This window comes from Nitrosomonas sp., from assembly GCF_024282095.1.
In the GTDB taxonomy this organism is placed as follows: Bacteria; Pseudomonadota; Gammaproteobacteria; order Burkholderiales; family Nitrosomonadaceae; genus Nitrosomonas.
The window spans coordinates 1-57,671 of sequence record NZ_JAMWZS010000011.1 but is presented as its reverse complement, the minus strand read 5'-3'; the positions used below and the strand labels follow the sequence as shown (position 1 = coordinate 57,671).

The following is a 57,671-nucleotide window of genomic DNA, read 5'->3' as shown; positions in this document are numbered from 1 at the left end:
AAAATCAAGCTGACGTAATTCTAATTCAGGAACGCGCGCATACTGGTTGAATTCATTCACCATGCGCTTCAGCGCTTCAACCTGATTGACAATCGTTTCTGTAGAGCGCCGCAATATTCTTGCATCCTCCTCATTTAGCTTGTGGACGAGCTTATGCTGCACCCGTTCGGCGGAAAGTTGAATCGGTGTTAATGGATTTTTTATCTCATGCGCCAGCCGACGCGCAACTTCACCCCATGCGACTGCACGTTGCACTTGCAGTAAATTGGTAATATCGTCAAACACCACCACACCGCCACCGCCCGATATCTTCGGCAAACGCGTTCCGCGTATCAGCAAAACCTGATTCTTACCATCCTCCGAATGCGTTAGTTGCCGCTGCCATACGCCAGCTGCCCCGGAACTAAAGCCCTCCCTGATTTCCGCAACCAGGGTGCTGAGCTGCGGTTCCTTATCGACACACCCCTCTATGATTGAGCCATCCAGACTGATCAAAGGCACCTGCAGTATTTGCTCAGCACTGCGGTTCGCCTTGGATAAAACCAGTTGATCATCAAACACCAACACACCGGATGAGAGATTGGCCAGAATACTTTCCAGATGCGCGCGCGCGCTTTCCACCTGCTGTTGATTATGTTGCGCGGTTGCTTGCGCTTCCTCCAATTGTTGCGTCATTAAATTAAACGATTCGGTCAGCACACCCAGCTCATCGCGGCTCTGCACCATATGACGACGACTATAATCACCTTGCGCAATGGCACGCGTACCTTCTGCGAGCATACCTAACGGCGCACTCAATTTTTCACTCAGCAATGAGGCTGTCGCCAGCGCTGAAAATAATGACAATAGCAGCGCCAGCGTCAATGTAACGCTATACAACCGGGTTAACCCCTGGCGCGACAGAGACAGCTCCTGATAATCCTGGTGCCCTGCCTGCACCCGCTCCGCATCTCTTGCCAACTGCACCGGGACCGGCTGCAGAAGCTGAAGTACTCGAATGTCTTCCTTCAGACTCAATACATTAACAGGTGCAACTACGCGCAAATACAAACCCTTATCCGGAATCGACTCAACCGCACTATACGCTTTCTGAATTCTTATGTGCCGCATCATCATGGCATTAGGCACGCCAGGAAACAACGCCAGATCACTTTCACTGGAAAATGCGATGACTTTGCCATCCTGGTTAAATAAAGTCGCTTCTTCAACTTGCGATTGCAGCAGTAATTCGTTGAGCACCAGCAAAGGTGGACTGGAAGATTCAGACAATATCAACGCGGTTGCTTGTGCTTTCTTCTGCAATTCCGCCAACAAACTCTCAAGCATAGTGCGCCCAAGACTCAAACCACCTTCCAGTGCACGATCCACCTTAACATCAAACCAGGACTCAATACTCTTTTCGAGAAATTGCACCGACACGGCATACACTAAAGCGCCAGGCAGTATTGCCATCAATGAAAAAACCAACATCAAGCGTAACGCCAACCTGGATCCGAATACACCCGACTTGAGCCTGCGTCTGAACCGCCACAACAGAAATCCCACGATCACCATGAGAAATAATACGAAGGCAATATTGATGCCCAGCAACAAACGATATTTTCGTTCAAAAAACTCCGTATTGGCGCCTGCTGTCGCCAGCAGAAAAAGCATTACTGCGCCTACGCCAGCACCAATAATGAGCACATACTTCATTATTGACCTTTAATCTGCAATGGTTGCCCTGGCGTTGGTAGCTTCATACGCCATTCCAGCTTATCTGAGCTCAGATTCCATCGACTGGAACCCAGCGCTTCCACCTGAAATGGTTTAGGCATGCGTGTCAGATCAAGCCATATGCGTAAGGATGCAATATAATCAACATCCTGCTTTAATTCCGACTTAACAATCAATGAATAATTATGCAATTGACCCAGGGCCTGCAATGCTTCCTCCAAGGTATTAAAGCTTTGCGAAATCGCTGGATAGTTCAAATGGTATTGGCGCGTCAGTGCGTAATATCTTAACCCAACCCTTAACTTACCACGCACAATCTCATCGTTAAGCCAATACCAGCGCGAATCCACCAAACTGAACTTGGTGACGAAGTAAAGCACGATACCTTTCTCGAGCGCCTGCTCCAAAGTCGCGTTGAGAACAATTTCAGAATCAACGCTGATTTCATAACCCTGTTCAACTGCCGCCAAATTGACAGACTTTATGCGAATACTCTCCGCTTGCGCAGTGGTGACTAGCAATAACAACATCAATGATAAAAATATCAGATTGACATGCAGCAACGGTATACGCCACATACTTTGATTAAATTTTCTGCAACAAGGTATAAAAGAAACCATCATGTTGAATATCTGGTAGCCATTGTCCATCCACCACTGCTGTCCCAGAAAGTGGCAATGGAAGTGCATCGGAGTGATGTTTAAGAAATTTCTCTATCTGCATAGTATTTTCTTCAGCAAAGATCGAGCAGGTCACATAAAGCAACTTACCATTCTTGCTTAAAATTTTCCACAACGCATTGAGAATTGCCTGTTGCGTTGTTGCAAACTTAACCAAATCACGCTCACGCCGCAGCCATTTAATATCCGGATGCCGACGCACCACACCGGATGCGGAACACGGCACATCAGCCAGAATACGATCAAATGGCCGGCCATCCCACCATGCAGCGGGATTCGAGGCATCCCCGCACACCAAGCGCTCTGCTGTCATATGCAAGCGCTCAAGGCTCTGCTGTACCTGGGCCAACCGTGCCGCGTGATTATCCGCCACCGTTAATGATATATTTGCCAATTCCAATAAGTGTGTGCTTTTACCTCCGGGTGCAGCACACGCATCCAGCACCCGCATGCCATCATGCACATCCAGAAATGGTGCCGCAAACTGCGCGCCCGCATCCTGCACGGTCACCAAGCCTGCACTAAAGCCCGGCAAATTCTCAACCATCACCGGCTGACTCAATTGCAGTGCGCCAGATTCTAACAGTTCTGCATGCATCGCGTTCTCAGCCAACAAGTTGCGATAATCTTCCACGCTGATTTTGCGTCGATTAACTCGCAGAGTCATCGGAGGATGTTGGTTACCAGCTTCCAATATCGCTCGAAAGTTCTGCGGATATTGTAACCGCAATTTATCGATCCACCATTGCGGATATGAATAACAGCCGACATCTTTTTCAGCAGCTTGTTTTAAAACGCTTTCACGTTGACGGATAAAATTGCGCAATATCGCATTGACCAATCCCTGCATGCCTTTTCCATGTGTCAAGGAACGTGAAGCTGAGACTGCTTGATCGACCACGGTATGCGCTTGTGCTTTACTGTATTGCAGTTGATATAAACTTACCAGCAACAAGTGATGCAGATGCTTATCACGCAAAGGCTTTTTCAATAAGAATCCGAGCACTGCATCCAGTTGCCCATAAAAACGCAACACACCGTAACTCAAATCTTGAATGGCACCTTTTTGTTGTTTCGATAATGTCGGGTCGGAGCGCCAAACTTCCTGCAACACTGCCGTCAAACTTGCTCCAGCCAACACGTTACTGATAGCGGATGCTGCAGCAAGCTGTGTCTTAATCATGCTTGTGAGGTGGAACGGCGCACTGTAGAAAAATACTCACCGGGTTGCAGATGATTGCCTGTCAGAAAATCTGCAGCGCTTAATCTCTTGCCACCGGGTTTTTGCACCATTTCAATCTGCAGGCTACCGGAACCGCATGATACAGTAATGCGTTCACGATCCACTGCAATAATTTCCCCTGGCTTACCCGCGCCTCCCGCAACCACTCTTGCTTGCCAGATCTTCAACACAACACCCCGGAAACACGTATAGGCACCTGGCATTGGATTAAACGTTCGCACCACACGATCTATCTGCTCTGCACTTTGCTGCCAATCGATTTCCGCTTCCGTTTTTGTTATTTTGGCTGCATAGTTAGCTTGCGTCTCATCCTGTATCACTGGGTCCAGTTTTCCCTGTTGCAGCAGTATCAGCACTGCAACAATACTCTGAGCACCCAGCACACTCAGCTTGTCGTGCAACGATTGCGCGGTATCGTCCGGGGCGATGATTAATTGATGTTTTAGTAACATATCGCCGGTATCCAATCCTGCATCCATTTGCATGATGGTAATGCCGGTTTCATGATCGCCCGCCAGAATAGCCCGTTGAATCGGCGCCGCACCACGCCAGCGCGGCAATAACGACGCATGGATATTCAAACAACCCATGCGAGGAATATTTAGTACGTCTTGCGGCAAAATTAACCCATACGCCGCCACTACCATGACATCCGCATTGCATGTTCGCAATTGCTCTTGTAACTCGGGGTCTTTGAGTGTCAGTGGTTGCAGCAATGCAAGACCATGCTGCTGCGCAAGTTGCTTAACTGCACTGGCCGCCGTTTTCATTCCCCGGCCGGCGGGACGGTCCGGTTGGGTTAAGACAAGTACAATTTCATGATTTGCTTTGATCAGTGCATCCAGTGCAGTAGCGGCAAAACCGGGAGTTCCAGCGAAAATAATTCTCATCTTATGCGCATCGGCTCATTCATACACATCCTTACGATTCTATTGATCACACCGGATCAGAAAAAAGAAAAACCGGTCAGAAAAACTTATGGATATATCACAGCTCTCACAAAGCCACCTGCAATCACATGGTACGCCGTTGTTTTTTCTTGAGCCTTGCCAACGTACGCGACAATTTAAGCTGTGACCAGTATTCAACAAACACTTTCCCAACCAAATGATCCATTTCATGCTGAATACATACCGCCAACAGCCCGCTGGCATCCACAACATGCGACTCTCCTTGCGCATTCAACGCCCTGACAGTGACCGACTCAGCACGCTGCACTTTTCCATAGATACCGGGAACCGACAGGCAGCCTTCCTCATAATCCGATACACCGTGGCTAGCAATAATTTCCGGATTGATCAAAACAAGCAACTGATCACGCTTTTCAGAAACATCAATCACAATGATTCGCTCATGCACATCCACTTGCGTTGCCGCCAGCCCTATCCCCGGTGCGGCATACATTGTTTCAGCCATATCCTGTATCAACAAACGGATTTTGTTAGTGACATGCGCTACTGGAGCCGCTACAGTATGTAGCCTTTCATCTGGATATTGTAATATTTTTAAGATAGCCATAAAAAATGTATCGTGTTAATCAACAGAATGCCTATTTAGACCGTATCATTAGCAGGCCGTTGAAAAACTATCTGCATTGCCGCCACGGTGTTAAAAACAGGCTCAAAATGCTCATTTATCATGCATAAACTGCGCTTTCTCGCCTGTTTTTGCCTGGTATCGGCTGCCTTGAAAACGTTTTTCAACGACCTGTTAGCCGGTTATTCTATGCGCTCTACCATTCGCCAGCGGAGTCGTTCATGCGAAAATCTATTATAGCTGTGATTTTATCCCTAAGCCTGCTTTCTGTTACACCAGCAAACGCGGAGAACATTATACTGCGGAGCGACACACCCGATCGCTATGTTGTTGTACCCGGCGACACCTTATGGGGAATCGCATCCCGATTTCTTAAAGATCCCTGGCGCTGGCCCGAGATTTGGGGATTTAATCGTGAACAAGTCAAGAATCCGCACAAAATCTACCCTGGGGATATCGTCGTACTGGAAAAATCACTCCAGGGATATCGCTTGCGTCTTGCTGACGATAACGGTGATCTCAGAACCGTCAAATTATCTCCCAAAATTCGTACGGAACAATCGGCTTCCACCGCTATCCCCAGTATTCCTGCAGCCGCCATTGAACCTTTTCTAAGCCAGCCTTTAGTCATTGAAAAAGATGGCCTTGCCAATGCGCCATATGTACTGGGCTCCAGTGACAGCCGGGTTATTCTGAGCACCGGCAACACGATTTATGTCAGCGGGCTGCCCGAAGATAAAGGTTTTGCATGGCAAATCTTCCGTCCCGGTAAAGCACTCAAAGATCCTGATCAAAAAGACCAGATCCTCGGTTATGAGGCAATTTACCTGGGAAATGCCAAGGCGGATGTTTTCGCTGAGGTCAGCACAGTCACCATTACCCGCGCCACCGAAGAAATCCTCAAAGGCGATCGCCTGGTGCCGTCGCCTGACATCATATTTAATAACTACGCGCCGCACGCACCGGAATCCCCAATCAATGGCCGGATCATTTCAGTGTATGGCGGCGTCACTGAAATTGGCAGAGGCGCCATTGTCACGCTGAACAAAGGTGAGTCGGACGGCTTGGAGATGGGTCACGTACTGGCCATTTATCGAAAAAGCCAAGCCAAGTCTCTTAAAGGGGACATGGTACAACTACCCGACGAAAGAACCGGATTGGTTTTTGTATTCCGCGTTTTCAATAAAATATCTTATGCACTGGTCGTACAGAGTACACATTCTATTCGCATCCTGGATGCTGTTAAAACCCCTTAATACTAATGTCCTGCATTCATGAAACACCCAGCGGATATCGAATCATGGCTGAGCCTTAATCTAATTGACGGTTTGGGCGGCGAATCCATTCGACGGCTTCTCGTTGCCTTTGGCAGTCCTACCGCAATCCTTTCCGCGCCTATCTCGGCACTTGAGCGTATCGTAAAAAACCGCATCGCCGAGCGTATCAAGCAAGGCGCTGATCGGGATAAAATTGCCGGCGTACTCAAATGGCTGGAAGATCCGATCAATGCCATCATTACGTTGGCTGATCCGGACTACCCGGCGCAGTTACTGAATATCGCCGACCCGCCTCCATTGCTTTATTTCAAAGGTCGGCGCGAATTATTGCAGCTATCCGCATTAGCAGTCGTCGGTAGCCGCAATGCCACACCGCAAGGTTTATCCAATGCAGAGGCTTTCTCTGAAGCCGCCAGCAATGCCGGACTCTGTATCATCAGTGGGATGGCACTGGGTATCGATACGGCTGCTCATTACGGCGGTTTGCGCGGCTCTGCAGCGAGTATCGCAGTGGTCGGTACCGGCCTGGATATCGTTTATCCAGCCAAAAATCACCCGTTAGCGCATAAGCTGGCAAAAGAAGGTGCGCTGATTTCCGAATTTCCACTCGGCACACCGGCGATTGGCAGGAATTTCCCGCGCAGAAACCGTATTATCAGCGGCATGAGTCAAGGTTGTCTGGTCGTGGAAGCTGCACTGCAAAGCGGATCACTGATCACAGCACGCCAGGCACTGGATCAAGGACGTGAAGTAATGGCTATCCCAGGTTCCATCCATTCCCCCCTATCCAAGGGTTGTCATGCACTCATTAAACAAGGCGCAAAATTGGTGGAAAGCACTCAGGATATTTTGGATGAATTAAATTGTCTTTCATTAATCTTGAACGAAAACAAAACAGCAGAACCCGCTATTGAAAAATCAACTGAAAACACAACATTACTCAAACACCTAGGTTATGATGTTGTCGACATTGATACATTGTGTACCCGTAGTGGCTTGACGGCTGAGATAGTATCAGCCATGCTATTAACGCTTGAGCTTGACGGTCAAGTTAGCAGTTTGCCCGGTGGATGCTATCAAAGAGTTCAATGACATCCCACAAAAATTGATCGCAACGTGCTGATTCCGTACTCATACTCATAACTTATTAAACACAATTATGTTCGATATACTCGTTTACTTATTTGAAAATTATTTTGATTCCGGCAGCTATCCGGATCCCGCCACGCTGACCCGCAAACTGACTATGGCTGGGTTTGCCGATGAAGATATTACCGAAACGCTCGATTGGCTTTCAGAACTGGCGCAACATGATATCGGTAATTATCCAGCCAGCTTTGCTGAAAATGATTCTTTTCGCTGTTACACAAATTTTGAAATGGAAAAAATCGACACCGAGGGCCGAGGATTTATTTGCTTCCTGGAGCAAGCCGGTATCATTAACCCGTTACAGCGGGAACTGTTGATTGATCGTGTGCTGGCGATGGATGAAAACTCATCCAGTCTTGAGAAAATCAAGCTGATCGTCTTAACAGAGCTGTGGATTCAAAACCAATTGACCGACGACTCCATACTTGAGAAATTGTTGATTGTCAGCGATTCTCATTACCGACACTAAAACTGAGTCGTATTTCGTATTTTATTAGGTCATACCGAATAACCACAGGAGTGGATGCGTTCAATACGCTCACCCAATATGCTTGCAACCCTTTTCACCACTCATTCAGCTGTAACAAACATGCGCGACAATACAGCATCAGCCAATGATTTTTCCCGAGAAACCCATGAATAAGTCATTGATCATTGCTGAAAAACCTTCTGTTGCAGCCGATATTGCACGCGCACTGGGCGGCTTTACCAAGCACACGGATTACTTCGAGAACGATCAATATGTTGTGTCCTCAGCGGTAGGGCATTTACTCGAACTGGTTATTCCGGAAGAATATGAAGTAAAGCGCGGCAAATGGAGTTTTGCAAATCTGCCCGTGATTCCGCCACATTTTGATTTGAATCCGATCGAAAAAACTTCCACACGTTTAAAGCTTCTAAGCAAGCTTATCAAACGTAAAGACGTCGACACCCTGATCAATGCCTGTGATGCGGGACGCGAAGGTGAATTGATTTTCTATTATATTCTGCGCCATGTCGGTGCAAACAAGCCCGTCAAGCGGCTGTGGTTGCAATCCATGACCCCCGATTCAATTCGGCAAGGATTCACCAAATTACTGGATAATTCAGAAGTACAATCGCTGGCTGAAGCCGCTGTCAGTCGCTCGGAATCGGACTGGCTGGTCGGGATTAACGGTACCCGCGCCATGACCGCTTTTAATTCCCAGGAAGGCGGATTCCATAAAACCACCGTTGGCCGGGTACAGACGCCTACACTGGCGATTCTTGTTGAACGCGAAGAAAAAATCAAAAAATTTCGCCCCCAGGATTATTGGGAAATTCATGCCACATTCGCCACTGACAATGGCAACTATATCGGCAAATGGTTTGATGAAAAATTCAGCAAAGATAAAGTCAATCAGGAATTAAAACCTGAACGACTATGGGAACAAAAAAAAGCCGAAGTCATTCGTGATAAATGTCAGGGAAAACCTGGTCACGTTAGCGAAGAGAGTAAGCCCAGCAAAGAAATCTGTCCATTGCTGTATGATCTGACCAGCTTACAACGCGATGCCAACGGTCGCTTTGGTTTTTCCGCCAAAACGACACTCGGTCTGGCACAAGCTTTATATGAGAAACATAAGGTACTGACTTATCCGCGGACGGATTCGCGCGCATTGCCGGAAGATTATATTGCTACGGTAAAAGATACGTTGCACAGCCTGGAAAATACCGATTATGGAAAATTCGCCCGGCAAATCCTGGCATCAAACTGGGTCACTCCCAACAAGCGTATTTTCAACAATACCAAAATCTCAGATCACTTCGCCATTATCCCGACCGCGCTCAGTTCAGCAAAATTAAATGAAGCCGAAGCAAAACTGTATGATCTGGTCACCAAACGCTTCTTGGCAATTTTCTTTCCCGCTGCCGAGTTTCTGATCACCACCCGTATCACTCGCGTGGAAGCTGAGCCTTTTAAAACCGAAGGCAAAGTGATGATTAACCCAGGCTGGCGGGCGGTTTATGGCAAATCGGCAAAGTCGGATGACGAGGAAGATGATGCAGCGCTTATTGCAGTCACACCCGGCGAACCCGTCACCACGGAAGAAATCAACGTCATCGCCAATCAGACTCGCCCACCTGCGAGATTTAACGAAGCCACCTTGCTGTCTGCCATGGAAGGAGCTGGCAAGCTGGTTGAAGATGAAGAATTGCGCGCGGCCATGAGTACCAAAGGTTTAGGCACCCCGGCAACACGTGCGGCCATTATTGAAGGTTTGGTACTGGAAAATTATCTGCAGCGGGCAGGGCGCGAGCTGCATCCGACCGCCAAAGCTTTTTCATTGATTACGCTACTGCGCGGCCTTAAGATTCCTGAGCTTATCTCACCTGAATTAACGGGTAACTGGGAGTTTCAGTTGCGTCAGATCGAGCAAGGCCAGCTTAAACGTACTGCATTCATGGAAAAAATTGCCGGCATGACGCGCCACATTGTGGAACAAGCGAAGACCTATCGTGGCGAAACGATTTCCGGTGATTTTTCCATACTTCAATCGCCTTGCCCTAAATGTGGTGGGGTCGTGCATGAAACCTACAAGAAATTCCAATGCCAGAAATGCGATTTCGCACTGTGGAAAATTCTGGCAGGACGCCAATTTGAAGTCGGAGAAATGGAGACTCTGATCACACAGCGCGAAGTAGGTCCGCTGCAAGGCTTCCGGAGTAAAATGGGAGCTTCGTTTAGCGCCATTATCAAACTCACGGATACGTTTGAAATGAAGTTTGATTTTGGTAACGATGAGCAGCAGGAAGAAGTCGATTTCAGCGATCAAACGCCTTTAGGAAAATGTCCTAAATGCAATCACGCAGTGTATGAACATGGCCTGCATTATGTTTGCGAAAAATCTGTCGGGGCCGATCGCACGTGTAATTTTAAAACAGGAAAAATTATCCTCACACGTCCCATAGAACGTGAACAAGTCATCAAACTGCTGGAAACCGGAAAAACAGATTTACTCACGAAATTCATTTCCAAAAAAGGCAGACCATTCTCAGCCTACTTAGTCAGAAATACGGATGGAAAAATAAGTTTTGAATTTGAGCAAAAAGCGCCCAAGAAAACAACCGAAACAAAATCCAAAGCAAAACAATCGAAAACTCAATCAATCAGCAAAACAACTTCCTAGAAGTCTGTCGGAGAGCAGACTCCTAATACAACCAATGGAAGCTGCTTTCTTCTACCGGATATCCGGGTATCCGTCCCCCGGATATCTTGCTTCTTCACTGAACTGAGAAGAATTATGTGGATAAATTATGTTGCATAAAAATTGATGATGTATTTAATCACCCCTCCGGAACCCATAATAATCATAATGAGTCCACCCACAATCGCAGCGCCTTCTAAAATGATAGAAACGAATGCGCGCGCTGTATTTTCAAATTCTTCTTCACCCAAAACATTTCTTCGCTTCTCTCTACGATTCTTTACCCATAACTGTAACCAAATGGCGACAGGAATAGTCAGTAAAGAAAACATCAAAGCAATTTCTGCATCTTCCATTCATCAACCTCTTTCTTGTAAAAATAGTACAACCATTTTGAATTGTGCCAGCATCATTTAGCATCAAAAGCAGCATCTTTAAAAGCATCTAAAACAAGACGAATGCGCTTGCCTAAAAATCTACTACGATAGATTACCTTAAACACGATCGTTTGATAAAGATTTTTCCAAATTTAGTAGGTCAATCCAAGTAATTTCAGAAAAATGATCAGCACTCTTAAATGATTAACAAAATTTTTATTCTTCGAATGTTTTTATGCGCTATCATCTTTCAATTTTTACACCAGACATCATGACATGGCTTGATCTTCCATCCGCTGGAATTGCTCGCGGCATTGTGCAGTTACCCGGGTCCAAGAGTATCTCCAATCGCATTCTCTTGCTTGCTGCACTGGCGGAAGGCACCACGCACATTCATGATTTATTGGCCTCTGATGACACGGCACACATGCTGGATGCACTTGCCAAATTAGGTGTTTCCGTCACACAGATAGACAAAAACGATTACCGCATCACCGGGGAAAAGGGCACATTTCCAGTCGCACAGGCTGATTTATTTCTCGGCAACGCCGGTACCGCTTTCCGGCCTTTGGTTGCAGTATTGTCTTTAATGCATGGCCATTACCGATTATCCGGCGTGCCGCGCATGCATGAACGACCGATTGCAGACTTGGTTGATGCGCTACGCCAATTGGGTGCGGACATCACTTATCTGGGCAATCCCGGGTTTCCTCCACTGGAAATCAAACCAATGCGCTTGCTTGACAACAGCGACACCCATTCGGTTACCGTCAAAGGGAATGTTTCCAGCCAATTTCTAACTGGCTTGTTGATGGCGCTGCCACTGAGCAAAAAGAAATCCATCATTCATGTAGCCGGTACTTTAATCTCACAACCCTATATTAAATTAACACTCGCACAGATGCTGCATTTCGGTGTACACGTCGAACATACCGACTGGCAACAATTCACGATACCCGCGCAGCAAAGCTATCGTAGCCCAGGCCATATCACCGTTGAAGGTGACGCATCGTCAGCGTCATATTTTCTCGCAGCGGGCGCTATCGGACATGGTCCGGTACGTGTTCAGGGAGTCGGTCGCGGTAGTGCGCAGGGTGATGTACATTTTGCCGCAGCGCTCGAAATGATGGGTGCAAAAATATCCATGGGGGAAAACTGGATCGAGGCAAGCGGGGCAGCAGCAAGTCATAGTGGAAAATTTCTGCGCGCCATTGATCTGGATTGCAACCATATTCCTGATGCCGCTATGACACTCGCAGTCACTGCATTATTTGCGGAAGGTGTGACAACATTGCGCAACATTGCCAGCTGGCGCTTGAAAGAAACAGATCGTCTGACTGCTATGGCCAATGAGTTGCGCAAATTGGGCGCGGCTGTCGAGGAAGGTACGGATTATTTACGCATTACCCCGCCGGCCAATGGCCTGACGCCGCACGCAGCCATTGATACGTATGACGATCATCGCATGGCAATGTGCTTTTCGCTCGCATCACTAGGCGCACCTGTACGCATCAATGATCCTCACTGCGTTACCAAAACATTTCCCGACTATTTTGAAAAACTTTCACAAATAATCCATCCGGAAAAATAAAATAAATGCTATCTATCCATTCAACTTCACCGATGAGATTGCTGCATGCATACCAATGAAATCCCTGTCATCGCCATTGATGGCCCGTCGGCATCCGGCAAAGGCACTATCGCTCAACTGGTTGCTAAAAATCTTGGGTTCCATTATCTGGACAGTGGCGCGCTGTACCGGTTGGTTGCATTAAAAACAGTACAATCCTGCGCCGACATTCAGAATCAGGATTTACTCGCAAATATCGCCAGAAACCTGAATGTAATATTCAAAAATGAAACCATTTACCTCGACGGCAACATCGTTACCGATGCTATCCGGACAGAAGAATGCGGCATTATGGCCTCGCAATTAGCGGTTTACCCGCAAATTCGAGCAGCACTTGTAGAGCGTCAGCGTGAATTCTGTCAACCACCCGGCTTAGTGACGGATGGACGCGACATGGGGTCCGTTATCTTTCCCAATGCCATTCTGAAAATATTTCTTACCGCCAGCGCTGAAATACGCGCACAAAGACGATATAAGCAGTTGATGGAGAAAGGGATAAATGCTAACATCGCCGACTTATTGCAGGATATCCAGAAACGTGATGAGCGCGATAGCAATCGCAGCATTGCCCCCTTGCAACAGGGCACTGATGCCAAATTGCTGGATACCACCTCACTCACTATATCCCAGGCACAAGATGCTGTCCTCTCCTGGTATAATGAAATCCGTGCAAGAAACTCGCGTTTGAATACAAAATGATATTATTTTCTTTATAGGATACAAAAGAAAATAGTCTCAACGTTTCAAACATTTTACTAACTAACCAGCTTGCTCGGTGCAAATCGTGGCAGGGCATTAAATCAGGTATTTTTTATAATGACTAAAGCTTCCACTGCAACCCCCCATTCCCCAGATAGTTTTGCCGCACTCTTTGAAGAAAGTCTCTCTCGTCAGGAAATGCGCATTGGTGAAGTAATTACCGCCGAAGTTGTCCGTGTTGACTACAACATTGTTGTCGTTAATGCCGGGCTCAAATCCGAAAGTTTCATTCCTGTCGAAGAATTCAAAAATGATCGTGGCGAAATTGAAGTTAAGCCAGGTGATTTCATTAGTGTTGCCATTGAATCTTTAGAAGATGGTTATGGAGAAACTCGCCTTTCCCGCGATAAGGCTAAACGCCTAACCGCCTGGCACGATCTGGAAGAAGCCATGGAAAGCGGCAAGATTGTTACCGGTATGGTAAACGGCAAAGTAAAAGGCGGCCTGACTGCCATGATCAATGGCATTCGCGCATTTCTGCCCGGCTCTCTGGTCGACATTCGTCCAGTCAAGGACACAACTCCTTATGAAAATAAGGAAATGGACTTCAAGGTCATCAAGCTTGACCGCAAACGCAATAACGTAGTGGTTTCGCGTCGTGCGGTATTAGAAGCATCGCAAGGCGCTGACCGTGAAACCTTATTGTCCAACTTGCAAGAAGGTGCGACTGTCCATGGTGTAGTCAAAAATATCACTGATTACGGCGCATTTGTCGATCTGGGTGGAATTGACGGACTATTACATATTACTGATCTGGCATGGCGTCGCGTTAAGCATCCATCAGAAGTAGTCAATATTGGTGATGAAGTTACTGCCAAGGTACTCAAGTTCGATCAAGAAAAGAACCGTGTTTCTTTGGGCATGAAGCAGCTGAGTGAGGATCCATGGGTTGGTTTGGCACGACGTTATCCATCGCGCACCCGACTGTTCGGTAAAGTGACCAATCTCACTGATTACGGCGCATTTATCGAAATCGAGCAAGGTATTGAAGGATTAGTGCATATTTCAGAAATGGACTGGACGAATAAAAATGTATATCCATCCAAAATTGTTCAGTTGGGCGATGAAGTCGAAGTCATGATTCTTGAGATTGATGAAGAACGACGCCGCATTTCATTGGGCATGAAGCAATGCCAGACCAATCCATGGGAAGAATTTGCTGCAACCCATGAGAAAGGCGATAAAGTGAGCGGACAAATCAAATCCATCACAGACTTTGGTGTATTCATTGGTTTACCAGGCAACATCGATGGCCTTGTACATTTATCCGACTTATCCTGGCATCAACCGGGAGAAGAAGCGGTTCTTAATTACAAGAAAGGAGATGAAGTCGAAGCACTGATTTTATCTATCGACGTTGAGCGCGAACGTATTTCACTCGGTATCAAGCAAATGGAAGGTGACCCTTTCACCAGTTTTGTCGCAGAACATGATAAAAACAGTATCATAGAAGGCACCGTAAAATCCATTGATGCAAAAGGCGCCGTGATCACATTGGCCAACGACGTGGAAGGTTATTTGCGCGCATCTGAAGTATCACGTGATCGTGTTGAAGACATCCGCACGCATTTAAAAGAAGGCGATAAGGTCGAAACCATGATCATCAATGTTGATCGCAAGAATCGCACCATCAATCTTTCAATTAAAGCAAAAGATAAATCTGATGAAACCTCCGCTATGCAGAAAATTAAAGCACCTGCAAATGCCGGTACAACTAGCCTGGGCGCTTTACTGAAAGCTAAAATGGATAGTAAAAATTCAGAGCAATAAGGAAAGTTCATGACGAAATCCGAATTAATCACTCGACTTGCAGCTCGTTTTCCACAATTGGTTACCAAAGATGCTGAGCTTTCTGTCAAAACAATTATTGACGCGATGGCAAAAAGCTTGTCCCAAGGTCAACGTATAGAAATCCGAGGATTTGGTAGTTTTGATTTAAACTACCGGCCTCCACGCGTCGGCCGTAACCCAAAATCAGGCGACAAGGTCAAAGTGCCTGAAAAATATGTTCCGCATTTTAAAGCAGGCAAAGAAATGCGCGAACGTGTTGATTATAAGAGCAGAAAATAGTAATCTAAAATTAATAAGTTTGGGTAGTTAGACAAATGTTTTAGTCGTCTGATTACCCAAATTTCATTAACTCAAGCATCTTAAATAAATATATTCTATTAACTTCGTACGGGCTAAACTCATCATGATGAATCTAATCGCATGGCTTTTGCGTATTGTAGTTTTTGTGATCCTTGCTGTTTTTGCTTCCAAAAACTCACAACCTATCATGTTGCAATATTACCTGGATAAATCAATCGAGCTACCACTCAGTGTCGCGCTTTTGATATTCTTCGCACTAGGTATTTTAATCACATTCCTGTTTGCTCGCTGCAGCTACCGCTCAAACAAATAGCCAAGCTCCATCAATGAATGACCCTCGCATCATTGTTGCACTCGACTTCAGCAGTGCAATCGATGCCTTGCAGCTGGTTGAAAAACTGGACCCCAGTTTATGTCGATTGAAAGTAGGTAAAGAGCTTTTTACCGCGGCAGGTCCACAGCTGATTGAAAAATTGATGCTGCAGGGCTTTGATATTTTTCTTGACCTGAAATTTCACGATATCCCCAATACCGTCGCCAGCGCTTGTAAAGCCGCCAGTAGCTTAGGTGTATGGATGGTGAATGTGCATGCGCTCGGTGGACGGAAAATGTTGATGGCTGCACGCAATGCAATACCGCAAGGAGCTACCCAACTGATTGCGGTTACCTTACTGACCAGTATGGATCAGGATGATCTTGATGACATTGGTTTGCAAGGCAAGCCTCAACAAATTGTGGAGCGCCTGGCGCGATTGACTAATGACTGTGCACTGGATGGCGTGGTTTGTTCGGCGCTGGAAGCGGCGCATTTACGCCAACTACTGGGTGATGACTTTTGTTTAGTGACTCCCGGTATTCGCCCATCCGGTGGTCAAACTGATGATCAAAAAAGAATTACAACGCCACAGCAGGCTATTCTAAATGGTGCAAGTTATCTAGTTATCGGCAGACCCATCACGCAAGCCCAGGACCCACTTTTAGTGTGTCAGCAACTCAATTCAGAAATAGCCGATTTATAAATTGGCAAGCATTGGAATAGAAGCAAGCGGTTCTCCTCTATTCCTTTTATCAAAGCAATTTTACCAGTGTCGCGATAACAGCTACTTGTTCCAATACTAAACCGACATCCATTGAATCACTCTTACAAACTGATTGAATGTCCATTGCCTCAATGCAAACATCCTTTTGCGCTCCCACCTAATCGCGTGATACACCTGATTTTTCCAGTCTCTCTACAAATTCCAGAGTATCAAATGTAGCAAGCACCATGATTATATTTTCCCAAATCAATCTTCAGAGAAACAACCATTAACGATATAACACAACTAGCAATCGTATTTCTAGTCTTCAATCATAAGATCCTGAAACTTATTTTCTCCTAGAAATAAAAAACGCCCTTAGGAAACTAAGGGCGTTTTTAGTTACAACATTTGTACTATCTAAAAATTACCTAATACTTTACACTTATTAGATCACTTCTTAGAATACAAAGTCAGTTGCATTAACTTCAGTACTCGTTACACCTACTAACAGAATACGACCACCACCGAATGCATCATTCTCTATTAATGTACCATCGGCCACATCGGTAATCGTTAGATCATCATCAGAAGTCAGGCCAAAGAATGATAAATCAATCTTATCATCTGAGACATCGCCGCCTACTTCAACACCTTGAATCGCCACATCACCGGTAAACTCGGTGGTAAATTCAAACCTGTCACGGAAACCTGCTGCACCGAACAATTCAGAGGCTTCATCATTGGTAGCATCATCATCAAAATCATAAGTTGCTGTTGCAGTTTCACCCAGATTTGCCAATGTGAAGGTAGTGCCGTAACCCAGATTATTTGCAGCCATTTCAAAACCACCTGTTTGATCAGTCAGATCAATGCTTGCGATCTTGGTAGTTCCGTTATTTGCATTATCTGCATCGGTAATGTCTGTGATCGATACATCTCCTGCACCCGCAAAAGTAAGCGCTGTTACACCATCCGTTTCAATCGTTGTAAAGATTGTGTCATCTGTATCTGCTGTTGTACTAACATTCACTGTTTCAATATCAGTCACATCTAGAGCAGCGAGTGTTACAGTTGGTACAACTTCTTCTGCATTAATTGATAAACCGAACGTATCATCAGTACCGCCTGATATCACATTAATATCACCTGCCTGATTGTCTTTAACTTCAAGCGTAGCATCCAAATGCTCAAGTGTCAGGTCTTGGGTTAAATCTGCTCCCAATACCACTTTTGTGAATCCAAAGTCGGTGTTATCAAAAGTAACAGCTGCACCGGCTGCGCCCAACTCCAGCACTTCAAACCCGGTTTGTCCATCGGCAGTTAGCCCTGCAACATCATCACCATCAAGCAATGCCAGAGTATCTTCTCCATCGCCACCTTCAACTACATCATCAGCATCTAAAGTACCTGTTGTAAATGCGACTCTATCATCACCAGCACCTACATCAATCGTATCATTTGCAGTACCTGCGGTAATATCATCCGCACCTGTACCACCCGTGACTGTCAAATCAATCGCAGAAGCTGACAGATCAGTGGTAACACCGCCCTTATTAGCAGAAGCATCAACTGTGTCTAGTGCAGTCGTATCAACCAACACATCCAGTGATCCTGTTCCTGTCACTGTCAATGTTGTAATGGCAGTAAATCCCGATACGTCAAGAAAGTTTTCACCGGCCGCAGCAATGCTCATTGCTTCGATGGCAGCCGCGTCAGTTGTCGACTGAACAACTGCACGTGTTGTATCGTCTTTACCCGCACCAGCTGTTGACAACGCCAAGGTATCATCAGTACCAGTTACATCATCAAATGTATTAATTTCAGTTGTTGACTGAGTATTTCTGACGCCAAAAGTTGCTGCAATTGGAGCTGCATCATAAGTCAAAGTCCTAGTAGCTGATGATGCATTATTCCAGATTTGCTGCACACCTGAAGCATCTGTAAAGTCAACTGATGCATCCGCAGTAACGTTGCGAATATTGATAACTTCAACATTAGAAATACTTGGAGTAATCGCTGCTGATCCATCCAATGTTGCATTTAATGTATCAGTGCCGGCACCTCCATCAACGGTATCAATATCTTCCCAGCTTTGCACCAAGGTACCTGCACCATTGTTCACTACGCCACCGTTAAAGGTATCATTACCTGCAGTACCTACAAGCGCATCATCACCAAAGGTAAGATCAAAACTACCGCCAGGATTCGAACCTTGCCCAATGCTATCTAAATACGCTAAAGCTTCTGCTTGGGTAACAGGAGTACTTGCCGAAACCCCATTCAACACTGACAGCATTGTATCTAGATCATCAGAAGGATTTGATTGAGCATATAATTTTGCAACTTGTATTTTATTGTTCAGCAAAGCCGCTGCGTCATCAAATTCAGGAGCACGATCAGCACTTGACAGATAAGTCACTGCATCAAAAACAATCTTACCGAATCCTTCACCATCTTCAAGTTTCTGCGTGAAGTATGCTTCAGCTTGAGAACCTGCACTTGTTTCATCATCATCAGCCACTAAACCAAAATGGTCCATCAAAATAGCCACTTGGTCGTCTATGGTTACGTTACCTGCCAGAATGTTATCTTGAAATGCGGAATGCGCAGCCAACGAATCAGCCAAGTCCTCAATTGATGTGCCACCTTTAACCAAGTCTGATAACTCAGTCAAAACATTACCATTTGGTGATCCATTGAATAAACCTACAACTACTTTCAGAATATCATCGCGTTGTGTTGGTGTTATAGCCATGGGAGCTCCCTTATTAAAAAATTAAAAATTTAATTACAAAAGTAAATTACTTGCAAGTTTTTCACTTTGTTTCTATGTAACTTCTGCGCTACCTACATTCTTCCTAGCAGAAAATACCACAAAAGCCAAGTTGAAGTGCATTCTGCCCAAAACCCATACGCTTTGCAAGTAATACTACTGAAGTTTCCAATCAACATGTTGCTCATTTACAACAACACTATACATGAAAACAAAATCCATAAACGTGCGCAAACGCACATATTTCACAGTTTATATCAGCCACAAAATGATTCAATCTACTTCACTATGGTTATTTTCCATAAAAATCTGCGATAATATTTCATCCAAAATCTAAAGTTTCATACTCAACTTCTTGCATCTGTTCGATATCACCTTTTCTAAAATCTTTCGTAGCCTAAAGCAGCACTACCCGCTGATCTTACAAATGATCAAACGGGAGGTTATTGGCCGATATAGAGGATCATTCCTAGGATTACTATGGTCATTCATCAATCCCATTCTGATGCTGACAGTTTATACATTTGTTTTCAGCGTGGTGTTTAAGGTGCGCTTAGATCAAGAAACCGGTATTTATGATGACAAATTTGCTTTTGCCTTATTATTGTTTGCTGGATTGATCATATTCAATTTGTTCTCCGAATGCGTCTCACGCGCACCGGGATTGATACTTACCAATGTCAACTACGTTAAGAAAATCATTTTCCCACTGGAAATTCTACCCTGGGTGGCTCTAGGTTCAGCGCTTTTTCATGCAGGGATCAGTTTTCTGGTGTTGCTGACCTTCTTGTTGATTATTAACCACCCAATCCATTGGATGCTGATATATCTACCAATTATTATCTTTCCATTCCTATTGCTGATTATGGGTCTATCCTGGTTACTGGCTTCAATCGGGGTTTTTGTTCGGGATATCGGGCAATTCATCGGCTTGATCCTGACCGTATTGCTGTTTATGAGCCCCATTTTTTATCCTGCATCGGCATTACCGGAATCTGTTCGTGATTATTTATTTCTCAACCCTTTGACCTTTATCATCGAGCAAACGCGGGGAGTGATTTTACACGGCCAATCACCGGATTGGCTCGGTCTCACTATTTATTACCTGATTGCGCTGCCGGTTGCATGGATTGGCCTGATGTGGTTCGAAAAAACACGGAAAGGATTTGCAGATGTCCTCTAATTCAGCAAGCTTTGGGGTAGCCATTAATGCCTTTAAGTTGTCGAAATGCTATCAGTTATACCAGCACCCCAAAGATCGTCTAAAACAATTCCTATGGCCGCATCAATGGTGGGGTGCACGTCAGTTTTACCGCGAATTATGGGCGCTACGCGATATTGATTTGACAGTGAAGCGAGGAGAAGTCGTCGGCATCGTGGGTCAAAACGGCTCGGGGAAATCGACACTGCTACAATTGGTTTGCGGCACGTTAACGCCCACCCACGGTGAAGTACAGGTCAACGGTCGCGTGGCTGCTTTGTTGGAACTCGGGGCCGGGTTCAATCCCGAATTTTCCGGACGGGAAAATGTGTTAATGAGCGCGGCAATCATGGGGTTGAGCGCAACGGAAATTGCTGATCGCATCGAGGATATTATTGATTTTTCCGGCGTTCGTGATTTCATTGATCAACCGGTTAAGACCTATTCCAGCGGTATGTATGTGCGTTTGGCATTTTCTGTCGCGATCAATGTCGATCCGGATATTCTGGTTATTGATGAAGCGCTATCTGTCGGCGACGGTGCCTTTGCACGCAAATCATTTACCCGCATCATGCAACTGCGCGATGCAGGAAAAACCATTCTGTTTTGCTCGCACTCGCTGTTTCAAGTGGAATCCCTATGTGCTCGGGCCATTTGGATTAACCAAGGCCAAATTGTTTTGGATGGAGAATCCGCCCAAGTAGTATCCGCCTATCAAGCTTTTCTAGATCAAAGTACACAAAATTCAACACCCGCCCCCCCTATCGCTCATAACGATGTACCGATCCCGGACAGCAAATATACGTTGGGCAGCGCACATCTGGACAAAGTAAAACTTCAGGTGGATGGCATCAATACACAACACGCCATGGTCGTCAGCGGTGAATCCAGTATCATGCTATGGATAACCTTTGTTTCCGATCCCGAACTGCCTTGCCCTAACGTAGCCATGACGCTGCAAACCAAGGATGGGCGGACTATCACCAGTGCTGCAACCTGGGAAGATCATTTCACCTCACAGCGCACACTCGAAGGATCCGGGCACGTTTGCCTCAGGCTGGATCAATTGCCGCTGTTAAAAGGCGAGTACTTCATTAATGTTTATTTATTGTGTGAACGCGGATTACATGTCTACGATTCAGCGGAAGGGATAGCGGTTTTGCAGGTAACGCAGACCGGCCGCTTGCAAGGCTATTTTTCAATTCCTCATCAGTGGGAAAACAACAATTTTATAGCCCATAATGATCCAAACAGCTAATCAAAATTTGATGCAAGCCGACCATATTGATGAATTGTTTCAACATGACAAAACCAATCCGCAAGCAGCGCAACAATTCCTAACGAGTCTACTGACAGCGCGGCTACCTGCACCGCCTTGCCGCGTCCTGCAAATCGATACCGGCTCAGGCAATATTACCGCTCTGTTGCCCCAGCAGGGCTATGATATTCACAACATCGGCCCCGACGCACAGCAGGCCACCGGTTTGCAAGAATCCCCAAACTCAACGGCTTCTTCAAACCACCATTCCTTAGGAAATTTCGACGCCCCACCCGCAAGCTTCGATGCGGTTGTACTGTTGGAATCAGCGCAATACATCGAGCCATTGCTGCTTTTTAATAAATCACTGGATTTACTGACGCCATCCGGTGATTTAATCATTGCCGGCGAATTTGCACTCAGGCACGATGAGACAGATACACCAGCACCTTATTTGCTCAGCAATATTATTGCATTGGCCGAGCGACTGGGGTTTGCGTTGATTGAGCACATGGACTTATCCCCCATGCCGGCAAATACACCGGATCACCAATCACACGGTGCCACAATTCACCGACAAAACGTAAGCACAGACCTCGCTTTGACTGCGGAACAACCGGCTCGATCCGATGAATCAAATCCGATTTATCACAAAAAGCATAGCAGTGCGCATTACCGCTACGTCTTGTTGCACTTCAGAAAAAAAACGCAGCCCAAATGGCGGCTGCAAGCTTTAACCAAACAGCAACTTCCGGAAATGCTCGGTTTATTTAAGAAAACGTTTCATCACGACATGACACCGGCCACTTGGCAGTGGAAATATGTCTCGACTTCAGGGCGTGAGATCGGTGTTTGGCGGGACAATCAATTGATCGCGCATTACGGTGGTATTCCGCGGAAAATTTTGTTCTTTGGCCAGCCTCAAACCGCCGTACAGATTGGGGATGTCATGGTAGATTCGAACGAGCGCGGCATACTCACTAAAAAAGGGCCGTTTTTCCTGATGACGGCAACCTTCCTGGAACACTACATCGGCTATGGTAAAGCCTATTTACTCGGTTTTGGCTTCCCAAACGACCGTCACATGAAAGTAGCCGAACTATTGAAACTATATGCCGAAGTCGGCCGCATGGTTGAATGCTCATGGAAAACCCGATCACGATTTCCGTTATGGGGAACACGTCTACACCTGATCGATCATACACAAGCCACGTTTGTAGCAACCGCTGTCAATGCATGCTGGCAACGTATGACTGCGGATCTGCACACAGCAATCATCGGCGTACGCGATTGGCAGTATCTGCAACGCCGTTACCTTGATCACCCTACCCAACACTACCAGATCATGCTGGTAAAAAATCGCTTCAGCGCGCGTGCACGCGGAGTGATGGTATTACGCTACGATCCTGAAGGTTGCGAAATCGTTGATGTCATCGCGCCATTAGCCGAAATTCCACTGCTGATTACGCATGCCAGACGACTGGCTGGCGCTCATGGCGCCACACGCGTGTTTTGCCGCATCACTGAAAATTTTGCAAACTCTTTTGCAATCGCCGGCGGTGCCCGGCAGCCAGTCAACATTCGCATACCGACCAATATTTGGAGTGACGGCCCTGCCCCGGAAACATTAAAAGATCATTGGTGGCTAATGAGCGGCGATATGGATTCTCGGTAAATCATCGCGCTACAGATTCAACCGTTTTTCAGTCTAATTAACAGGCCGTTGGAAAACGTTTTCGAGGTAGTCGATACCAGACGGAAAAACGCAGTTTATATGTGATCAATGCGCATGTTGATTGAGCCTGCTTTCAGCACCGCAGATAGTTTTTTAACGGCCTGTTAGAAATCCGGGAATTATTCAGGGTAAAATAATTACCTTTGTTTTGCACCTCATAACACACTACCAACCCTAAGCTAAAGCTGAGAATCTCTTGGAAAATAAGCTCGTTCCTTATCAGGCTATTACAAATATCCCCTGCACACAGGCGCTCGTGTTCGCTCCCCACCCGGATGATGAAGTCTTCGGTTGCGGTGGCGCCATTATGCGTCACGTTGAACACGGAGTTCCGGTACACGTCATTGTAGTTTCCGATGGCGCATTTGGTGTCAGCGAAGATAAAACTTCGGAATATGCCTTGCAGCGCCAGAATGAAAGCATCGCCGCCGCCCAGATCCTTGGCTATGGCATACCTGTTTTCTGGCACTATCAGGACCGGCAGGTTTGTTACAGCGAAAAACTGATACAGGAAATTTTAACCGCCATTCGCGAAACCGGTGCTGATTTGGTGTATGCGCCATCCGTTTTCGAGATGCACCCGGATCACCGGATGCTGGGAATGGCTGTCGTAGAGGCAGTTAGAAGAATCGGCCAAGCAATACGTATCGCGCTGTATGAAGTAGGTGTCCCACTGCGTCCCAACCAGTTGCTCGATATCAGTGACCTGACTGCACGCAAGGCAGCCGCCATGGCATGTTTTGAGTCACAAAATACAAAACAGCGTTATGACTTGCATATTGCCGCACTTAATCGTTATCGAACGTATACCCTGCCCGACAGCGTAACAGCGGCGGAAGCCTATATCCTGATCCCAGCCGAGGAATTGTCCGGTGACCCGCTCAAACTTTATCAGTCGGAACACACGCGTCAGAGAGCTTTGGGGCTCGTGCTGGATAGCAGCGACATGCCGCTGGTCAGCGTCATTATTCGCAGTATGGATCGTCCGACATTATCCGATGCACTGGACTCGATTGCCTTACAGACTTACGCGAATATTGAAGTGGTCATCGTCAATGCCAAAGGTGCAGATCATCAAGAAGTCGGCGAATGGTGCGGGGGGTTTCCGGTCCGGCTTATCGCGAGTGACGGATCGCTCACTCGCAGCAGCGCAGCCAATATCGGCTTGAATTCAGCCAAAGGAAACTATCTGATTTTCCTGGATGATGATGATTTATTTTATCCGGATCATATCGCAACCCTGGTAACGGCTTTGCAGAGCCATCCGAATGCTCGATGTGCTTACACTGGTGTACATGTTGAATACTATGCAGATGGGCAACTTGAAACCACCACTCAATTTAACGAACCATTCGATCAGCATCGGCTTTGGGGAAAGAATTTTATTCCGATACATGCCATGTTGTTTGAACAATCTTTGGTAACAATTGATCATTGCGGCTTTGATGAGAATCTTGGAATCTTTGAGGATTGGGATTTCTGGATTCAGCTCACACAGCATAGTGAAATACTGCATATCGATAAAATTACAGCCGTTTATCGGAATCATGGCCATTCTGGCATAGGACTCAAATATGATGAACGCTTTGTGAGGGAATCGAGAAGCAAGATTTTCGATAAATGGAAAATACTCTTAACAGGAACACAACTGGATGGTCTGATTGAATATAGAGAAAATCTTATCGCGAATACCCGAAATCAATTAACCGATAGAGAGCGGCAGATCGTTGCTTTGCATCATCGCCTCGAGCAAGAAACCCTTGCCAGTAACAATCGCGAGCAAGCGCTGCATAAAACCATTGATGATCTGCACAAAACTATTGATAGCTTGCATAAAACCGGCGATGAACTACGTAGGATAATCATTGATCTGAATCGCACCATTCAACAGTTATTTCAGTCAACTTCATGGAAAATCACAGCTCCCTTACGATTCCTAGTGCGAATAATGCGTGGACAGTATCACGAAGCATGGGATGGCTTGCGCCGTAGAATTTTACCTTTACTGAAGATCATCTATTGGCGCTTCCCGGCACGATGGCGCAACCATGTACTGCACATAGCTTATCGCATCGCCGGGCCGCTGTTCTCCGGGATGGGACATTATGAGATATGGCGTGCAAACAGGGCTGGTTTTTCAGCTCCGGGATCTGTAGATTCCTACGGCTCTCTGGCAGGAATAGTGGATCTTTCCACGATTGCTTCGCTAAAAACACCACCAGCCGGACGCATTGCAATCCACGCGCATATTTTCTATGCGGATCTGGCAGAGGAGTTTGCAAAATTCTTGGGAAATATGCCGTTCCCCTATGACTTGTTTGTTTCAACGCCCGATGAGGCAGCAAGCCAAATATGCAAACAAGCTTTAGCGCATTTACCTCAACTAGGACAACTGACCATTACCGTTGTACCTAATCGTGGGCGTGATATTGCACCCCTGTTTTGTACTTTTGGAGAGATACTGCAACGCTATGATTATATTGCTCATATCCATAGTAAGAAATCACTCTATAACAAAAATGCAACCAATGTATGGAGTGGGTGGCGAGAATATTTGCTCACAAATTTGTTAGGAAACAAAACACAAATTCAGAAAATATTCACGCTCCTGACCGGAGAAAAAGCTGTTGGTCTTGTTTATCCGCAAAATTTCTCTGAATTATCCTATATTGCCAATTCTTGGCTTTCCAACAAAGCACTTGGATATCTCTGGTGCCACAAATTAGGTATCACCAGAATCCCAATAGGATATTTTGATTTACCAGCAGGATCTATGTTCTGGGCCCGAACAGAAGCTCTGCGTCCGTTATTCAAAGCGCATATCCAGATTGAGGATTTTCCAGAGGAGACAGGACAAACCGACGCAACTTTGGCACATTGTATCGAACGTTTATTTGTTCTGGTAACCAAGCGATCAGGATTCGATGCCATCATTCTTCGAGACAGCAAATCCATTAGCTGGTCTCGCTGGCGCTTTGAACAGTATCTACTGCGCAATCAAAAGAATGCTCATGCTATGCTGGCTGATCCGGCTTTACGTGTAGTTGTTTTCGATATTTTTGATACGTTACTGACTCGGCCGCTTCTCAATCCAGAAATGATTAAAAATATTGTTGCTCAACGTGCTGGCGGTGAGTCAGGCAAACTTTATCTTGAATTTCGTGCCATCGCAGAGTCTCAAGCGCGTCAGAAAGCAGGGCGCGATATTGGTCTGGATGCTGTTTTTACAGAGTTCTCCATCGTATCCGGACTTTCACCCGAAGCCGCCAATCAATTGCGTAGCCTTGAAGAAGCCATCGAGCAGGGAATCGTCACACCGCGACCGGAAGTCATCGCTCTGCTACGATTTGCACTTTCCTTAGGTAAACGCGTCATATTAGCCAGTGATATGTACCTATCCAAGCCCGTTATCGAAAAGATGTTAATACGCCACGGCATCAGCGGATGGCATGCGTTTTATTTATCTTCCGATAACGGCTTAAGAAAAGATACCGGTGATTTTTATCGGCAATTGTTGATTCATGAAAATGTGTCTCCAAGTGAAGTCATGATGATTGGAGACAACGAACATTCTGATGTTCAAATTCCTGATAATCTGGGAATGAAGTTGCTACATATCATGCGACCTGTTGAATTGGCAAAAGCCATTCCCCGCTTGAGCCCACTCATCGAGAGTTCGTTATATAGCAATGATCTCAACCGGCAGCTGACCGTTGGCATGATTGCACAAGCAAATTTTCACCCTGTATTCTTCCCGAATTTCGATCCTGCCGATCTCGTCCCTGCCACGCCTTGGGCGGTTGGATTCACTATCGCCGGACCTGTGGTGCTGTCCTTTGTACAGTGGCTGGCGGAAAAAGCAGTTACCGATGGAATGCAGCGTTTGTACTTTCTTGCACGCGAAGGACAAACACTAAAAATAGTTTATGATCAATGGGTATCCAATAATGCCAGCGCTATCGCATCTGACTACCTGGTGCTTTCTCGTCGAGCAATCACTGTACCCATGATTTCAAACCTTGATGATATTCTTCAAATAGCACGCGTACAGTATTTTCCAAACCTTCTATCTGAATTTATTCAAGAACGATACGGATTGCAGTTATCTGATGAAGAGTACGAAGAACTTGCACGACGAGGCCTTTGGCCAAAAAATAAGCTAGTTGCCGTTGATAATGGACAAGTAGATCATCTCATACCTGTATTGCAGGCCCTGGAAATGCGTATTCTGGAAATTGCGCAATCTGAGCGTCCCGGATTGTTAGCTTATCTGAACCATCTAGGATTAAACATGGCAGCTAATGCCGCCATTGTTGATATAGGTTACTCAGCTACAGTTCAGGGATATCTGAATGAAATGATCAATCAAAGAATTAACGGATATTATTTAATGACGCGCAAACGTGCCGAGCAAGTTTCTTCTCAATACAAGGTCATCACTGAGGGATACTATTGTCAGTATATTAATCCTGATATTCATTCACATTCGCCCGCTATTTTAAGAGAAAGCTTTTCCTTGGAAAAATTATTAAGCTCTGATGATGCACAAATAGTGAAGTACCTTCAGACAGATAATGGAGAGATTCATCCTGAATTCCGTCAACTTGCAGATGAAGAACGTCAATCCGCGGTGACACGTGCGGAAATCAGACGAGGAATAATGGATTTTGTAACTCAATCCATCACGATACGCGATAAGTTAGTCGGTGATTTCAAAGTTCCTCTGGATATTGCAACCGGCTTATTTGAAGAATTTATCGAGCACCCTTCCCAGGCAGAAAAAGACATTCTGAGTGCATTGGTGCTGGACGATCACTACTGTGGCCGCGGGATTGTGAGTTAATGTCTCGCATATCACACAATAAGAAATATTGACTAACAGTGCATTATTTCAGATAGCTCACTAATGAAGAGTCCTTTCTTCTCCATTGTGATTGTCAACTATAACGCCGGCGCTATGCTGTCCAAGGTGATGTCAGCGCTAGCACAGCAAACTTATAAAAATTTTGAAGTGATTGTCGTCGATAACCATAGCCAGGATAATTCCTGGCGTGCGACAGAGAATGTACCTTTTCCGTGCCACTTAGTACAGTTGAGCGACAATATTGGATTCGCCTGCGCCAACAATCTTGCTGTAAAAAACCATGTTAAGGGTGAGTGGCTATTTTTATTGAATCCTGACGCTTACCCGGAACCGGAATGCTTGGAAGCGATCGTAAAAAACATCAACCAAGTACCGGATGTGGATTGCTTTGCCTGTACGCTGATTGATGCAAACCAGCCATCACAATTGGATGGACTTGGTGATGCCTATCATATATCCGGACTGCATTGGCGCAATGGCCATGGCGCCCCTTGCTGCATCGCACCCAAGTATCCGGTAGAAGTCTTCTCGGCATGTGCAGCTGCTGCGATATACCGCACCGAGACATATCGCCGATTAGGTGGCTTTGACGAAACTTACTTTGCTTATTCGGAAGATGTGGATCTTGGCTTCCGCTTACGGCTAGCCGGCGGGAAAAGCGTGCTATTACCCGATGCGAAAGTCCATCATGTTGGTTCAGCCATTACAGGCCGCTCAAGCGATTTTTCGATTTATCATGGGCACCGTAACCTCACCTGGACATTCATAAAGAATGTGCCCAACCCACTCATACCCTTTCTATTACCGGTACATCTGGTCATGGTACTTTATATGGGGGTGTTCTTTGCTGCCTCTGGTCGTTTCAGGCTGTATATGCGGGCTAAAATCGATGCTTTCAAACAAATCCGCTCGCAGCTGTTACGCAGAAAAGAAATTCAGCGTCAACGGGTGTGTTCCAGCCTGGATTTGCTTAGAATGATGTCTTGGCTACCGCGCGATTCTTGCGCCAAAGCACGAATCAAGAAACACGCAAGATCAAAGTAAACCGCATCTCAACCGGGATTGGAGCCAGCATGCTGTGCCTTTCGTGCCACAATCGTAAGACACCAGGAGATGGGCCAAACAATCCCATAACGGGGATCGTCATCGCGATAAATCTTGATGCCGCCGTCAAACCCGCTATCCTCAAGAATCTTGATCAGACCTGCTTCGGAGAACATACGCATAAACAATGTAAATCCGTCGCCACCGTGGAAGACTAAATTATCATAAATTTGCTCGATACCTTCAGACGTGCGGTTGTACAAGAATGTCTTTCCGGCAGTGCTTATTAATCGATATTCGTGCAGATCCGGATAAAACTCCTCGTGATCCCCGTCGGGCTTGTAGGGGACAGTCAACACCAGGAATCCTCCCGGCTTCAGCATTTTCGCCATGAAAGCGAATGCCTTGTCGACGTCCTTGGGAACATGCTCCATCACATCGCTGGAAATCAAGAAATCATATTTCTCAAATTCGCTTTCCGGAACATTGGTAATGTCAAGTCTCGGTTCCTGGTGATAAAAACTATTGTGATAGGAAAATATTCTTGCCAACGGCTTGGCATAACCTTCCCAGTCGCTCATACCCACGCCGCGAATCGATTTGGATATCGGCGCGGAAGGCAGTGGAAGGCTGTCACCGAAAATTTCCGACGTCAACGCATGGATCACCGAACGTACTCTCAGACTTGATCCACATTCTTTACAAGATGACGCTTCCCGGTTACTGACGAGATCGAGCGCAACGTCTGTATTCGTGGCACCGCAAATGTTGCAACAAAATGTCAACCGCCTATCTCCCGCTTCATTTGGGATGTAGGCCGGTATCGGGGGATCCAGTTGCTCAAGCTCAAAGATGTACTGAGGCGACACTGCGATAACGCGAAGCACTGCACTATGAATGGTTCCTTGCGGCTTTATTTGGACTTCCGGAAGATAAAGATGGCCGTTGTCGAACCAACTCTGCTTGCCCTTGCCAAATAAGGAAAGAACGCGCCTTACCCACTGCTTGATTGCTTCTTGCTTTCGTGAGTCCCGAACAATCAACCGTAAGATCCGGCCAAGCAAGCGTTTAACTGATAGTGTCGTCATAAGTTATAGAAAAAAGACTGTTTTTTAAAAAAGAAGTTATAGATAATAAACTTAGTGTACCAGTCCAGGCCATAACTACCAACCCAAAATTGAGTCTGAACGATGATCCGCGAATCTGAAGATTTGATCTCTGTTGCAAACTGGTTGGGTCAATCGCTATTTCAACCAGCAGATCGGCGCTCATTCTCCTTGCACTGATGCAAAAGCTGCGCACGAAAAGCCTCCATCTGCTCGAGCAACATTGCGGGTGAGATTGGATCGTCGAGCACCAATCCGGTAGAGTAATTCGCCACTGCTTCGGCAGGAGCTCCGAGATTGAAGCAACACAGCGGAACGCCGCAAGCCATTATTTCGTGCGCGACATAGGAAAAAGTCTCCGGCCAAATCGATGGAAACAGAAAAATATTTGCACCCGATTGTTCAATGGCCGATGCCAGTGCGGTCCTTTCATAACGCCCCGTCACCTTCAGGCAATCGGCAGAGAAATCCGGCACCAAGGCGCCGATGACCGTCACGCAAAATGGCAAGCGGCGGGAATCAATTTCCCCGCATAATTGCTTGACGATGTTCCAGCCCTTCTGCCAGCCGATTGATCCGACGATACCGATATGCAGCGGCTTGTCTAGGTCAACCGAAACAGCCTGATGGCGGAAGCGCACCATCGAATGTGGCCGCACCACGATCTTGTCCGCATATTGCGGATAAATGCGCATGAACAAATCACGTGTGCTGTTAGAAAAAGCGATGATGCTAGCGGCCATTGCCAACACTTTTGTCCAGACCGCGCGCCACTCGGCAATTGATTCCACGCCGCTGGGAAGATCATCCATAGGCAGGCGGCTAAAGCAACGATTACAAGTCGCGCTATCGGGCAATCCGCAATAATTCTTCTCGCTGTCAATAAGAAACAGGCTCGGGCACAGCATGAAGAAGTCATGCAGCGCAATGCTCACAGGGATATCCTTGATAACTGATTGCTGTGTCAGCCAATGCAAAAAATCCATCGGCCGACGAAAGGAATAGAGATTATTGATCAGGATACTTTCCGGCTGGATACCGGCAATTACCCGGCCCCAAGCAGGGTAGTCACTAAAATTCAAAGTGAGCCGCTCATTGGACGACATCCATTCGGCGCGCAATTCCCCGGTATGAATATCATCGAGTAGGTGCAGCACGGGCTGACCGGCATCCAATGTATTAGCGATCAGCTCACGGCTATACGCATAGGCTCCGCCTTTGATCGCGTTATCGATTATCACAAGTGCGGGACGATCGGCTTGTTTTGCCAATACCATCAGATAAAGAAAATCACGTAGCGGCCGGATAGGATCGCGATGAATAAAATCTTCATAGTACTCGAACAATCCGGGATACCGCTCGCGCAGTATCACTTCATTCCGATCCGCCAGCACTTGACGTTCCTTGGATGGAAAAGAACCGCCATGCTTATGATATACAAACAAGTTGGGTGCCAGTACATGCCGGTAGCCCAGCATTTTAGCCTTTTGGCACCAATCGTTCTCTTCACGATATCCCCTGCCGAAGACCGGATCAAACATACCAATGCGTTTTGCCACTTCCAGGCGGATCGCCATGCAAAAACCGACCCCGGTCGGAATCTCTATGGCCGCAGCATCCTTCAGCCGTGCCAGCACGGCGTCCACTTCCAATGCACCCAGTCCCTGAGGAAGCAGGTTATCCACAAAAAATTTCGGGAAGCTGCAAATCGCCCCGGCATTGGTAAATGGCGTGACGCTCGCCACCTGCGGATTTGTCAGAATCGCTGCAAACAGACGTTCCAGCCAGAACGGTGGCACCTGCACATCGGAATTAAGCAGTACGAAATCATTGGCAACTTTTTCAAACAGGCGATTGACTGTTCCTACGAAACCCAGATTGCTTTCGTTGTGTAACAAAATAGCACCAGGGAAATCCTGCAAACGTTGTTCTAGCCAAGGTTGAATGCGCTCATCCGTACTCGCGTCATTGCAAACCAGCAAGCGAAATGGGGTGCTTGCCGCACGTTCAAGACTGTCGAATAACGATTCAAGAAACTCAAAGCCGTTGTAAACCGGGATCAAGACATCAATACGCGTCGGCAACGCCGGAAAGAATGGCTGATTGTTGTGCATAAGCGGTGCAGCAGTAGCCGACAACGCGCTGTGGTTTGACACCTCAACAGCTTGAACGGCAAGAGACAACTTGCGTCGCGCGGGTGCTATCTGACCACTCAGTAGCCAACCCAGCACGCGCAGTTGCATGCGCCTATCCAACAGACTGAACCCACGCCATGCACGCTGCACTAGCCGCGCCAGGGTAGAAGCGCTGCGTAAAGGACGCGTCACACGCCAGGAACGTGAATTTTCGAAAAGCGCCACAGTTTCGTCGATCAAGCGGCGCTGATCCGCATGCAGGCGCTGCAATTCCTTGAGTTGTGACGCCAGATCATTGGCATGCGCTTGTAATGCCTGCAACTGAGGATAAGCACGTGCGCGGCTTACTAGGTCATGAAAAATAGAGTCATTCATGCGCGTTTTCCACTTCGCATACACGGCATGCTCAGCTGCTCTCGCGAGTTCCGGATCACCCGTGATGGCAAGTTCATGACCCTCATCAATACAAGTAATCGCCGCCATAGTATCTGCGACAATGAAATCGCCCTGCTGCGCAACTTGCATGCAGAAATCCCAATCCTCGTAAAGCTTCAATGTCTCATCGAAGCGTGCTCCAGCCGCGTACGCCCGGCGGTGAAATAAAACGGCATGGATTGGCAAAAAATTGCCCAAGTACAATGAAAGTGTATCGAATGGCGTAGCCAATTCACGCAACAATTGCCCGTTAGGATCCAGCGTATGAACATGCGCACAGGCTGCAACTGCATCCGGGTGAGTGCGTAAGGCGTCTACAAGGCACGTCACATGATCGGGACGGAGCGTGCCGTCGTCATCGAGAAATCCCAAGAAATCTCCACGAGCCGCTTCCAAAGCAGCATTGGCCGCTGCGCTACGCCCAATCGAGCCCCTTCCCTGATTGATCAAGCGGAGAGGAAAACGGCCGCAGCTTGTAGCAAGATCGGCATGATTGTCACCTTTGGCATTGACCACGATAACTTCAATATTTGGATAAATCTGTGCAGCCACCGAATCGAGCGCCTCACTGAGTGTCGGTCGACTCATGCTGCGGATGACAAGGGTCACCAAAGGAACATGAGATGTGGCAAGAGTACTCATTGGCCTAGCAGGTGATCAAAGCAAGTTCAGATCGAAACACAACACTATTTGATAAACCACATGGTCAGATACTTGTTCAATCACCCCAGCGGATTTTTGATGATTTATAGTTGCTAACGATTTTTGCATCGATAAGGTCGGCACGAATAAAGATAAGTGAGGAGGGTCATTACGGCGAGAAACACCTTGAGCCTGTGCTTGTGTGGGAATTTTAATGTATATTCCCCAACAATGCCAACGATTTGGTGAATGGAAATCAAGCAGGAGATCCAGAGATACCAATAGGCCTTCGCCCCTTTTAATGGGCTAACAAATATAAGTCGCCGGCTTTACCGGCGGTGATTTAACTGATATCGACCGACCGACCGACAACAACCACGCATAGATCTTAGTGCCAACCATGGAGTTAGAATATATTGCCTATCCTCGGCCTTGAATCGGTTGCAGTTGTGATTGTTAATTACAATGCCGGTTCGTTGCTAACAGCATGTGCCGTTGCTGCACTAAGGCAGGCGCAGCAAGTCATTGTCATCGATAACGCCTCTTCGGATTCCAGCCTCTCAGAATTGGAATTCCAGTTATCTACAGAAAATCGCCTACAAGTCGTCCGCCTGAAAAATAATGTCGGCTTTGCAGCAGGTTGCAATACGGGCATGAATATTGCGACTCAGCCTTACATTCTTTTCCTGAATCCAGACTGTATCTTAAGCCCGGGCGCATTGCAGCGCATGGTTCAGGTAATGGAAACAGATCCTCATATCGGTATGGTCGGTGGGTATCTGATTAATCCGGATGGTTCCGAACAAGGCGGTGGGCGACGTGCCATGCCTTCACCGTGGCGGGCTTTTGTGCGCGCTGTCGGCTTATATCGCCTGGAAAAATATTGGCCGCAATTATTTTTTGACTTTCATCTGAATAAACAACCATTACCACAAACACCGATCGAAGTGGATGCAATATCAGGCGCATTGATGCTCGTGCGACGCGAGGCAATCGATGAGGTAGGTTCCTGGGATGAAAATTATTTTTTACATTGCGAAGATCTGGATTGGTGCATGCGTTTTAAGCAAAAAAACTGGAAGATTATTTTTGTACCGGATGCGCCGGTTACCCATTTTCAGGGAACTTGCAGTCACTCCCGACCGTTCTTTGTCGCTTGGCATAAACATAAGGGCATGTTGCGCTTTTACCACAAATTCTTTCGTCGGCAATATCCGGGCATACTGATGGGATTGATTACTGTCAGTGTATGGCTCCGTTTCGTTGTGACAGTAGTATTTTATGCGGCACGAAACTGCTACAACATGTTGAAGCCAAAACATGAATGAACAGCCGATCGGATTGTTAGGAGCAACCAGCCTGGTGGGCGAATGCCTGCTACAAAAACTGACACAAGAACACAGACATATCATCGCTTTTTCTCGTCATCCAGTGATACAAAGCCATCCGCAAATTACGTGGCAACAACTCAACACCATTCATTTAGAAAAAGTAAACGCAGAGAAAAACAAAATCCCTACGTGGTTATGCGTTGCTCCAATCTGGGTATTACCCGAGTATTTTGATCTCTTATTGGCTTATGGTGCCCACCGGATTGTTGTATTATCCTCCACCAGTCGATTCACTAAAAACACTTCTTCAGAGCGCAATGAAAGAGAGATTGCACTTCAATTGATAAAAGGTGAAGAACTTGTGCAAACATGGGCAACCACTCACGCAATAGAATGGATTATTCTGCGTCCAACCCTGATTTATGGCCATGGACGGGATAAAAATGTGGCTGAGATTATACAGTTCATCCGGCGATTCGGATTTTTCCCTGTTCTCGGATCGGCCAAGGGATTACGGCAACCTATTCATGTGGAGGATGTTGCATTGGCATGTTTTTCCGCGCTCGGCACTTTAAATTCAGCAAATCGTTCCTATAACATAACAGGCGGAGAAACCTTGTCATATCGCGCAATGGTTAAACACATATTTGCAGCGCTGGGTCGCACACCGCGCATACTGACTGTACCGCTTTGGCTTTTTCAAATAGCGACATGGGGATTGCGCTGGCTACCACGTTATCAACACTGGACAGCAGCGATGGCAGAAAGAATGAATGAAGATCTGGTATTTGACGATTCCGATGCAAGACGGGATTTAAACTTTTTCCCTAGGTCATTTAAATTGACGTCGGAAGATTTACCTAGTCAAAACGAATGATCGGCAATTATAATTACAACCAATTCAATATACTGCGATTTCCGGCAAATCATATTCTCCATTATATTTAAACTTCGACTGTGGTTAATCGTTTGCAATGAGTCACATACCATTTTTCTATCATTTATAGATGAAATTCAAATTTAAAGCTCCACAAAATGAAGTTGCTCAGGTACTAGCCAGCTTTAAAAAAGCTTTCCGCAACATTGGCGTTTTCAGTGCGGTCATCAATATGCTGATGTTGATGCCAGCCATCTATATGCTGCAGCTCTATGACAGTGTATTGACCAGCCGCAACGAGATGACTCTATACATGTTGACGCTGATCATGTTGGGCGCCTACATTTTTATGGGCGCACTGGAATATGTGCGCAGCTTTGTACTCATTCGCGTCGGTGCTCAACTCGACATGAAATTGAATAAACGTGTCTATACCGCCGCTTTTGAACAAAGCTTAAAACAAGGTGATGGCAATGCCGGGCAGGCCTTAAAAGATTTAACCAATCTGAGACAATTCCTGACGGGCAATGCCCTGTTTGCTTTTTTTGATGCGCCGTGGTTCCCGATTTATTTATTCGTTATATTTATGTTTCATCCTGGCTTGGGTGTTTTTGCGTTATGCGGTACCGCTATATTGATTGCGTTGGCTTACATTAACGAGAAAATCTCACACAAGCCCTTGGCCGAAGCCAATTCCATGGCAATCGCCTCCGGCAACGTGGCATCCAATAATTTGCGCAATGCGGAAGTCATCGAAGCCATGGGCATGCTGCCCAATATACAGGCCCGTTGGTATAAATTACATAGCCGCTTTCTGAACTTACAAGCGGAAGCCAGTGAAAAAGCAGGCATTGTTACCGCATTATCCAAGTCATGTACCGTGGCATTGCAATCGCTCATGCTGGGATTAGGCGCTTTACTGGTCTTGGATAACAGTATCACGCCCGGCATGATGATCGCCGGCTCAATTTTATTGGGTAGAGCCATTGCTCCGGTTCAACTGTTGATTAGTGTATGGAAGCAAATTGGCAGTACACGTAGTGCATATGAGCGCTTGACCAAATTACTCGAACAAAATCCGGCCCGTGAAGCAGGTATGGCATTGCCCAAACCTAAAGGTATTATTGCGGTAGAAAATGTTACCGCCATTCCACCTGGCGGAAAAGTTCCGGTTATCAAAGGGCTGACTTTTTCCCTGGCTGCCGGTGAGGTATTGGGTATCATTGGCCCCAGCGGATCGGGAAAATCCACTTTAGCGCGCTTATTGGTCGGTATATGGCCAACTGCTGCAGGGAAAGTAAGACTGGATGGTGCTGATGTCTATCTTTGGAATAAGGACGAGCTAGGGCCGCATATCGGCTACTTACCGCAGGACATAGAATTATTTGCCGGCACTGTTTCCGAGAACATTGCGCGCTTTGGAGAAATTGATGCTGACAAGGTTATCCTGGCTGCCAAACGCGCGGGCGTTCATGAAATGATTCTGAATATGCCGGAAGGCTATGATACGCAGCTAGGTGACGGCGGTGCGGGCCTGTCGGGTGGACAAAAGCAGCGCCTTGGCTTAGCACGTACCATGTATGATGATCCTTCATTGATTGTCCTTGATGAACCCAATTCAAACTTGGATGATGTCGGTGAACAAGCGTTGTTGGCTGCGCTGGTTGATCTAAAAAAACGCGAAAAAACCATCGTCCTCATTACACATCGAACCAGTATCATCAGTGTCACCACAAAATTATTATTACTGCAGGATGGTTCAGCAAAATTGTTTGGCCCAACAAATCAGGTGATTGAAAAGTTAACCCAACAACAGCAGCAAGCACAAAAAGCATTGCAGTCACAACAAGAAGCCAAGAAGCAAGCTGCCCAAAGTGAGGTGACCCAGACTGTTAATGTCACTGACTCGGAAACCAAGTAAATCACACACGCTATAATTAACAATTAAAAAGTACTGATCCTTGAACAGGAATAATAATGAAGCTTGTTGCTGAAGAAAAAGAGAAAATTATTGAGAGCATTGCGGCGGATAGTTCAAGTTGGGTTGAAACTGATGAAACCATACATACCCGGCTGGGGTGGTGGATAGTTTTAGCAGGTTTTGGCGGATTTGTTCTATGGGCATCTCTCGCACCACTCGACAAGGGTGTGCCGGTCCCAGGAACAGTTACCGTTGCCAGTCATCTGCAAGCTGTACAACACCAAACCGGTGGTATTATTGACCGTATTCTGGTTAAGGAAGGCGACCATGTCAGCGTAGGTCAAGTACTGGTGCGCATGAATGATACTCAGATCAAAGCCCTGGCCGATATCACGCGTCATCAGCTCTATGCGGCACGTGCGACAGAAGCACGTTTACTGGCCGAGCGCGACGGCAAAAATGAAATTGTATTTCCTGCAGAATTGCTATCATTACAAAACACAGACTTACGCGTTTCCAACAATATCATCATACAAAATCAGCTATTCACATCACGCAAGCTGGCGTTGCAGCATGAAATAGCTGCCCTTGATGAGAACACCGCTGGCCTGAAAGTTCAACTACGTGGACTTGAAGCATCAAAGATTAGTAAAAATAAGCAATTGAAATTCCTAGAAGAACAACTCGTTAATCTGCGTGATCTGGCAACAGATGGTTTTGTACCTCGCAATCGCCTTCTGGATCTGGAACGCACCTACACGCAATTAACTGGAGAAATTTCCACGGATATCGGTAATATTGGCCGCATTCAGCGTCAGATAACAGAATTGGAACAGCGTCGCATTCAGCGGCAACAAGAGTATCAGAAAGAAGTGGGACAACAGTTATCTGATATCAAACGAGAAGCAGAAGCCTTAGATAGCCGTTTGAGTGGACAAGACTTTGAGTTGGCAAACGTAGAGGTTAAAGCACCTGTTGATGGTATTGTAGTAGGTATGAATGTATTTACTGAAGGGGGAGTCATCGGGTCAGGATTTAAGTTGATGGATATTGTTCCAAGCGACGATCTATTAATTATTACCGGACAAGTACCGGTTCATTTAATTGATCGGGTACATGTCGGCCTTCATGTAGATCTGATTTTTTCCGCCCTCAACCAAAAGAAAACACCTAATATCCCAGGGATCGTCACCCAGGTATCTGCAGATCGCCTGACCGAGGAAAGAACCGGACTTCCTTTTTACAATATGAAAGCCAAGGTAACTCCTGAAGGGATAAAGCAGCTATCTGATCAGCAAATTAGAGCGGGTATGCCGGTGGAAATATTTATTAAAACCGGTGAACGATCATTAATGAGTTATTTATTCAAACCGATTTTAGATCGCGTTCATTCATCCTTAAGTGAAGAGTAGTTACCATGATACTCACCCGCAAAAAGCTTTCTGTTTTAGGCTGTATTATTCTATTGAGCCCAATCAGTCATATTCATGCAATGAGTCTATTAGACGCCTATGAAGCTGCATTACAGCATGATCCAACCTATCGCTCTGCTCTTCATGAAAATGAAGCTGGGCAACAAGCAAAAGCCATTGGTCTTGCAAGCTTACTGCCTAATTTATCTATCACTCATGCACAGAGTACGAGTACCGGAACAATAACGCAAACTGGCGCGGCTGGAAGTAATCCTCTTAATTTTGACAGTCAAGTCAGTACCCTATCGCTGCGCCAACCTATTATTAATATGGAAGCTCTTGCTGGTTACCGTCAGGGCAGAGCACAAGCTGACTCCAGCCAAGCCAAATTTACTGGTCGCAGCCAGCAGCTCGTAGTACGGTTGGTGGAAGCCTATGTAGAAACATTACTTGCGCAAGATCGCGTAAAGCTTGCAGAAACACAGCGTGACTCCCTTGAAGAACTAAAGCGCGTCAATGAACGCATGTTGCAGAAAGGTGAAGGAACCACCACGGATGTACTTGAAACGCAATCCAAGTATGCGATTGCACAAGCACGCGTTATTGAAGCAAATGATGAACTGGAAGTCGCACAACTTAAACTTGAAGCCATCATCGGGCAAAAAATAACCCAATTGGATCGTTTGTCCGGCATGTTCAGTTCTCATGCTATTCGCTTACAAGATTATGATAGTTGGCACGCATTAGCACTTGAACGCAATGCCGAGCTAGTAACACAGCGCCACGCCGTAGCATCCGGAAAAGAAGAAGTCAGAAAAAGCCATGCCGGCCATGCCCCTCGTGTAGATCTTGTCGCCAGTCTAACGCGAAATAAAGCGGGATCATTCATTACTCAAGACCGTGACGTTAGTTTAGCCACAGTGGGTGTCGAAGTTAATTTTCCTTTATATGCAGGTGGCCGTGTCAATGCACTCACTGCTCAGGCAAAAGCCAATCATGCTCGCGCAGAAGCTGATCTGGACGTCATCACCGACAAAGTGCTTGTTGAATTACGCAAACAATATAACCTGTTACAAAGCGGTGTCAAAAGAATTGAGTCACTAGAGCTTGCAGTCAAATCCGCTGAATTACTCGTTGCTGCTACAAAAAAAAGTATTCGGGGCGGCATACGTATCAACCTGAACCTTCTGGATGCTCAACAACAATTACACACAGCCCGACGCGATCTTGCGCAAGCCCGCTATGACTACCTACTGGCTTATCTACGCTTGCAATTAGCCGCTGGCACGCTGGTATTGGATGATTTAAGGAATGTAGCCAGTTACTTTACACCACTGCAGCAACTGAAATAACGATTTGAATGTCTATTGATTACGCTGCGTTATCGCATTTTTGAGCGCCGCTTGATAAGCAAGCTTTGCCGTATTGGCTATTGCCAATCTTGCTTTCAATTGTAGTATTTCGTTTTCGACAAATCTAAGATTAGTAATCTGCACCTTTGCTTCAGTACTCAACGACGATAATGAATATTCGACACCATCAATCTTGATTTTATTTTCACTATCAGTCATTTCCGTCCTTTAATTATTCCGGGCGCATCTACAATCAATAAGCAGTCGTTGCTAACTCAAGCAAATGTAATTCATAACCAATTAATACACTATAGCCAACCAAAATAAAATACTTAATGTGTCTGACACGCACCCTTTTCGTTAATTGAACATTATGGTGAATAACAAGTAATATAAGCGCCATCGCTGTCAAAGCTATTTTGAAACCCACAAACTTTTCCACACCATCGTCAATCAGCACCGCCATAAACCAATTAAGCTCTTCGCCGCCATTATTCAAAATATTTAACGTAAGAAAAGCATCTAACGCACTTAAAAATAAAATCACTATCGCACATAACATCAAGTGACCTGCATAATAATCAACATATCCAGATCTTCCACGTTCCACTGTTCTGCGCTCACTCACTCTTCTTCCCGCTTTAATTCCCAAATGAAAAGCACAAAAAAATGGCATACTTTGACGACGATCCTGACATCGATTATTAGAAATTGCGATTATCTTAGTCATTCGCTATACCCCTGCCGTTATTTATCTTACCCACTCGTACAAAACAACTCAAAGAAGCCAGTTATTTTACTTGATGAATAATATAGAACTCTTTAATCAAAAATTAATAATCTCAATTTCTCGAAAAGCCATTCTGCTTCTTCCCACTTTGCTTAAAAAGCATCGTAATTTTCTACCGTTCAAGTTTAAATCCACCTTTTAGAAATTGCAATTAAGCAAGCAATTACTTTACTTCATAGAAAGTAAAAATATGAGCGCACAAGCATTTGATTAAGTGAATAAATTATAAATTCACCAGTTAATAATATTTTATTCAGACAGTTATAATACAAGCCTACATCTATCTATACTAATATTTATTAGCTACTTAGCCAAAAATAACGAATTGTCATAAAAATAATATTGACATCCCCACCTTAACAAGTTGTAATACGCGGTTCTATTGACAGAAGAAATTAGAGAGAAAAATGAAACGAACTTATCAGCCTTCAGTTATTAAAAGAAAGCGCACACATGGATTTCTTGTGCGTATGAGAACACGTGGTGGTGCGGCCGTAATTCGAGCTCGTCGCGCAAAAGGTCGTGCTCGGTTGAGTGTCTAATCTACTGAATAAAAAATTTTATTTTCAAATTTGTTGAAATTCACTCTCTGCCAAAAAATTGCAGACTACTGAAAGCGGTAGAGTTTTCTGCAGTCATTAACTTAAAATATCAGGCTAGTAGTGATTTAATTCAAATTTATGCAAAACCAAACGGACTTGCATATGCGCGAATAGGATTAATTGTTTCAAAAAGAATTGAGCGGCACGCGGTTAAGCGCAACTGGATTAAACGTATATTACGAGAGACCTTTCGTAAGAATCGACATAATGAATATGAGCATTTTAAAAAAATGGATTGGGTAATACGATTGCGACGCCCAATTCCCCAAAATGACTCAATACAATTGGTCAGTGAAGCCAAGTTACTGATGCTTCAGCTACAGCAATGTCACGATTAATTATTGCCTTTATTAAAGTCTATCAGTACTGTATAAGCCCTTATCTGGCACCTTCATGTCGCTTTACTCCAACCTGTTCACAGTATGCTCGTGAAGCATATGAAAAATATGGATTATTCCATGGAACGCGCCTGAGTGTATGGCGCATACTGCGATGCAATCCCTGGAACAAAGGTGGTTACGAACCAGTACCTTAGTACAGCATAAAGTAGAAGTTTAATCTCAATGACTGCATACAATCGATTCACTATTTATTCGAAGCTATCGATCAATTAGCTGTCAAAACATGAGAATATCGCAACATACTGAGCCACACTATTATCAGTTGATTCTCGTGACATACGGGCAGTTATATCGAAACAAACCAACCTGATCAGATAAACAATGGAAACAAAACGACTTGTACTTATTATTATTTTCTCCACTTCTTTACTATTTTTGTGGGAAGCATGGCAAAAAGAGTTGTATCCGCCTGCTTCACAAGTAATGTCCGGAGCAACCTCAGATTCTTCTAATCAGCGTCATGATCCGCTGCCAGTACCTGGTGATAGCTTAACTTCTACAGTAGAAGAATCTGGTGGTATCTCTTCCGGAATAGAAGGTGCCAGTCCATCGATAACACCTAACCTATTTGCAATAGGCGAGAAAATCAAAATCACAACAGATATGATTGTTGCTGAAATTGACACAGCAGGCGGTGATATACGGCAGCTTGGTTTACTCAAGCACCCATCTCGGGAAGACAAAAATAAGCCCTATGAGCTGTTATTGGATAAAACTGCGCGATTTCAGGTAGCGCAATCAGGCTTGATCGGCGACGGATTACCCAGTCACAAAACAAAATACACTGTCGATTCCAATCATTATAATTATGAACTGGAAGCTGGTCAGAATAAGGTCGTAGTACGTCTCCTGGCACCAGAAGTTGATGGTGTACGAGTTGCAAAGATCTACACCTTCCATCGTGGCAGCTATGTCATTGATGTTGAATTTGAGGTCGCCAATCATAGTGAAGCAACGATTATTCCATTCTCATATTTTCAGATGCTACGGGATGAAAACGAACCTACAGGCACTAGCACAATGGTTCATTCCTATACAGGACCTGCAATGTATACGGAAGCAGACAAATTCCTGAAAATAAAATTCTCTGATCTAGATAAGAATAAAGCGGAATACCCAACCAATGCAGATAATGGTTGGATAGCTATGCTCGAACACTACTTTCTAACCGCTTGGTTACCTGCACCGCAAACCCCTCGGGAATTTTATGCTAAGCGCTTAGCGCATAATCAATACACAGCTGGCGTCATTACACCGGTTGGTACCATTGAGCCAGGCCAAACCAGAAATATCACTATGCCTTTTTATGCCGGTCCACAAGAACAGAATAAATTGGCAGAACTGGCTCCGGGACTGGAATTAACAGTTGATTATGGGTGGTTAACGGTGCTTGCCGTACCCCTCTTCTGGTTGCTTTCCTTTTATCATTCATGGGTAGATAACTGGGGAATAGCCATTATTCTTCTGACGCTGACTGTCAAGCTCATTTTCTTCCCATTGTCTGCCGCAGGCTATCGTTCAATGGCGAAACTGAGAGTAGTCACACCGAAGCTACAGCGGATACGTGAACAATACGCCAGTGACCGCCAGCGGATGCACCAAGCGATGATGGAGTTCTATAAAGAAGAAAAAATTAATCCGATGGGTGGTTGCTTACCAATTCTAGTTCAGATCCCTGTATTTATTGCTTTATTCTGGACTTTAATGGCAGCGGTTGAATTACGCTATGCACCGTTTGCATTATGGATTACAGATATGTCTGTACCCGACCCTTATTATGTACTGCCGGTGATCATGGGGATATCGATGTGGGTTCAATCCAAACTCAGCCCCACACCAGCAGATCCGATTCAAGCAAAAGTAATGCAAATTATGCCCATCGCATTCAGCATCTTCTTTTTCTTTTTTCCATCCGGGCTGGTACTGTATTCACTCTGTAACAACATCCTTTCCATTACTCAGCAATGGCAAATAACACGCATGTATGAAAACAAAGCTGAGGCTGAGGGTAATAAGGATAAAAACAAAAGAAAAAGAAAGGGTAAGCCCGAAACACTTCCTGAAGAACCACAGCTCCTGGCTGCCGTCAATGAAGACACATCCAATCAGGAAGTAGCAACTGCTGCGAATACCGATGCCGAGCACAATGAAAAACCGCAGCCGGCAACTATTCCGGTGAAAAATAAACCGCCCGCAAAAACAAGAGGCACAGCAGCTAACAAGAAACCCAGAAGAAAATAAGCAACCCATCACCCGCTATTCTCTATGAATAACGGGTGATCCCGTAGGCGGCAATCATCGAGATGATTTATGGCAAGCCCTGATATCATTGCAGCCATTGCCACCCCACCCGGTCGAGGTGGAATCGGCGTAGTCCGTATCTCTGGCAAGAACATCACAAAACTAGCAGAAACCATACTTGGCAAACTCCCCAAACCACGATATGCGCAGCTAAGCCAATTCTTCGATGCCGAAGGTCAAGTCATCGATCAAGGGATCGCGCTCTATTTCCCCACACCCAACTCATACACTGGTGAAGATGTGCTTGAGCTGCAAGGCCATGGCGGTTCAGTAGTCATGGGTTTATTGCTTAACCAATGCCTTTCTGCAGGCGCTCGCTTAGCGCAACCCGGTGAATTCACACTGCGCGCTTACCTTAATAATAAAATTGATTTAATTCAGGCTGAAAGCGTCGCTGATATCATCGAAGCCAGCACCATTGAAGCCGCCCGCTGTGCTATTAACTCTCTGCAAGGCCATTTTTCAACCAAGATTGAAGAATTGGTTAATTTATTGATCACACTGCGCATGCTGATAGAAGCGACGCTTGACTTTCCGGAAGACGAAATTGATAACTTGCAAGCATTACAAATTAAAGAGAGATTGCATCACATCTGCACACAGCTGGCACAGATATTCGTTGCAGCACAGCAAGGAAATTTATTGCAGGAAGGCATTACAGTTGTTTTAGTAGGCGCACCCAATGTAGGCAAATCCAGTTTGCTCAATCAATTGGTTGAAGATGATGCCGCCATCGTAACCGAGATCCCCGGAACTACGCGCGATACCATTCAACGTACGATCGCTATCGAAGGCATACCGATTCATGTCATTGACACGGCGGGACTCAGAGAAACCCTTGATATCGTCGAGCAAAAGGGCATTGAACGCACTCATGCAGCAATTAAAAATGCCACCATGGTGATCAAGCTAATTGATAGCGGCCACCCGCAATCGGATAGCAACAATCAAATCGCTAATTATATTCCTGCTGGCAAACCTCAAATTACAGTAGTCAACAAAATTGATCTACTGAATCAATCTCCTAAAATTGAAGATGAAGAAAATAACATTAAAATTCATATTTCTGCTAAAACCGGAGCAGGTATCGAATTACTCCGCAAGAAGATGCTGGAAATCGTAGGCTGGCAATTCAATCAAGCTGGAGAAGGGATTTTCATGGCTCGGCAACGTCACTTGGAAGCATTAACACACGCCAGGATACATCTAGAGAATGCGCAAAGATTCACCGAAAATGAATATCAATTGGAGCTTCTTGCAGAAGAACTCAGACTCTCGCAATCCGCTCTATCATCCATAACCGGACAATTCACTGCGGATGATTTATTGGGAGAAATTTTCTCGCATTTTTGCATAGGAAAATAATATTATATTCTCAAGCCTATTCATGTGAATGCCGCTGACCGCTGAAATTAGCCCATCTTAAATTTATTTGTCTATGCGCTTAGGAATACTTGAAGACGAAGCAACTCAAATAGCCATCTACGAGCTCTTATTCTCGCCCACCCAATACCAATACGAGTTCTTTGGAACGACCTCTGCTTTTATGGATGCACTCAAGCAAGAAAAATTTGATCTACTCATTATCGATTGGATGCTGCCTGATGGAACCGCTGAAGAAGCACTGAAATGGATCCGCAAAACGCTTGACTGGCATATTCCGATTATATGCGTCACATCGCGTAACAATGAATCAGATGTTGTCAACGTTCTCCAGTTGGGAGCCGATGATTATTTTGTAAAGTCAACGCGGTATTTTGAGTTACTCGCCAGAATTGCATCATTAGTACGCCGCAGCCGGGAAAAACGTTGGATTGACACAAAAAGAGTTTGCACTCGCCTGCTACCTATTCCAGAACCCGAACAAACTGCTATCGAGAGTGCATCTGCTAGAGAAAATTGGGGATCCGCGGCTGAAATTGATACTCGCACAATCGATACACATATTAGCCGTATTCGTAATAAACTTAATCTTTCTTCCCAAAACGATTGGGATATCGTAACAGTTTATGGTTATGGATATCGCCTCCAATGTACCGAGAATACCCACTCGCAATCAAAGTAGCTCAATTGTGTGTTAAATGCCAATGGAATTCTCATTCATTCCTTTCAACCGATCATTCACTTGAACGAGATCAAAATACTCAGAGTCAAAATTGCCTTCCAAATCCTCGCCTATCCATTCCTGCATGCTTTTATGTTCTGGATGAGCAGGATCGGATATTGCATCCAGAAACATCGCATATCCCATTATCCCGCCGATATCTTCCGGCGGACAGGCTCGGCTGCCTTTCAAGCACATTGGCAAAACAGTGCCGGTCTCAAATGGCAGGATTTTTTCCAGAACTACTTCGTGACTCCAACTATCACCAAAATCATAGGTATAGATCAGTTTTCCCTTTTCCTCTTTCAATATCTGATCAAGCCGGTAATTGGTCTCATCGTGACTATCCGAAGGAAAATCCTCATCCGGCACACCGTAACGATCACTTCCTTTGGCAAACTCGTGCATATGTGAATCAGTCCAACCCATCACAATTTGCAAAATAACATGCACATCTTCCAGATTAACCGTACTCGCTACTAATAACCTACGCCATATTGGCGGGCGAATGCCTCTAAGGGTAATCTTCAGCTGATAAATCGACCGTAAAGATTTTACTGTCGCATATGTTCCCATCAACAGTACTTCCTAAAAAAATTGATCATTGTATTCGGCATTATGAAAAGCACCGAACGTATAGTTTTGCAGACTTGTCTGTTACCAGGTTCTTCATCGTTCTCTCAGTTAAAAACTGGATAACGACCTGTTCTATTCACGCTTCCCTCTGTTAGAATCAAGTGATCCATACAGTATCCGCCAAGTCCTGGCGATAGCAATCTCTGTTACTCGTATTGATTGAAAAATAAGCAATCTCCTCTATTCTTTGACAAAAATCCAATTTATTATGCTCCCCTATAGCTCGCTTGATCATATTCGCATCGTTCTCAGTCATACGAGTCACTCCGGTAATATCGGCGCAGCTGCACGAGCGATGAAAACCATGGGGTTACGTTCGCTTTATCTGATTAATCCCAGGCTTTTTCCCGATAAAGAAGCTGATGCCCGCGCCGCCAATGCAGGTGACATTCTGGAACTCGCGAAAGTTTGCACCGGACTTGATGAAGCGCTGGAAAATACCGTACTGACCGCCGCCATCACGGCACGGTCGCGCGAACTTTCACATGATGTTTTCGATGCGCGGCAGGGTGCGCATGAATTATTGCGTTACGCGCAGCAACAACCGGTAGCATTGTTGTTTGGTAGAGAGAATTCCGGTCTGACTACGGCCGAGGTAAGCAAATGCCAGATCATTATTCATATCCCCGCGAATCCACAGTATCCTTCACTCAACCTGGCGAGTGCTGTGCAAATAATGTCTTATGAATTACGCATGGCACTGACTGAAAATGCAGCGCCAACAGCAATCCGACCATCAGCCAGTTTTAACGAGCTGGAATCATTGTATGCACATCTTGAGGAATTGATGATCGCCAGTGATTTTCTTGATCCGCAGAAACCCAAACTGTTAATGCAGCGCGTTCGCCGCCTATTTTCACGAGCACGTCTGGAAAAAGAGGAGGTGCAGATCCTGCGCGGTATTCTGACAGCTTTAGGTAAACGCTGGTAAACGTAACCGCTCATCTTAGCGACGGCTTGCTGCGATTATCTATTTTTCCTTGATTAGAGTGCCCACACCTTGATCGGTTAATATTTCCAAAAGCAGCGCATGTTCCACCCGCCCATCAATGATGTGGCATGATTTGACCCCCTTTTTAACGGCATCCAAGGCTGAGCCGATCTTGGGCAGCATACCGCCGGAAATGGTGCCATCAGCAAACAACTCATCCACTCGTTTTGCGGTCAAACCGGTCAGCAGGTTACCATCCTTATCCAGCACACCTGGAATATTGGATAATAAAATCAGTTTTTCCGCTTTGAGAATTTCAGCCAGCTTACCAGCGACCAGATCCGCATTGATATTATAGGATTCACCTTCCGCACCGACGCCAATCGGTGCAATAACCGGGATAAAATCCTGCGTATCAAGCAACGCAATTAACGAGGGATCAATCGATTCGATCTCGCCGACTTGACCGATATTAATCCATTTCCCCGCTGTCTCTCGATCAGCCATGAGCATCTTCTTGGCGCGGATAAAAGCACCATCTTTGCCCGTCAGACCCACAGCCTTGCCGCCGTGGCGATTGATCAGGTTAACAATGTCTTTGTTGACCGATCCGCCTAACACCATCTCAACCACATCCATGGTTTCCGCATCGGTGACGCGCATGCCTTGAATAAACTCACCTTGCTTCCCGACGCGTTTGAGCATGTCGTCAATCTGCGGGCCGCCGCCATGAACCACTACCGGATTCATGCCAACCAATTTCAGCAATACGACGTCGCGCGCAAATCCTTGTTTAAGGTGCTCCTCGACCATGGCGTTGCCACCATATTTAATGACGATGGTTTTACCATGGAAGCGCTGGATATACGGCAGCGCCTCGGCCAGAATTTTGGCTTTGTCTTTTGCAACAGCTTGGGCATTCAGCATAGCTCTCTCAATTACCTATTAAATAATTTTCATAAAAACCGCAAAATCTAACGCAGCAAACATTAATTATTAGTTCATTTTCTGGCAACCTGAAAAAATTTTTCCTCACGAAGCAATTCAAATAGGCTTAACTCTTTCCACACTCGTCCTTCTGTATCCTTGTATTGTGCGGTGATTCCCTGTGGTAGCTTCTTTTTGGTTGATTTTATGGGAGTAAATTCAGCCAAATTTCTGATCCCCAACATACTATTCACTATGAAACCGCCGCAGACTTTATTGCCGGACGAAGCCAACAATATTCGAGATTTTAAATTGAATGGCATCGGATAGCCGCCCAAATAGACGCCTAAGTCTGTAATTCCATATAGATTTCCACGCACATTTGCCAAACCCAGAAACCAAGATTGCGTAAGCGGAACATGAGCCAATTTGGGTATGGGTATCACTTCATTCACTTCGGCCATAGGTATCAGATACCGATCCTCTCCCGCTGCCACACCCAGTACCGCAGATGACGCTTCATTGATATCGACGCTTTCTATTTGCTTAGTGGGTGTATGCTGATATTTTTCTGTGCTCATAATGCCGTTCGGCCATTTTGCTTTGCTGCGTTTTTTAAGCAATTGAATATTCGTTATCCGGTTATTTTACTGTATTATCGGGCATAAAATTTTGAATTCTGCGGAGTCAATCAAATGAAATATCTCAATCAATACTGGCTGTCACTTTTTTTATTTCTTCCTCTTCTGACTGGTTGTGTCCCTATGTTTGCAATTGGTACGGCAGCTGGAACCGGGACGTACATTTCAGAAGATCGAAGAACAAGCGGCATGTTCATAGAAGATGAAGGAATCGAGTTAAAGAGCGCACGGCGCATTCATCAACAGTTTGGCGAGAAAGCGCACATCAATGTCACCAGTTACAACCGCATGGTTCTGCTGACGGGAGAAGTTCCCACTGAAGCTATTAAGGCCGATATCGAGAAACTGATTATGGGCGTTGACAATGTGCGCAGGATTTTTAATGAAATCGCTGTTGCTGACAATACCTCGTTGGCTTCGCGCAGTAATGACACACTAATCACATCCAAGGTAAAAGGGCGTTTTCTCGCGGAACGTAAGTTTCAGATCAATCACGTTAAAATTGTGACAGAAAATGAAGTCGTTTATTTACTCGGAGTCGTTACACGGCAAGAAGCCGATAACGCGGCTCAAATAGCCAGTTCTACTTCAGGTGTGAAGAAAGTTGTCAAGGTATTCGAGTACCTCAACTAATCTTTAGAATGTCTCAATCATGTTGCCAGCCGATCTATTAATTGACTTGCAGAATGCATTTCCAAAGGATCGTTTCTATACCGATCCGGTAGATTGCTACGCTTATGCTTATGACAATAGCCGCAAGATCTTTCCACCGGATGCAGTGCTGTTTCCACTGACAGCTGAAGAAATACAATACATCGTTTCGATGTGTAATCACTATCAGGTTCCGCTCATTCCCCGCGGACGCGGCACTGGAACTGCCGGTGGCAGTTTGCCGGAATTGGGTGGCATTGCTTTATCAATGGAGCGCATGCTCAAGATCATTTCAGTTGATCCTGCAAATCGCGTTATCGTGGCTGAATCCGGCGTGTTGAATCAATCAGTGCAAGATGCAGCCAAGCCATATGGGTTTTTCTGGCCACCAGACCCTTCCAGTGCTCAGTTTTCGAGTATTGGCGGCAATATTGCCACCAGCGCGGGTGGGCCACACGCGGTTAAGTATGGTACGACGCGAGAGCATGTCTTGGGTTTAAAAGCCGTTACCGGTGCGGGTGATTTTATTACAACCGGTTGCTACACCACCAAAGGCGTGGTCGGTTATGATCTCACCCGACTTCTGATTGGCTCAGAAGGAACGTTAGCGGTTATAACCGAGGCAACACTTAAACTTACTGCGTTGCCCAATACAGTTACAGGCATCACCGCACACTTTCGAGATCTGCCAAGTTGTACAGCAGCCATTGTAAGCATTATGGCGTTGCCACAATTACCAAGTGCACTTGAATTTCTGGATTCCGGTTCGTTAAATTTGATCCGCGGTCGCTATCCCGACATGCTGCCAATGGATACAAACGCCATGCTGATGATTGAAGTCGATGGATTTGATAACGACACGCTCGCTGTAGTTTCCGCCATTCTTAAAGCGTGCCAGACCGATGGATTGATCCATGCGACTCAAGTGAGCGACACCGCTGCATTATGGAAAGCGCGCAAGGCCCTATCCCCTTTGTTACGAGAAATTGCACCGAAAAAGATTAATGAAGATGTTGTGGTGCCTGTTGATACACTACCTCAATTTCTAAACGGACTGACCCAACTGAGCACTCACTATCAAGTACAAAATGTTAATTTTGGCCATGCCGGTAATGGCAATATTCATGTGAATCTATTGATCAATCCGGATGATGCGGAAGAAGTGTCACGGGCCGAGCGCTGCTTGGACGAGATATTTGATTTGGTTATTAAACTTCGCGGCACGTTGTCAGGAGAACATGGTATCGGTAGCGAAAAACGTGCTTTTTTAAATAAAGAAGTCGATCAGGTAACACTGGATTTAATGAGAAATATCAAGCAACTATTCGATCCTAACAATATTCTCAATCCTGGTAAATTATTCCCTACAGCCGAGTAATCTTCCAGATTCTTGCTCAACCCTGCGCTTACAATGCAAGCGCAGGTTCCACGTAATAAATTAGAAAAAGAAATAGTGATCCACTAATAATGCTACGAATAGCAATGCTAAATAAAGTATCGAATAACGAAATGCTTCTCGTGCCAGCTGATCACTATAATTACGGTATATCTCTATAGCGTAATACATGAATATACCATTTAGTAGAATTGAGCTCACTAAATAGATCAGTCCACTCATTTGCGTGATATAGGGTAAAGTTGTTACTACGCACAAAATAACTGTATATAACAATACATGCAATTTTGTAAATTGATCACCATGTGTCACTGGAAGCATAGGCATACCAATTGAGGCATATTCATTCTTTCTATACAGTGCAAGCGCCCAGAAATGCGGTGGTGTCCAAGCGAAGATAATCAAAAATAATAATAATGCATCACTGGCTATTTCGCCTGTCACGGCCGTCCATCCTAGAACTGGTGGCATGGCACCTGATGCGCCTCCAATTACGATATTTTGTGGTGTGAGCGGCTTCAGTATCACTGTGTAAATAATTGCATAGCCTACAAAAGTGCCTAGAGTCAACCACATGGTCAGTTGATTAACCCAGTTATATAAAATAAAGAGCCCTAGTCCACCGACAATCGTCAGAAAAAATAAAGTCTCTGGTATGCTTACTTTTCCTTGCGGCAATGGCCTCCCTTTTGTTCGTGCCATAACGGCATCCATTTTTTGTTCTACCAAGCAATTCAATGCAGCAGCAGCTCCAGCTACTAATGCAATACCTATTGTCGCTAATACCAAAGTATCTAGCGGTACTGCACCAGGTACTGCCATAAACATTCCGATAACTGCGGTAAAAACAATCAGCGATACAACACGCGGTTTGGTCAATCGATAAAATTGATTAATACGCGATGCTGTTTCATGCCACACCATACTGGTAGCCATGTCATTGTTCTCCTCTATTCATTAAAATCGAATACTATTATCTTTTAATTCATGTAATTTTCTTACATGAGTGCAGCTCTTTTCTTTAATGCTCTAACTGCGAGACATGCAATAATCGTTTTATATCGTGTCCCATTTTGGTACCATCTACATTTTCTGGAAAGCGCATCATTAGATTCCCTATAGGATCTATCAAATAAATATGCTTTGTTTGCACCTCTTTGGTTTCGATAGAACTCAGAATTTCACTATCTTTTGCACTAACAAAAAATGTACCTTCATGCTGTCTAGTTAATTCAGTATCTGGAGCAACATCATCATTGATAAGCCAAAGCCGCTCAATTCGATGTTTTTCTTTTCCCTGGACTAATCGAACCTGGCGCATAAAATACAATTTCTTCTGACAAGCTTCGTCACAGTGTCCAGAATCTATCGTTACCAATACCCATTTACCATGAAAATCCTTCATTCGAAGGATCGTATTATCAATTTGATTCGTGCCTTTTCCCGCAACCTTGATAACAGGAATTAAATCACCATAGTGCCTACTTTCAGGTCTGTATTCTGAAAAATACAAAGAATATGAAATTACAACTGGTGCACACATTAACGCCAATAGTAGTAAAAACTTACGCCTATTCGCTTTTTGAATTTTTTCGTTTGACATTCAACACTAAGAATATAATTATCGCTGTGGCAGCTAATAAAAACCATTGAACCGCATAACCTATATTTTTGGATGCCCCAGAATCAGGCTTATCCCAATCCCGTATTAGGCCATCTTCGATTCTGTCCTTTTGCAAAACCATTATAGGTTGCATTTTTAAATTTACTACTTCTTGATATCGATTCAGATCAAAATTACCCCAGACTCTACCTGTCGATGATGTATCTGAAAGCTCTAGAGTTCTCAATTCTGATGAAACCACGACACCAGTTACTTTCACCTGCCCATTTACTTCCGCAATTTCTGGAAGTATTGCTCTATCATAACCAGTAGCTACCCACCCTCTATTAATTGCCACACACACCGAACTGTTGGCAATTTTAAGTGGCGTAATAATGTGATAGCCAGCACGTCCCTTGTGAGTTTTGTTGTCTAGAAATATCGTGTATTCAGGCAAATACTCTCCTTCTACTTCTACTTCACGATATTGAAAGTCTTTGAGCTTTATTAAAGCTCCCGGTAGTTTGATGGCAGGCTGCTTTGCATATTCTTCTAATTGCTCATAGCGTGCAGTTTTCTCATCTGCGCGAGACAGCTGCCATTTTCCCAGTTCAGTAAAAATTAGTACTGATGCTATGGTTATAATGATTGCCCAAAACTTTGGTTCAAAACGATATCCTAATACAATCATTCTTTGTTTGCTTAAAATTTGCTATAGGATGAATGCTGTTTGAATTGCACTTAACTTAGGTAGCCTACTTAATTCCTAGCTTAATATCAATTTGGAATAAATTGATTATTTCCTGTTTTTACACTTGTGATGAACCTAAAATTTCCACTCACATCACATGTGTAAAAACCGGAGTTTTTTTATTAGTTACTTATTGCTACATTAGATACACAAAAATGAACAGTCCTAACCAGACGACGTCCACAAAGTGCCAATACCAAGCTACACCTTCAAATCCAAAATGATGCTCCGGTGTAAAATGACCAGCCACACTACGAAAATATATGACAGTCAACATGATTGTACCAATTGTCACGTGAAAGCCATGAAAACCTGTCAACATAAAAAAAGTTGAACCATAAGCGCCGGTCGTTAATTTTAAATTCAGATCACTATATGCGTGAATATATTCGTAAGCTTGACATGCTATAAACAATGCACCTAAGAATATGGTAGCCAACAACCATAATTTCAATCCATCGCGTCTGTTCTCTTTCAGCCTCCAATGCGCTAACGTAACCGTGACACCTGAAGTCAGTAGCAGCAATGTATTGAATGCTGGCAACCCCCAAGCTCCCATTGAAGTAAATTGCTCATGTACACCTGGCCCTGCAGTTGGCCATTTACCATCATAGGCTGACCAAAATTGATTTCCGAGTACTGTACTTTCTTCTACCAACCATGGAATGGACAAGTTACGCATGTAAAATAATGCCCCAAAGAAAGCACAGAAAAACATGACTTCAGTAAAAATAAACCAACTCATTCCCCATCGGAATGATAGATCAACCTGCTCACCATATTTGCCGCCTTCGCTCTCTCTAGCAACTGTACCAAACCATCCAAACAACATGTAAATCAAAATCGCAAAACCTATTGCTAAAAGACCATAACCTAGCTCCATTTTATTCATGGTTAAGGCTGCGCCTGATCCCATGAATAAAATTGCCGTTGATCCAATAATTGGATACGACGACGGAGCTGGGACGTAATAATGTCCTGATTCTTGACTCATTCTTCTCTCCTCCTACTTATGATTTTTAATTTCTAACTAACAACCAATCTAACTAGCAGCATCACACCAATTACAAAAAGTATTGCTCCAATAATTCCACCTGTGATTACATGCACTGGTTTTAAAATCGCAGCATCGTGTTCAAGATCACTCTTTTTTCGAATTCCCATAAAAGCGAACATTACCGCTTTTGCAATTTGCCAAATACTTACGCTTTCTTGCTTTTCGCTAATTTTGTTCAACTTTTTATTCCCTACTTTTTAATTGCACTCGTGCCTGTAGGTAGCTCAAAAAAAGTATATGAAATAGTCACAGTTTGTATGTCTGTTGGCAATCCCGGCTCAATAACAAATTGCACTGGCATTTGTCTAGTTTCATATGGCTTGAGTACCTGCTTAGTAAAGCAAAAACATTCAAATTTCTTCAGATGCTTATCTAAGAAACGCGGGCTATAACTAGGTATAGCTTGCCCACTAATCTCACGATCTGAATTATTTGTGATTTCGTACATCACATCTACCGGTTCACCTGGGTGGATGCGAGCGCTAGTTTGCAATGGTTTAAAGCCCCAAGGCAATCCCCTTGTATTGGCATCAAACTCAACGACTACCCAACGTCCCTCATCTACCCAATTTTCTTTAACCAGCACATCCGGTTTTAGCAAATTATTAATCCCGGTTACTTCGCAAAACTTTTCATAAAATGGCACAAGAGCAAAACCGAAAACAAACATTATCAACGTGAAAACCAACAACTTTTTCATCATCAACGCATTCGCGCTCAAGCTATTTCTTACCATTGTTTTACTATGGCCGTTAAATAAAGTGCTATAACCGTAATTAACAGAAACATTGCTGTTCTAAATTTCTTACGCTTAATATCTGTTTCTTGCGACATACGTTTTTCTCTTATTGTTTTTACTTAACAATAGGTGGTTTCTCAAAACTATGATATGGAGCTGGTGATGGCAAATGCGTCCATTCTAGTGTTGTAGCACCATCCCATGGTTTTTGCGGTGCTTTTTCTCCGCTGCGAATACAATTAATCATAATGTATAAGAAAAGGAGCTGTGTCAGTCCAAATCCAAATGCACCTATGCTAGAAATCATGTTGAAATCTGCAAACTGCAAGTTGTAATCTGGAATTCTACGTGGCATGCCTGCCAAACCCAGGAAATGTTGCACAAAGAATGTTAGATTAAAGAAGAACATTGACAACCAGAAATGCCATTTACCCAATGTTTCGTTATACATATGACCGGTCCATTTTGGTATCCAATAGTATGCGCCAGCAAATAACGCAAACAGCGAACCAGAAACCAGAACATAATGGAAATGTGCAATTACATAATAGGTATCTTGAACTTGTATATCAATTGGAACAATTGCACAGATCACACCGCTAAATCCACCGATCACAAACAGAAAAATAAAACCGATTGAAAACAGCATCGGCGTTTCAAATGTCATTGAACCGCGCCACATAGTAGCTGTCCAGTTAAAAACTTTAACCGCTGTTGGAACAGCAATCAGCATGGTCGCATACATAAAAAACAACTGACCAACTGTCGGCATTCCTGCTGTAAACATGTGATGCGCCCATACAACGCAAGACAAAATCGCAATTGATGCAGTTGCATAGACCATCGATGAATAACCAAATAGTGGTTTACGTGAGAATGTTGGAATCACTTCAGACACGATGCCAAATGACGGCAAAATCATAATATAAACTTCCGGATGACCAAAGAACCAGAAAATATGCTGGAACATTACTGGATCACCACCACCAGCTGCATTAAAGAAGCTCGTACCAAAATGACGATCTGTCAACAACATGGTTACCACACCAGCCAGTACGGGCATAACCAGAACCAACAGATACGCTGTAATCAACCATGTCCATACAAACATTGGCATTTTCATCAGCGTCATGCCGGGCGCACGCATATTTAAAATAGTGGTAATGATATTAATTGAGCCCATAATTGAGGAAGCACCTAAAATATGAACTGAAAAAATCATCAAGTCTACTCCTAGACCACCCTGAGTAGAAAGTGGTGGATAAAAGGTCCAGCCACCCGCTGCTGCGCCGCCTGGCACAAAAAACGAGCTAATCAGCAGAGTGGCAGCCACTGGCAACAACCAAAAACTCCAGTTGTTCATTCGAGCAAAAGCCATATCTGGTGCACCGATCATCATTGGCACCTG

General features: G+C 45.0%; 49 protein-coding genes and 2 pseudogenes (1 of these 51 running past the window's edge). 30 read left to right on the top strand and 21 right to left on the bottom strand.

The window, feature by feature from the left end; all coding sequences use genetic code 11:
- From Q0K92_RS05140 to def, 5 genes are all read right to left on the bottom strand, one after another.
- On the bottom strand, positions 1-1,695 hold the 5' portion of the coding sequence (locus Q0K92_RS05140; protein WP_297324733.1) for an ATP-binding protein. The gene continues 477 nt to the left of window position 1, outside the view; 1,695 of the gene's 2,172 nt are visible here — the first part of the coding sequence; the start codon lies at positions 1,693-1,695; its stop codon lies off the left edge, out of view.
- Positions 1,695-2,294, bottom strand: coding sequence for a DUF4390 domain-containing protein (locus Q0K92_RS05135; RefSeq protein ID WP_297324732.1), 600 nt, complete (start codon positions 2,292-2,294; stop codon positions 1,695-1,697). Before Q0K92_RS05135 ends, Q0K92_RS05140 begins: the two co-directional genes overlap by 1 nt.
- A gap of 7 nt (positions 2,295-2,301) precedes the next feature.
- Positions 2,302-3,579, bottom strand: a complete 1,278-nt coding sequence (gene rsmB / locus Q0K92_RS05130; protein WP_297324731.1) for a 16S rRNA (cytosine(967)-C(5))-methyltransferase RsmB — start codon at positions 3,577-3,579, stop codon at positions 2,302-2,304.
- Positions 3,576-4,529: a methionyl-tRNA formyltransferase gene (fmt, locus tag Q0K92_RS05125; RefSeq protein ID WP_297324730.1), complete on the bottom strand. Its 954-nt coding sequence runs from the start codon at positions 4,527-4,529 to the stop codon at positions 3,576-3,578. The genes rsmB and fmt overlap by 4 nt, the downstream gene beginning before the upstream one ends.
- 124 nt (positions 4,530-4,653) lie before the next feature.
- The gene (def, locus tag Q0K92_RS05120) at positions 4,654-5,157 is read right to left on the bottom strand and encodes a peptide deformylase (RefSeq protein ID WP_297324729.1); all 504 of its coding nucleotides are present in this window, start codon (positions 5,155-5,157) and stop codon (positions 4,654-4,656) included.
- 239 nt (positions 5,158-5,396) lie between these two features.
- On the opposite strand from def, the gene Q0K92_RS05115 reads away from it, so the two are divergent.
- The 4 genes from Q0K92_RS05115 to Q0K92_RS05100 all read left to right on the top strand — a co-directional run bounded on the left by Q0K92_RS05115 (position 5,397) and on the right by Q0K92_RS05100 (position 10,750).
- Positions 5,397-6,431, top strand: a complete 1,035-nt coding sequence (locus Q0K92_RS05115) for a LysM peptidoglycan-binding domain-containing protein (RefSeq protein ID WP_297324728.1) — start codon at positions 5,397-5,399, stop codon at positions 6,429-6,431.
- 18 nt (positions 6,432-6,449) lie between these two features.
- On the top strand, positions 6,450-7,544 hold the full coding sequence (gene dprA / locus Q0K92_RS05110) for a DNA-processing protein DprA (RefSeq protein WP_297324727.1): 1,095 nt from the start codon (positions 6,450-6,452) through the stop codon (positions 7,542-7,544).
- A 67-nt stretch (positions 7,545-7,611) separates the two neighbouring features.
- Positions 7,612-8,070, top strand: a complete 459-nt coding sequence (locus tag Q0K92_RS05105) for a DUF494 domain-containing protein (RefSeq protein WP_297324726.1) — start codon at positions 7,612-7,614, stop codon at positions 8,068-8,070.
- Positions 8,071-8,236: 166 nt separating this feature from the next.
- Entirely contained in the window at positions 8,237-10,750 is a 2,514-nt protein-coding gene (locus Q0K92_RS05100) for a DNA topoisomerase III (protein ID WP_297324725.1), read from the top strand.
- Between the two features lie 125 nt (positions 10,751-10,875).
- Here the strand turns inward: Q0K92_RS05100 and Q0K92_RS05095 are convergent, their stop codons facing one another.
- Positions 10,876-11,124: a hypothetical protein gene (locus Q0K92_RS05095; RefSeq protein ID WP_297324724.1), complete on the bottom strand. Its 249-nt coding sequence runs from the start codon at positions 11,122-11,124 to the stop codon at positions 10,876-10,878.
- A 292-nt stretch (positions 11,125-11,416) separates the two neighbouring features.
- Here Q0K92_RS05095 and aroA point away from each other — a divergent pair, with 292 nt between their 5' ends.
- From aroA to pyrF, 6 genes are all read left to right on the top strand, one after another.
- Positions 11,417-12,736, top strand: coding sequence for a 3-phosphoshikimate 1-carboxyvinyltransferase (gene aroA, locus Q0K92_RS05090; RefSeq protein ID WP_297324723.1), 1,320 nt, complete (start codon positions 11,417-11,419; stop codon positions 12,734-12,736).
- Positions 12,737-12,781: 45 nt separating this feature from the next.
- The gene (gene cmk, locus Q0K92_RS05085; protein WP_297324722.1) at positions 12,782-13,474 is read left to right on the top strand and encodes a (d)CMP kinase; all 693 of its coding nucleotides are present in this window, start codon (positions 12,782-12,784) and stop codon (positions 13,472-13,474) included.
- Between the two features lie 117 nt (positions 13,475-13,591).
- The gene (gene rpsA / locus Q0K92_RS05080; RefSeq protein WP_297324721.1) at positions 13,592-15,304 is read left to right on the top strand and encodes a 30S ribosomal protein S1; all 1,713 of its coding nucleotides are present in this window, start codon (positions 13,592-13,594) and stop codon (positions 15,302-15,304) included.
- Between the two features lie 9 nt (positions 15,305-15,313).
- Complete coding sequence (locus Q0K92_RS05075) at positions 15,314-15,604, top strand: integration host factor subunit beta (RefSeq protein WP_297324720.1); 291 nt, start codon at positions 15,314-15,316, stop codon at positions 15,602-15,604.
- A gap of 124 nt (positions 15,605-15,728) precedes the next feature.
- Positions 15,729-15,938: a LapA family protein gene (locus Q0K92_RS05070; RefSeq protein ID WP_110339204.1), complete on the top strand. Its 210-nt coding sequence runs from the start codon at positions 15,729-15,731 to the stop codon at positions 15,936-15,938.
- A gap of 13 nt (positions 15,939-15,951) precedes the next feature.
- A complete protein-coding gene (pyrF, locus tag Q0K92_RS05065; protein WP_297324719.1) occupies positions 15,952-16,644 on the top strand; it encodes an orotidine-5'-phosphate decarboxylase in 693 nt (230 codons plus the stop codon).
- A 460-nt stretch (positions 16,645-17,104) separates the two neighbouring features.
- Here the strand turns inward: pyrF and Q0K92_RS05060 are convergent, their stop codons facing one another.
- Positions 17,105-19,402 carry a hypothetical protein gene (locus tag Q0K92_RS05060; RefSeq protein ID WP_297324718.1) on the bottom strand — a complete coding sequence of 766 codons (2,298 nt, stop codon included), beginning with the start codon at positions 19,400-19,402 and terminating at the stop codon, positions 17,105-17,107.
- 445 nt (positions 19,403-19,847) lie between these two features.
- On the opposite strand from Q0K92_RS05060, the gene Q0K92_RS05055 reads away from it, so the two are divergent.
- The 5 genes from Q0K92_RS05055 to Q0K92_RS05035 all read left to right on the top strand — a co-directional run bounded on the left by Q0K92_RS05055 (position 19,848) and on the right by Q0K92_RS05035 (position 29,522).
- On the top strand, positions 19,848-20,603 hold the full coding sequence (locus tag Q0K92_RS05055) for an ABC transporter permease (protein ID WP_297324717.1): 756 nt from the start codon (positions 19,848-19,850) through the stop codon (positions 20,601-20,603).
- Positions 20,593-21,879, top strand: a complete 1,287-nt coding sequence (locus Q0K92_RS05050) for an ABC transporter ATP-binding protein (RefSeq protein ID WP_297324716.1) — start codon at positions 20,593-20,595, stop codon at positions 21,877-21,879. Before Q0K92_RS05055 ends, Q0K92_RS05050 begins: the two co-directional genes overlap by 11 nt.
- On the top strand, positions 21,863-23,554 hold the full coding sequence (locus Q0K92_RS05045; protein WP_297324715.1) for a GNAT family N-acetyltransferase: 1,692 nt from the start codon (positions 21,863-21,865) through the stop codon (positions 23,552-23,554). The genes Q0K92_RS05050 and Q0K92_RS05045 overlap by 17 nt, the downstream gene beginning before the upstream one ends.
- Before the next feature lie 256 nt (positions 23,555-23,810).
- Positions 23,811-28,457, top strand: a complete 4,647-nt coding sequence (locus Q0K92_RS05040; protein WP_297324714.1) for a rhamnan synthesis F family protein — start codon at positions 23,811-23,813, stop codon at positions 28,455-28,457.
- Between the two features lie 63 nt (positions 28,458-28,520).
- Entirely contained in the window at positions 28,521-29,522 is a 1,002-nt protein-coding gene (locus Q0K92_RS05035) for a glycosyltransferase family 2 protein (protein ID WP_297324713.1), read from the top strand.
- An 8-nt stretch (positions 29,523-29,530) separates the two neighbouring features.
- On the opposite strand, the gene Q0K92_RS05030 is transcribed toward Q0K92_RS05035, so the two are convergent.
- Together Q0K92_RS05030 and Q0K92_RS05025 are read right to left on the bottom strand one after the other, a co-directional pair.
- Positions 29,531-30,610, bottom strand: a complete 1,080-nt coding sequence (locus Q0K92_RS05030) for a methyltransferase domain-containing protein (RefSeq protein ID WP_297324712.1) — start codon at positions 30,608-30,610, stop codon at positions 29,531-29,533.
- Between the two features lie 161 nt (positions 30,611-30,771).
- On the bottom strand, positions 30,772-33,840 hold the full coding sequence (locus tag Q0K92_RS05025; protein WP_297324711.1) for a glycosyltransferase: 3,069 nt from the start codon (positions 33,838-33,840) through the stop codon (positions 30,772-30,774).
- Between the two features lie 416 nt (positions 33,841-34,256).
- Here Q0K92_RS05025 and Q0K92_RS05020 point away from each other — a divergent pair, with 416 nt between their 5' ends.
- From Q0K92_RS05020 to Q0K92_RS05000, 5 genes are all read left to right on the top strand, one after another.
- A complete protein-coding gene (locus Q0K92_RS05020; RefSeq protein ID WP_297324710.1) occupies positions 34,257-35,168 on the top strand; it encodes a glycosyltransferase family 2 protein in 912 nt (303 codons plus the stop codon).
- The gene (locus Q0K92_RS05015) at positions 35,161-36,048 is read left to right on the top strand and encodes an NAD-dependent epimerase/dehydratase family protein (protein ID WP_297324709.1); all 888 of its coding nucleotides are present in this window, start codon (positions 35,161-35,163) and stop codon (positions 36,046-36,048) included. The genes Q0K92_RS05020 and Q0K92_RS05015 overlap by 8 nt, the downstream gene beginning before the upstream one ends.
- A gap of 130 nt (positions 36,049-36,178) precedes the next feature.
- Complete coding sequence (locus Q0K92_RS05010) at positions 36,179-37,969, top strand: type I secretion system permease/ATPase (RefSeq protein WP_297324708.1); 1,791 nt, start codon at positions 36,179-36,181, stop codon at positions 37,967-37,969.
- A gap of 56 nt (positions 37,970-38,025) precedes the next feature.
- On the top strand, positions 38,026-39,381 hold the full coding sequence (locus Q0K92_RS05005) for an HlyD family type I secretion periplasmic adaptor subunit (protein WP_297324707.1): 1,356 nt from the start codon (positions 38,026-38,028) through the stop codon (positions 39,379-39,381).
- 80 nt (positions 39,382-39,461) lie between these two features.
- Positions 39,462-40,733, top strand: coding sequence for a TolC family outer membrane protein (locus Q0K92_RS05000; RefSeq protein WP_297324706.1), 1,272 nt, complete (start codon positions 39,462-39,464; stop codon positions 40,731-40,733).
- Between the two features lie 12 nt (positions 40,734-40,745).
- Here Q0K92_RS05000 and Q0K92_RS04995 read toward each other — a convergent pair whose 3' ends face one another.
- On the bottom strand, positions 40,746-40,952 hold the full coding sequence (locus Q0K92_RS04995) for a DUF6447 family protein (protein ID WP_297324705.1): 207 nt from the start codon (positions 40,950-40,952) through the stop codon (positions 40,746-40,748).
- 34 nt (positions 40,953-40,986) lie between these two features.
- Positions 40,987-41,463: a DUF5658 family protein gene (locus tag Q0K92_RS04990; RefSeq protein WP_297324704.1), complete on the bottom strand. Its 477-nt coding sequence runs from the start codon at positions 41,461-41,463 to the stop codon at positions 40,987-40,989.
- A gap of 467 nt (positions 41,464-41,930) precedes the next feature.
- On the opposite strand from Q0K92_RS04990, the gene rpmH reads away from it, so the two are divergent.
- The 7 genes and pseudogenes from rpmH to Q0K92_RS13055 all read left to right on the top strand — a co-directional run bounded on the left by rpmH (position 41,931) and on the right by Q0K92_RS13055 (position 46,892).
- Entirely contained in the window at positions 41,931-42,065 is a 135-nt protein-coding gene (gene rpmH / locus Q0K92_RS04985; protein ID WP_110339170.1) for a 50S ribosomal protein L34, read from the top strand.
- Positions 42,066-42,073: 8 nt separating this feature from the next.
- Positions 42,074-42,463 carry a ribonuclease P protein component gene (gene rnpA / locus Q0K92_RS04980; protein ID WP_366084080.1) on the top strand — a complete coding sequence of 130 codons (390 nt, stop codon included), beginning with the start codon at positions 42,074-42,076 and terminating at the stop codon, positions 42,461-42,463.
- On the top strand, positions 42,451-42,660 hold the full coding sequence (gene yidD, locus Q0K92_RS04975) for a membrane protein insertion efficiency factor YidD (protein ID WP_297324703.1): 210 nt from the start codon (positions 42,451-42,453) through the stop codon (positions 42,658-42,660). The genes rnpA and yidD overlap by 13 nt, the downstream gene beginning before the upstream one ends.
- A 187-nt stretch (positions 42,661-42,847) precedes the next feature.
- Complete coding sequence (gene yidC, locus Q0K92_RS04970) at positions 42,848-44,767, top strand: membrane protein insertase YidC (RefSeq protein ID WP_297324702.1); 1,920 nt, start codon at positions 42,848-42,850, stop codon at positions 44,765-44,767.
- A 69-nt stretch (positions 44,768-44,836) separates the two neighbouring features.
- Entirely contained in the window at positions 44,837-46,192 is a 1,356-nt protein-coding gene (gene mnmE / locus Q0K92_RS04965; RefSeq protein ID WP_297324701.1) for a tRNA uridine-5-carboxymethylaminomethyl(34) synthesis GTPase MnmE, read from the top strand.
- A 73-nt stretch (positions 46,193-46,265) separates the two neighbouring features.
- Positions 46,266-46,592 (top strand): annotated as a pseudogene (locus tag Q0K92_RS13060) (response regulator); the annotation flags it as partial.
- A gap of 49 nt (positions 46,593-46,641) precedes the next feature.
- Positions 46,642-46,892, top strand: a pseudogene (locus tag Q0K92_RS13055) (helix-turn-helix domain-containing protein).
- Between the two features lie 12 nt (positions 46,893-46,904).
- Here Q0K92_RS13055 and Q0K92_RS04955 read toward each other — a convergent pair.
- Entirely contained in the window at positions 46,905-47,507 is a 603-nt protein-coding gene (locus tag Q0K92_RS04955) for a plasmid pRiA4b ORF-3 family protein (RefSeq protein WP_297324700.1), read from the bottom strand.
- A gap of 268 nt (positions 47,508-47,775) precedes the next feature.
- Here Q0K92_RS04955 and Q0K92_RS04950 point away from each other — a divergent pair, with 268 nt between their 5' ends.
- On the top strand, positions 47,776-48,498 hold the full coding sequence (locus Q0K92_RS04950) for an RNA methyltransferase (protein WP_297324699.1): 723 nt from the start codon (positions 47,776-47,778) through the stop codon (positions 48,496-48,498).
- 39 nt (positions 48,499-48,537) lie between these two features.
- Here the strand turns inward: Q0K92_RS04950 and argB are convergent, their stop codons facing one another.
- A complete protein-coding gene (gene argB / locus Q0K92_RS04945; protein ID WP_297324698.1) occupies positions 48,538-49,425 on the bottom strand; it encodes an acetylglutamate kinase in 888 nt (295 codons plus the stop codon).
- Positions 49,426-49,499: 74 nt separating this feature from the next.
- Positions 49,500-50,006 (bottom strand): chemotaxis protein CheW, encoded by a 507-nt coding sequence (locus tag Q0K92_RS04940; protein ID WP_297324697.1) that lies wholly within the window; start codon positions 50,004-50,006, stop codon positions 49,500-49,502.
- 114 nt (positions 50,007-50,120) lie between these two features.
- Here Q0K92_RS04940 and Q0K92_RS04935 point away from each other — a divergent pair, with 114 nt between their 5' ends.
- Together Q0K92_RS04935 and Q0K92_RS04930 are read left to right on the top strand one after the other, a co-directional pair.
- Positions 50,121-50,699, top strand: a complete 579-nt coding sequence (locus Q0K92_RS04935) for a BON domain-containing protein (protein WP_297324696.1) — start codon at positions 50,121-50,123, stop codon at positions 50,697-50,699.
- Positions 50,700-50,718: 19 nt separating this feature from the next.
- Positions 50,719-52,095 (top strand): FAD-linked oxidase C-terminal domain-containing protein, encoded by a 1,377-nt coding sequence (locus tag Q0K92_RS04930; protein ID WP_297324695.1) that lies wholly within the window; start codon positions 50,719-50,721, stop codon positions 52,093-52,095.
- 60 nt (positions 52,096-52,155) lie between these two features.
- Here the strand turns inward: Q0K92_RS04930 and cyoE are convergent, their stop codons facing one another.
- The 7 genes from cyoE to Q0K92_RS04895 form a co-directional block, all read right to left on the bottom strand.
- Positions 52,156-53,049, bottom strand: a complete 894-nt coding sequence (gene cyoE, locus Q0K92_RS04925; protein WP_297324694.1) for a heme o synthase — start codon at positions 53,047-53,049, stop codon at positions 52,156-52,158.
- 85 nt (positions 53,050-53,134) lie between these two features.
- The gene (locus tag Q0K92_RS04920; RefSeq protein WP_297324693.1) at positions 53,135-53,716 is read right to left on the bottom strand and encodes a hypothetical protein; all 582 of its coding nucleotides are present in this window, start codon (positions 53,714-53,716) and stop codon (positions 53,135-53,137) included.
- Positions 53,685-54,407: an SURF1 family protein gene (locus Q0K92_RS04915; protein ID WP_297324692.1), complete on the bottom strand. Its 723-nt coding sequence runs from the start codon at positions 54,405-54,407 to the stop codon at positions 53,685-53,687. The genes Q0K92_RS04920 and Q0K92_RS04915 overlap by 32 nt, the downstream gene beginning before the upstream one ends.
- 196 nt (positions 54,408-54,603) lie before the next feature.
- Positions 54,604-55,461: a cytochrome c oxidase subunit 3 gene (locus tag Q0K92_RS04910; RefSeq protein WP_297324691.1), complete on the bottom strand. Its 858-nt coding sequence runs from the start codon at positions 55,459-55,461 to the stop codon at positions 54,604-54,606.
- A gap of 32 nt (positions 55,462-55,493) precedes the next feature.
- Complete coding sequence (locus tag Q0K92_RS04905; protein ID WP_297324690.1) at positions 55,494-55,703, bottom strand: DUF2970 domain-containing protein; 210 nt, start codon at positions 55,701-55,703, stop codon at positions 55,494-55,496.
- An 11-nt stretch (positions 55,704-55,714) separates the two neighbouring features.
- Complete coding sequence (locus Q0K92_RS04900) at positions 55,715-56,260, bottom strand: cytochrome c oxidase assembly protein (RefSeq protein ID WP_297324689.1); 546 nt, start codon at positions 56,258-56,260, stop codon at positions 55,715-55,717.
- A 118-nt stretch (positions 56,261-56,378) separates the two neighbouring features.
- The coding region (locus tag Q0K92_RS04895; RefSeq protein ID WP_297324688.1) for a cytochrome c oxidase subunit 1 at positions 56,379-57,671 on the bottom strand (1,293 nt) is incomplete at its 5' end.

What these genes read in the sequence shown, in the direction of transcription:
- Q0K92_RS05135 (WP_297324732.1), bottom strand. Translation starts at nt 2,294, where the DNA reads ATGTGGCGTATACCGTTGCTGCATGTCAATCTGATATTTTTATCATTG.
- rsmB (WP_297324731.1), bottom strand. Translation starts at nt 3,579, where the DNA reads ATGATTAAGACACAGCTTGCTGCAGCATCCGCTATCAGTAACGTGTTG.
- fmt (WP_297324730.1), bottom strand. Translation starts at nt 4,529, where the DNA reads ATGAGAATTATTTTCGCTGGAACTCCCGGTTTTGCCGCTACTGCACTG.
- def (WP_297324729.1), bottom strand. Translation starts at nt 5,157, where the DNA reads ATGGCTATCTTAAAAATATTACAATATCCAGATGAAAGGCTACATACT.
- Q0K92_RS05115 (WP_297324728.1), top strand. Translation starts at nt 5,397, where the DNA reads ATGCGAAAATCTATTATAGCTGTGATTTTATCCCTAAGCCTGCTTTCT.
- dprA (WP_297324727.1), top strand. Translation starts at nt 6,450, where the DNA reads ATGAAACACCCAGCGGATATCGAATCATGGCTGAGCCTTAATCTAATT.
- Q0K92_RS05105 (WP_297324726.1), top strand. Translation starts at nt 7,612, where the DNA reads ATGTTCGATATACTCGTTTACTTATTTGAAAATTATTTTGATTCCGGC.
- Q0K92_RS05100 (WP_297324725.1), top strand. Translation starts at nt 8,237, where the DNA reads ATGAATAAGTCATTGATCATTGCTGAAAAACCTTCTGTTGCAGCCGAT.
- Q0K92_RS05095 (WP_297324724.1), bottom strand. Translation starts at nt 11,124, where the DNA reads ATGGAAGATGCAGAAATTGCTTTGATGTTTTCTTTACTGACTATTCCT.
- aroA (WP_297324723.1), top strand. Translation starts at nt 11,417, where the DNA reads ATGACATGGCTTGATCTTCCATCCGCTGGAATTGCTCGCGGCATTGTG.
- cmk (WP_297324722.1), top strand. Translation starts at nt 12,782, where the DNA reads ATGCATACCAATGAAATCCCTGTCATCGCCATTGATGGCCCGTCGGCA.
- rpsA (WP_297324721.1), top strand. Translation starts at nt 13,592, where the DNA reads ATGACTAAAGCTTCCACTGCAACCCCCCATTCCCCAGATAGTTTTGCC.
- Q0K92_RS05075 (WP_297324720.1), top strand. Translation starts at nt 15,314, where the DNA reads ATGACGAAATCCGAATTAATCACTCGACTTGCAGCTCGTTTTCCACAA.
- Q0K92_RS05070 (WP_110339204.1), top strand. Translation starts at nt 15,729, where the DNA reads ATGATGAATCTAATCGCATGGCTTTTGCGTATTGTAGTTTTTGTGATC.
- pyrF (WP_297324719.1), top strand. Translation starts at nt 15,952, where the DNA reads ATGAATGACCCTCGCATCATTGTTGCACTCGACTTCAGCAGTGCAATC.
- Q0K92_RS05060 (WP_297324718.1), bottom strand. Translation starts at nt 19,402, where the DNA reads ATGGCTATAACACCAACACAACGCGATGATATTCTGAAAGTAGTTGTA.
- Q0K92_RS05055 (WP_297324717.1), top strand. Translation starts at nt 19,848, where the DNA reads ATGATCAAACGGGAGGTTATTGGCCGATATAGAGGATCATTCCTAGGA.
- Q0K92_RS05050 (WP_297324716.1), top strand. Translation starts at nt 20,593, where the DNA reads ATGTCCTCTAATTCAGCAAGCTTTGGGGTAGCCATTAATGCCTTTAAG.
- Q0K92_RS05045 (WP_297324715.1), top strand. Translation starts at nt 21,863, where the DNA reads ATGATCCAAACAGCTAATCAAAATTTGATGCAAGCCGACCATATTGAT.
- Q0K92_RS05035 (WP_297324713.1), top strand. Translation starts at nt 28,521, where the DNA reads ATGAAGAGTCCTTTCTTCTCCATTGTGATTGTCAACTATAACGCCGGC.
- Q0K92_RS05030 (WP_297324712.1), bottom strand. Translation starts at nt 30,610, where the DNA reads ATGACGACACTATCAGTTAAACGCTTGCTTGGCCGGATCTTACGGTTG.
- Q0K92_RS05025 (WP_297324711.1), bottom strand. Translation starts at nt 33,840, where the DNA reads ATGAGTACTCTTGCCACATCTCATGTTCCTTTGGTGACCCTTGTCATC.
- Q0K92_RS05015 (WP_297324709.1), top strand. Translation starts at nt 35,161, where the DNA reads ATGAATGAACAGCCGATCGGATTGTTAGGAGCAACCAGCCTGGTGGGC.
- Q0K92_RS05010 (WP_297324708.1), top strand. Translation starts at nt 36,179, where the DNA reads ATGAAATTCAAATTTAAAGCTCCACAAAATGAAGTTGCTCAGGTACTA.
- Q0K92_RS05005 (WP_297324707.1), top strand. Translation starts at nt 38,026, where the DNA reads ATGAAGCTTGTTGCTGAAGAAAAAGAGAAAATTATTGAGAGCATTGCG.
- Q0K92_RS05000 (WP_297324706.1), top strand. Translation starts at nt 39,462, where the DNA reads ATGAGTCTATTAGACGCCTATGAAGCTGCATTACAGCATGATCCAACC.
- Q0K92_RS04995 (WP_297324705.1), bottom strand. Translation starts at nt 40,952, where the DNA reads ATGACTGATAGTGAAAATAAAATCAAGATTGATGGTGTCGAATATTCA.
- Q0K92_RS04990 (WP_297324704.1), bottom strand. Translation starts at nt 41,463, where the DNA reads ATGACTAAGATAATCGCAATTTCTAATAATCGATGTCAGGATCGTCGT.
- rpmH (WP_110339170.1), top strand. Translation starts at nt 41,931, where the DNA reads ATGAAACGAACTTATCAGCCTTCAGTTATTAAAAGAAAGCGCACACAT.
- yidD (WP_297324703.1), top strand. Translation starts at nt 42,451, where the DNA reads ATGTCACGATTAATTATTGCCTTTATTAAAGTCTATCAGTACTGTATA.
- yidC (WP_297324702.1), top strand. Translation starts at nt 42,848, where the DNA reads ATGGAAACAAAACGACTTGTACTTATTATTATTTTCTCCACTTCTTTA.
- mnmE (WP_297324701.1), top strand. Translation starts at nt 44,837, where the DNA reads ATGGCAAGCCCTGATATCATTGCAGCCATTGCCACCCCACCCGGTCGA.
- Q0K92_RS04955 (WP_297324700.1), bottom strand. Translation starts at nt 47,507, where the DNA reads ATGGGAACATATGCGACAGTAAAATCTTTACGGTCGATTTATCAGCTG.
- Q0K92_RS04950 (WP_297324699.1), top strand. Translation starts at nt 47,776, where the DNA reads ATGCTCCCCTATAGCTCGCTTGATCATATTCGCATCGTTCTCAGTCAT.
- argB (WP_297324698.1), bottom strand. Translation starts at nt 49,425, where the DNA reads ATGCTGAATGCCCAAGCTGTTGCAAAAGACAAAGCCAAAATTCTGGCC.
- Q0K92_RS04940 (WP_297324697.1), bottom strand. Translation starts at nt 50,006, where the DNA reads ATGAGCACAGAAAAATATCAGCATACACCCACTAAGCAAATAGAAAGC.
- Q0K92_RS04935 (WP_297324696.1), top strand. Translation starts at nt 50,121, where the DNA reads ATGAAATATCTCAATCAATACTGGCTGTCACTTTTTTTATTTCTTCCT.
- Q0K92_RS04930 (WP_297324695.1), top strand. Translation starts at nt 50,719, where the DNA reads ATGTTGCCAGCCGATCTATTAATTGACTTGCAGAATGCATTTCCAAAG.
- cyoE (WP_297324694.1), bottom strand. Translation starts at nt 53,049, where the DNA reads ATGGCTACCAGTATGGTGTGGCATGAAACAGCATCGCGTATTAATCAA.
- Q0K92_RS04920 (WP_297324693.1), bottom strand. Translation starts at nt 53,716, where the DNA reads ATGTCAAACGAAAAAATTCAAAAAGCGAATAGGCGTAAGTTTTTACTA.
- Q0K92_RS04915 (WP_297324692.1), bottom strand. Translation starts at nt 54,407, where the DNA reads ATGATTGTATTAGGATATCGTTTTGAACCAAAGTTTTGGGCAATCATT.
- Q0K92_RS04910 (WP_297324691.1), bottom strand. Translation starts at nt 55,461, where the DNA reads ATGAGTCAAGAATCAGGACATTATTACGTCCCAGCTCCGTCGTCGTAT.
- Q0K92_RS04900 (WP_297324689.1), bottom strand. Translation starts at nt 56,260, where the DNA reads ATGGTAAGAAATAGCTTGAGCGCGAATGCGTTGATGATGAAAAAGTTG.